43 protein-coding genes and 5 pseudogenes are annotated in these 50,034 nt (G+C 62.4%); 15 read left to right on the plus strand and 33 right to left on the minus strand.

Translation table 11 applies throughout. The features are described from left to right. Nucleotides 1-88 precede the first annotated feature (88 nt). From BLS13_RS19040 to BLS13_RS19085, 10 genes and pseudogenes are all read right to left on the minus strand, one after another. Nucleotides 89-595: pseudogene (locus tag BLS13_RS19040) on the minus strand (type VI secretion protein); the annotation flags it as partial. Nucleotides 596-839: 244 nt separating this feature from the next. Then, nucleotides 840-1,579 (minus strand): annotated as a pseudogene (locus tag BLS13_RS19045) (lytic transglycosylase domain-containing protein). Nucleotides 1,580-1,583: 4 nt separating this feature from the next. Next, nucleotides 1,584-1,919 carry a DUF736 domain-containing protein gene (locus BLS13_RS19050; RefSeq protein WP_093454513.1) on the minus strand — a complete coding sequence of 112 codons (336 nt, stop codon included), beginning with the start codon at nt 1,917-1,919 and terminating at the stop codon, nt 1,584-1,586. 45 nt (nt 1,920-1,964) lie between these two features. Further along, complete coding sequence (locus tag BLS13_RS19055) at nt 1,965-2,510, minus strand: S26 family signal peptidase (protein WP_093454515.1); 546 nt, start codon at nt 2,508-2,510, stop codon at nt 1,965-1,967. Next, on the minus strand, nt 2,507-3,028 hold the full coding sequence (locus BLS13_RS19060; protein WP_093454516.1) for a DUF2840 domain-containing protein: 522 nt from the start codon (nt 3,026-3,028) through the stop codon (nt 2,507-2,509). The genes BLS13_RS19055 and BLS13_RS19060 overlap by 4 nt, the downstream gene beginning before the upstream one ends. Beyond that, entirely contained in the window at nt 3,025-3,279 is a 255-nt protein-coding gene (locus tag BLS13_RS19065; RefSeq protein WP_093454517.1) for a hypothetical protein, read from the minus strand. Before BLS13_RS19065 ends, BLS13_RS19060 begins: the two co-directional genes overlap by 4 nt. Then, nucleotides 3,276-3,914, minus strand: coding sequence for a ParA family partition ATPase (gene parA, locus BLS13_RS19070; RefSeq protein WP_093454518.1), 639 nt, complete (start codon nt 3,912-3,914; stop codon nt 3,276-3,278). The genes BLS13_RS19065 and parA overlap by 4 nt, the downstream gene beginning before the upstream one ends. 211 nt (nt 3,915-4,125) lie before the next feature. Beyond that, nucleotides 4,126-5,004: a replication initiator protein A gene (locus BLS13_RS19075; protein WP_093454520.1), complete on the minus strand. Its 879-nt coding sequence runs from the start codon at nt 5,002-5,004 to the stop codon at nt 4,126-4,128. Between the two features lie 11 nt (nt 5,005-5,015). Then, a complete protein-coding gene (locus tag BLS13_RS19080; protein ID WP_093454521.1) occupies nt 5,016-5,297 on the minus strand; it encodes a helix-turn-helix transcriptional regulator in 282 nt (93 codons plus the stop codon). Nucleotides 5,298-5,919: 622 nt separating this feature from the next. Next, nucleotides 5,920-6,996: an NAD(P)-dependent alcohol dehydrogenase gene (locus tag BLS13_RS19085; protein WP_093454523.1), complete on the minus strand. Its 1,077-nt coding sequence runs from the start codon at nt 6,994-6,996 to the stop codon at nt 5,920-5,922. A gap of 193 nt (nt 6,997-7,189) precedes the next feature. Between BLS13_RS19085 and BLS13_RS19090 the strand changes: the two genes are divergently transcribed. Together BLS13_RS19090 and BLS13_RS19095 are read left to right on the plus strand one after the other, a co-directional pair. Next, on the plus strand, nt 7,190-8,026 hold the full coding sequence (locus BLS13_RS19090; protein WP_218123323.1) for a polysaccharide deacetylase family protein: 837 nt from the start codon (nt 7,190-7,192) through the stop codon (nt 8,024-8,026). Then, entirely contained in the window at nt 8,023-9,297 is a 1,275-nt protein-coding gene (locus BLS13_RS19095; RefSeq protein ID WP_093454526.1) for a putative glycoside hydrolase, read from the plus strand. The genes BLS13_RS19090 and BLS13_RS19095 overlap by 4 nt, the downstream gene beginning before the upstream one ends. 36 nt (nt 9,298-9,333) lie before the next feature. Here the strand turns inward: BLS13_RS19095 and BLS13_RS19100 are convergent, their stop codons facing one another. From BLS13_RS19100 to BLS13_RS19110, 3 genes are all read right to left on the minus strand, one after another. Then, complete coding sequence (locus BLS13_RS19100) at nt 9,334-10,068, minus strand: Bax inhibitor-1/YccA family protein (protein ID WP_218123324.1); 735 nt, start codon at nt 10,066-10,068, stop codon at nt 9,334-9,336. Nucleotides 10,069-10,191: 123 nt separating this feature from the next. Next, nucleotides 10,192-10,845, minus strand: a complete 654-nt coding sequence (locus tag BLS13_RS19105; protein ID WP_093454527.1) for a BON domain-containing protein — start codon at nt 10,843-10,845, stop codon at nt 10,192-10,194. Then, a complete protein-coding gene (locus tag BLS13_RS19110) occupies nt 10,805-11,467 on the minus strand; it encodes an ATP-binding protein (protein ID WP_176943688.1) in 663 nt (220 codons plus the stop codon). Before BLS13_RS19110 ends, BLS13_RS19105 begins: the two co-directional genes overlap by 41 nt. A 331-nt stretch (nt 11,468-11,798) precedes the next feature. Here BLS13_RS19110 and polX point away from each other — a divergent pair, with 331 nt between their 5' ends. From polX to BLS13_RS19130, 4 genes are all read left to right on the plus strand, one after another. Further along, nucleotides 11,799-13,514 carry a DNA polymerase/3'-5' exonuclease PolX gene (gene polX, locus BLS13_RS19115; RefSeq protein ID WP_093454530.1) on the plus strand — a complete coding sequence of 572 codons (1,716 nt, stop codon included), beginning with the start codon at nt 11,799-11,801 and terminating at the stop codon, nt 13,512-13,514. A gap of 312 nt (nt 13,515-13,826) precedes the next feature. Continuing rightward, nucleotides 13,827-14,447, plus strand: coding sequence for a bifunctional nicotinamidase/pyrazinamidase (gene pncA, locus BLS13_RS19120; protein ID WP_371128226.1), 621 nt, complete (start codon nt 13,827-13,829; stop codon nt 14,445-14,447). Beyond that, nucleotides 14,444-15,790 (plus strand): nicotinate phosphoribosyltransferase, encoded by a 1,347-nt coding sequence (locus BLS13_RS19125; RefSeq protein WP_218123326.1) that lies wholly within the window; start codon nt 14,444-14,446, stop codon nt 15,788-15,790. The genes pncA and BLS13_RS19125 overlap by 4 nt, the downstream gene beginning before the upstream one ends. 113 nt (nt 15,791-15,903) lie before the next feature. Then, nucleotides 15,904-16,812, plus strand: a complete 909-nt coding sequence (locus tag BLS13_RS19130; protein ID WP_143012021.1) for a hypothetical protein — start codon at nt 15,904-15,906, stop codon at nt 16,810-16,812. 6 nt (nt 16,813-16,818) lie between these two features. Here the strand turns inward: BLS13_RS19130 and BLS13_RS19135 are convergent, their stop codons facing one another. From BLS13_RS19135 to BLS13_RS19160, 6 genes are all read right to left on the minus strand, one after another. Continuing rightward, nucleotides 16,819-17,811: a ribose-phosphate diphosphokinase gene (locus tag BLS13_RS19135; protein ID WP_093454535.1), complete on the minus strand. Its 993-nt coding sequence runs from the start codon at nt 17,809-17,811 to the stop codon at nt 16,819-16,821. 105 nt (nt 17,812-17,916) lie between these two features. Further along, nucleotides 17,917-18,510 (minus strand): nitroreductase family protein, encoded by a 594-nt coding sequence (locus BLS13_RS19140; RefSeq protein WP_093454536.1) that lies wholly within the window; start codon nt 18,508-18,510, stop codon nt 17,917-17,919. Between the two features lie 46 nt (nt 18,511-18,556). Next, entirely contained in the window at nt 18,557-26,992 is an 8,436-nt protein-coding gene (locus BLS13_RS19145; RefSeq protein WP_093454538.1) for a GH36-type glycosyl hydrolase domain-containing protein, read from the minus strand. Continuing rightward, a complete protein-coding gene (locus BLS13_RS19150) occupies nt 26,989-28,068 on the minus strand; it encodes a universal stress protein (protein WP_093454539.1) in 1,080 nt (359 codons plus the stop codon). The genes BLS13_RS19145 and BLS13_RS19150 overlap by 4 nt, the downstream gene beginning before the upstream one ends. Nucleotides 28,069-28,566: 498 nt before the next feature. Continuing rightward, nucleotides 28,567-28,965 carry a response regulator transcription factor gene (locus BLS13_RS19155; protein WP_176943689.1) on the minus strand — a complete coding sequence of 133 codons (399 nt, stop codon included), beginning with the start codon at nt 28,963-28,965 and terminating at the stop codon, nt 28,567-28,569. Nucleotides 28,966-29,018: 53 nt separating this feature from the next. Continuing rightward, nucleotides 29,019-29,339 carry a hypothetical protein gene (locus BLS13_RS19160; protein ID WP_093454542.1) on the minus strand — a complete coding sequence of 107 codons (321 nt, stop codon included), beginning with the start codon at nt 29,337-29,339 and terminating at the stop codon, nt 29,019-29,021. 232 nt (nt 29,340-29,571) lie between these two features. Here BLS13_RS19160 and BLS13_RS19165 point away from each other — a divergent pair, with 232 nt between their 5' ends. Continuing rightward, complete coding sequence (locus BLS13_RS19165) at nt 29,572-29,784, plus strand: hypothetical protein (protein ID WP_093454544.1); 213 nt, start codon at nt 29,572-29,574, stop codon at nt 29,782-29,784. A gap of 8 nt (nt 29,785-29,792) precedes the next feature. On the opposite strand, the gene BLS13_RS19170 is transcribed toward BLS13_RS19165, so the two are convergent. From BLS13_RS19170 to BLS13_RS19195, 7 genes and pseudogenes are all read right to left on the minus strand, one after another. Next, the gene (locus BLS13_RS19170) at nt 29,793-30,293 is read right to left on the minus strand and encodes a DUF2285 domain-containing protein (RefSeq protein ID WP_093454545.1); all 501 of its coding nucleotides are present in this window, start codon (nt 30,291-30,293) and stop codon (nt 29,793-29,795) included. An 82-nt stretch (nt 30,294-30,375) separates the two neighbouring features. Further along, nucleotides 30,376-30,561 (minus strand): annotated as a pseudogene (locus BLS13_RS21280) (transcriptional regulator domain-containing protein); the annotation flags it as partial. A 117-nt stretch (nt 30,562-30,678) separates the two neighbouring features. Beyond that, nucleotides 30,679-30,942, minus strand: coding sequence for a DNA -binding domain-containing protein (locus BLS13_RS19175; RefSeq protein ID WP_093454568.1), 264 nt, complete (start codon nt 30,940-30,942; stop codon nt 30,679-30,681). Nucleotides 30,943-31,074: 132 nt separating this feature from the next. After that, nucleotides 31,075-31,308, minus strand: a complete 234-nt coding sequence (locus BLS13_RS19180; protein ID WP_093454547.1) for a helix-turn-helix domain-containing protein — start codon at nt 31,306-31,308, stop codon at nt 31,075-31,077. Between the two features lie 180 nt (nt 31,309-31,488). Continuing rightward, nucleotides 31,489-31,815 (minus strand): DUF736 domain-containing protein, encoded by a 327-nt coding sequence (locus BLS13_RS19185; RefSeq protein ID WP_093454548.1) that lies wholly within the window; start codon nt 31,813-31,815, stop codon nt 31,489-31,491. Between the two features lie 572 nt (nt 31,816-32,387). After that, a pseudogene (locus BLS13_RS19190) lies at nt 32,388-32,822 on the minus strand (hypothetical protein). 431 nt (nt 32,823-33,253) lie between these two features. Continuing rightward, nucleotides 33,254-34,641: pseudogene (locus BLS13_RS19195) on the minus strand (IS1182 family transposase). Between BLS13_RS19195 and BLS13_RS19200 the strand changes: the two are divergent. The 3 genes from BLS13_RS19200 to BLS13_RS20910 are packed head-to-tail and all read left to right on the plus strand — an operon-like array spanning nt 34,629 to nt 35,951. Then, nucleotides 34,629-34,790, plus strand: a complete 162-nt coding sequence (locus tag BLS13_RS19200) for a metal-sensitive transcriptional regulator (protein ID WP_176943690.1) — start codon at nt 34,629-34,631, stop codon at nt 34,788-34,790. The pseudogene BLS13_RS19195 and the gene BLS13_RS19200 overlap by 13 nt on opposite strands. Nucleotides 34,791-34,800: 10 nt before the next feature. Beyond that, the gene (locus BLS13_RS21130; RefSeq protein WP_256325985.1) at nt 34,801-35,445 is read left to right on the plus strand and encodes a HoxN/HupN/NixA family nickel/cobalt transporter; all 645 of its coding nucleotides are present in this window, start codon (nt 34,801-34,803) and stop codon (nt 35,443-35,445) included. After that, nucleotides 35,328-35,951, plus strand: a complete 624-nt coding sequence (locus BLS13_RS20910) for a nickel/cobalt efflux transporter (RefSeq protein ID WP_305367254.1) — start codon at nt 35,328-35,330, stop codon at nt 35,949-35,951. Before BLS13_RS21130 ends, BLS13_RS20910 begins: the two co-directional genes overlap by 118 nt. A 6-nt stretch (nt 35,952-35,957) precedes the next feature. Here BLS13_RS20910 and BLS13_RS19210 read toward each other — a convergent pair whose 3' ends face one another. From BLS13_RS19210 to BLS13_RS19230, 5 genes are all read right to left on the minus strand, one after another. Next, nucleotides 35,958-36,155 (minus strand): hypothetical protein, encoded by a 198-nt coding sequence (locus BLS13_RS19210; protein ID WP_093454550.1) that lies wholly within the window; start codon nt 36,153-36,155, stop codon nt 35,958-35,960. A gap of 87 nt (nt 36,156-36,242) precedes the next feature. Then, on the minus strand, nt 36,243-37,454 hold the full coding sequence (locus tag BLS13_RS19215; protein ID WP_176943691.1) for an efflux RND transporter periplasmic adaptor subunit: 1,212 nt from the start codon (nt 37,452-37,454) through the stop codon (nt 36,243-36,245). Between the two features lie 2 nt (nt 37,455-37,456). Next, nucleotides 37,457-39,832: an ABC transporter permease gene (locus BLS13_RS19220; RefSeq protein ID WP_093454553.1), complete on the minus strand. Its 2,376-nt coding sequence runs from the start codon at nt 39,830-39,832 to the stop codon at nt 37,457-37,459. After that, nucleotides 39,829-40,584, minus strand: a complete 756-nt coding sequence (locus BLS13_RS19225; RefSeq protein WP_093454554.1) for an ABC transporter ATP-binding protein — start codon at nt 40,582-40,584, stop codon at nt 39,829-39,831. The genes BLS13_RS19220 and BLS13_RS19225 overlap by 4 nt, the downstream gene beginning before the upstream one ends. A 66-nt stretch (nt 40,585-40,650) precedes the next feature. After that, the gene (locus tag BLS13_RS19230; RefSeq protein WP_093454556.1) at nt 40,651-41,349 is read right to left on the minus strand and encodes a cytochrome b/b6 domain-containing protein; all 699 of its coding nucleotides are present in this window, start codon (nt 41,347-41,349) and stop codon (nt 40,651-40,653) included. Nucleotides 41,350-41,490: 141 nt separating this feature from the next. Here BLS13_RS19230 and BLS13_RS20815 point away from each other — a divergent pair, with 141 nt between their 5' ends. Further along, nucleotides 41,491-41,664 carry a hypothetical protein gene (locus BLS13_RS20815; protein ID WP_176943692.1) on the plus strand — a complete coding sequence of 58 codons (174 nt, stop codon included), beginning with the start codon at nt 41,491-41,493 and terminating at the stop codon, nt 41,662-41,664. 127 nt (nt 41,665-41,791) lie between these two features. On the opposite strand, the gene BLS13_RS19235 is transcribed toward BLS13_RS20815, so the two are convergent. Both BLS13_RS19235 and BLS13_RS19240 read right to left on the minus strand, forming a co-directional pair. Continuing rightward, complete coding sequence (locus BLS13_RS19235) at nt 41,792-45,028, minus strand: efflux RND transporter permease subunit (RefSeq protein ID WP_093454557.1); 3,237 nt, start codon at nt 45,026-45,028, stop codon at nt 41,792-41,794. Further along, on the minus strand, nt 45,025-46,050 hold the full coding sequence (locus tag BLS13_RS19240; RefSeq protein WP_093454559.1) for an efflux RND transporter periplasmic adaptor subunit: 1,026 nt from the start codon (nt 46,048-46,050) through the stop codon (nt 45,025-45,027). The genes BLS13_RS19235 and BLS13_RS19240 overlap by 4 nt, the downstream gene beginning before the upstream one ends. Nucleotides 46,051-46,249: 199 nt before the next feature. On the opposite strand from BLS13_RS19240, the gene BLS13_RS19245 reads away from it, so the two are divergent. Genes BLS13_RS19245 through BLS13_RS19260 form a run of 4 tightly spaced genes read left to right on the plus strand, consistent with a single transcriptional unit; the run spans nt 46,250 to nt 49,393 of the window. After that, complete coding sequence (locus tag BLS13_RS19245) at nt 46,250-47,530, plus strand: NAD(P)/FAD-dependent oxidoreductase (protein ID WP_093454570.1); 1,281 nt, start codon at nt 46,250-46,252, stop codon at nt 47,528-47,530. Nucleotides 47,531-47,559: 29 nt separating this feature from the next. After that, nucleotides 47,560-47,763: a YgaP family membrane protein gene (locus tag BLS13_RS19250; RefSeq protein ID WP_093454560.1), complete on the plus strand. Its 204-nt coding sequence runs from the start codon at nt 47,560-47,562 to the stop codon at nt 47,761-47,763. Continuing rightward, on the plus strand, nt 47,760-49,031 hold the full coding sequence (locus BLS13_RS19255) for a TolC family protein (RefSeq protein ID WP_093454562.1): 1,272 nt from the start codon (nt 47,760-47,762) through the stop codon (nt 49,029-49,031). Before BLS13_RS19250 ends, BLS13_RS19255 begins: the two co-directional genes overlap by 4 nt. Before the next feature lie 14 nt (nt 49,032-49,045). Next, nucleotides 49,046-49,393 (plus strand): carboxymuconolactone decarboxylase family protein, encoded by a 348-nt coding sequence (locus BLS13_RS19260; RefSeq protein ID WP_093454564.1) that lies wholly within the window; start codon nt 49,046-49,048, stop codon nt 49,391-49,393. Nucleotides 49,394-50,034 lie beyond the last annotated feature (641 nt).

The following is a 50,034-nucleotide window of genomic DNA, read 5'->3' on the forward strand; positions in this document are numbered from 1 at the left end:
CAAAGACTACCGGCATCAAGGTTCGCTATCGAAGGTTCTGACCCGCGCGGCACTGCAGATACGGAAATTCCCGTTTATGGGTTTACGACCTAGTACCGAGGTCCTTTTCCATCTGCCCGACGAGGTCGCGGGCGAAGGTCTTGAGGTCGGACATCTCCAGGGCGTCGTCGGGCGAGACGATGAACCGGAAATGATGCCGGTCATCCTCGCACCGCGCTGCGAATGCCTGTCGATCGGCATCGTCCGTGCTGGGGCCGAACAGCCGGGCCTTCTCTCCGTCCCGGGTGACGCCCTCGCGGCGCAGATAGCTGAGGTGGGTCGCCAGCGGCGCGCTCCGCCCGCCATGTCGCACGACTCGCGCCTTGACGACGGCGCCGCGCGAGCGGGAGGTGATGAGCCGGTTGGCCTGCACCGATGCGCGCTGGCCCCGGCCAAACCGGGAGCGGTGGTTCGGCCCGATCTCTCCATTGCGAGAGACCGCCCCGCCGGCGCGCTGCGCTGCGGCCAGCGCCTGCGCGATGAAGGGTCTTGCGCGCTGTGCGCTGGTCGAGCGGATGCGCCCTGGCCGGATGCGGAAATCGTGGTCGCCGCTCATAGCCACGATCCCGCACATCGCGCGAAGGCGCTGATTTTCCCCAGAAATTGCAGAGGCCGCAGGCTGCGCCGATCAGGCGCGCCTCGCAAAATCGTCGCGTAACCCTCTGAAAAAACACGACCGAACCGAAGCGCGCATCGCGCCCCTTTATCCTGCCATCGTTCGGTCGTGTTGCCGTGCTTCCCCCTCAGCACACTCCTTGATGCGCCGGGACACGCGAGACCTCGCCCCGGTCGACGCGGTGTCATCGCGGCCCTCCACCGTCGGGTCGCGGGATGAACAGGCCGGAAAATAGCGACGTGATCGAGGACACGTCCCGCAGCGGACCCGCCGCCGGAGTGTCGTCAGAACGGCCCCCGGTCTGTACATGATCGGCAGAGGTCGTGCCGTCGGCGCGTGCGATGAACAGCGGTGCGCGCGTCCACGCCAGCGGATCGGCGGTGGCAACCTTGATAGTTCCGGCGATCTCGCCGCCGCCACCGATAGGTGCAAGGGCTGCGACGTAAGCCGCGTTTCCGACGGCAACGCACGGCCGCCCGCAAGATATTCGTGGTAGCGACCGGGGCCGGCATTGTAGGCGGCGAGGAAGCCCGGCGAGCCGTAGCGGTCGAGCATTTCGCGCAAATAGGCTGTGCCTGCGAGGATGTTGTCGCGCGGGTCGTAGGGATCATTGCCGAGAGGCAAGTGGCTGCGCAGCGCCGCCCACGTAGCGGGCATGATTTGCATGAGTCCCATCGCGCCCGCTCGGGAGGTAGCGCGAGCATCGCCAGTGCTTTCGACGCGGATGACAGCGCGAATCGAGGCCGCCGGAATGCCGAAGCGTTGCGAGGCTTCCGTGACATAGGCAGCAATCGGATCTGCGGGCTCGGTTCGCTCAACCGGCGTGCTCTGAGCCAAAGTCGCCACGGGCAACCCCGCTGCGAAGAGCAGGCCGGAAAGGAGAGGGGTGGGGAAACTCCCGCGTGGTGGGTGAAGCGTGCGCATGGCCTCAGCCCCGCTCGCCGCGCTTCGGCGGACGGTTCCAGTGAGGGCTCCAGGCCGTCTTGTCGTCGCCGGACTGGAACAGGTTGGCGCGCACGGGCTGCGCGAAAACGGGATCATCGAGGAGCAGCGAGACATAGTCGCCAGCCTTCTCACCGGTCCGTTTCCAGCCGGCGCCGATCTCGGGGCCATCTTCGTCGCCGAGATGGATGCGGTAGTCCGGCGCGTGTTCGGCGTCCGAAGGTTCCGCCGGAATGAGGGACAGCGCGGCGTCAAGGGTGAGCGTCCGGACGTGACCGGAAAAACCGAACTTCGTGCGCATGAATTGACCGATCTGTGGCATCGGAAGGTTCCTTCTGCTGCTTGTGAGAAAGGTTCGGCGCGGCCCTCAACGTGTTCGAGCACGCCATTTGAAATGGCCGCTGTGGTCTTCGTCGGTCCACACCGGCATCGCGCGGCCAATGATCGAGCTGGTGGGAATGGGACCGAAGTAACGGCCGTCGAGGCTGTCGCGGACGGACCAGTTCATGAGGAAGATCTCGTTGCGTGCGACGCGCCGGCAGCCCCGCCAGACGGGCAGATCACGGCCGAGCCGGTCCCGCCGCAGCGCCTCGCCCATCGTGATGCCATTGACGGTGATGCGCGTGTCCGTTCGGCAAACCTGCTGCCCCGGAAGACCGGCCATGTGCTTCAGCAGCGGGACACCGCGCGGCAGGTAGCCGCGCTCGGCCAGTAACTTTGCGAGCGGTTCGGGAGCGGCAACGGCGACCAAGTCTCTGATGTCGAGCGTCGGTGCCTTATCGACCGAATAAAGCCCGATCGGCGTGCTGGCCGAGGCGTTCCAGATCAGCTTCGGCGTGATGGGGATGAACGACAATCCGCCGATCAGCATCACGGCGAAATTCGTTGTCATGATATAGCCGAAGCGGGTCATGGCTCGGCATTCCTGCGCTTCAGAAATGCTCGATGCTGTTCGGGCGTGTAGGCGCGCGGCGCGTGACCTGCCGTAAGGCGGTTGTGGATGTGCCGCCAATGGTCGGGCGAGACCGTCGCCGGATCGATGTTGATCGCCTCGATGGCATCGATGATTCGGAAGACCTGCTCCACCTTCGGCCAGCCTTCGAGCTTGAGCAGGATGTCGCCGCCCGGGCGCACGAACGGCAGCGTCTGATAGGGTTCGTGCGGTGAGACCGCGCGCACGATGTCGATGTGCGAGACGATCGTGCCGAAGTCGTTGGAGGCCCAGCGCACGAACGCAAAGACGCTGCCTGGTCGGTAGGAGAGGGTGCGCCGCCGGCGATCCAATATCTGGTCGTGAACGGCGTGCCCGAACCGGATCCAATTTTCGATCTTCTTCTCCATCCATGTAAGTTCGACATGCGTCAGATGGTCGGACGCGAGCGCGGACGGAAACGGGCCGCTACGCACGCGCGAGGTCGCCGTGCCGGTCATGATGGGTCTCCTTCGGTAGTGGGAAATTCGCGCGCGAGCAGATCGCGCAGCATGTCGGCGACAGTGATGCCGCGCCGGAATGCAGCGATTTTGATGCGTCCGCGCAATTCGGAGGTGATGTCGATGGTCAGTCGGGCCGAGAATATGGCGGTGTCCGGGTCGCGCGCGGGTGGTGTGCCGGATGACTTGATCCAGTGTTCGGCGTCGCCGGGCCGGGCGGCGAAGCCAGGTTTCCGAGACGGCCCGGTCATCGTCCGAGCCTCTCGACCTCGGCGCACAGCGCGGCGATTTCGCGCGCGGCCGGGCTGTTGTCGTCGACCTCCGACACGAGGCGTCCGGACCGCGCCGTATCGGCGAAGGCGACGCGCTGGCCGATGCTGGTTGCCAGCACCGGGGGATCGTGATCGGCGAGCGTCTCGGCAGTTTCGCGGGCGATGATCGTTCGCGCGCCGCATCGGTTCAGAACGAAGCGGGCCATGAGCTGCGGCCGATAGATCCGTGCCTCGCCGAGCAGCGCCAGCATCTCGGCCGAGGCCCAGCCGTCGAATGGCGATGGCTGCACCGGGATCAGGACGAGATCGGCGGCGAGCAATGCGGACCGCATCAGCCCGGCAACGCGGGGCGGCCCGTCGATGACGATGTGATCGGCGTCGCGCGCCAGTTCGGGCGCTTCGCGGTGGAGCGTGTCGCGCGCAAGGCCGACGACACCGAACAGCCGCGGCAAGCGCTCGCGGGCGCGTTGCTGCGACCAGTCGAGCGCGGAGCCTTGCGGGTCGGCGTCGATAATAATGACGCGCTGGCCACGCCTCGCCCATTCGCCGGCAAGGTGCAGGGCGAGCGTCGTCTTGCCGACACCGCCCTTCTGGTTGAGGAGCGCGACGATCATGACGCGCTCCCGGCCGCGGGCCGATGGTTATCTGCAGGCGCGCAAGAAGCGGCGTCCGTTAGAAGAATTCCGTAGGAATTCTGGTTAGAGACGTTACTGGCGCTGCAAGCTTTTGATTTGGCGCGTTGAATCGCCGATTCCGGTCCTCGATAGCACGAGGATCGGGTCCCCGATGGCACGATAGAGGCTGTCCCTGATAGCATGGGGCAATTCACAGTTTATCCCCAGGGCGAGTGTTAGAACGACGACGTCGCGGCACGTCGAACGGCGCCGGATCGATCGGGGCGAAGAAAAGGCGATCGGGGCCGCTGATCGGCCGCTCGATGGTCAGGCGGTAGCCGGGCAGCGCCTGGCGGCGGACGATGTCGCGCAGATCGTAGGCGAAGTGCTTGAGCGGAGAGAGCGAGCCTGACTTGGCGTGGAGGTAGATGAAGTCGAAGCTCCAGCCCAACTCCTGGCGGCCGCCATGCTTGCGTACGAGCCGGTAGAGCCAGCGCTCCAGGCCGCCCGTGAGATCGAAATAGGCGCGGTCGATCGTCAGCACGAGCGCGTCGTCAAGGACGGCGGCGTAGAACCAGTCGGGCAGGATCAACTCGAGGCCAATGGGCCGTCCTCGGCTGTCCGCTTTCTCCTTCCACTCATTGATCCAAGAGAAGCGGTGCATCCGCCGCTCGGTGGGCTGGCGGATCGATGTGGCGACCGTGGTTGACTGTAGCCGGTCGAGCGCGGCTTTGAGGCGATCATAGTCGCGTGAGCCCACGCCGCGGCCGATGAAGTTCAGCATCTCATACGGTGTGGTACCCATGAGCCGCGACGGGCGCAGGCCGGCGTCCCGCGCCTCGACGATCTGGGAGGCTGCCCAGATCAGCACGTCGGCGTCCCATATGGTCGCCATGCCATGCTCGGGGACGGCTTCGACCCGAATGACGATCGAGCCCGCCTTGAAATCGATCGGCGCGAGGCGCTTCGACTTGGCGAGTGAGAAGAACGGGTAGGCCATGAGGTCCTGTGCATCTCGCGGCGCGAGGTCGCCGCGCAGCGCCCGGAAAAGATCGAGCTGCTCGCGTTCGGCGTTGTCGCGGGACGACATGTCGGCCCGTTTCAGCGCGCGTGGCGGCCGGCCTGCACCGGCTGCGTCGACTCACGGCGCTTGGCGGGAAGGACGGTGCCGCGCGGATCCGACGTTGACGTGACGGCGCCCCGATCGGCCCAAGCCTGTAGGTCGTCGATCGCGTAGACAACACGGCCGCCGAGCTTGCGATACGCAGGGCCGGTGCCATAGGTCCGATGCTTTTCCAGCGTTCGACCGGAAAGCCCCAGGAAACGGGCAGCCTCCGGGGTGCGTAGAAAGCGCGGCGGCAAAGCGGCGAGGTGGGCGGACATGATCGGGCCTCCGAGGCGTTCGTTGAGGCCGCTGCCAATCAGCGGCGGGCGAAGGCCAAGGTGGCGAAGAGCTACTGTCTGGGGGGATGGTGAAGATGGCCGGGGCTTTTTCACACCCCTATGCATCTCGGTGTATATGTAGAGAAAGCTCAATAAACACGTAGCAGGCAAACGTCCAACTAACGCCCGGTACGGCCAATCTCTCAGATGGCAGAGCGTTATTCGACGCTATTTGCGGGTCGAGGGCATCCCGAATCCAACATTTGACTTGATGGACGGTTGGCCCAGATCGAGGCGAGGTTGGGAATTTTTGGTCGGTCGGCGGCCGTGGCGCAGGCGGCACGTTTTCGGGGCATGCCGGACCAGCCGTTGATCACAGAATCGACCCGAAGCAGCCCTTTTTTCGTGACGGAAGGCGAGTCGAAAAGGAGCGGGTGGTTAAGCCGGTGCGCTGACGCCCGAGCCTTGCCTCCGTCTCGACCCACGACTTTGGTCAGCGATCAATCGGCACTGACGGTTTACCACTTCCCGGATCGCCGATCTGGATCCGCGACTGCACCGTTACGACGCCAGCGTCGGCGACGTTCGCGTGGATGGGCCGTTCGGCTAACGGCAACAGTGCTCATGGCCGGATCGCCACCTTGAGCACGCCGTCGCGCTGATGACCGAACAGGTCATAAGCCGTCTCGATGTCGTCGAGACCGAAATGGTGGGTGACGAGGGTGCTCGTGTCGACACGCCCGCTCGCCACCGTCGCCATCAGCCGGCGCATCCGCTCCTTGCCGCCGGGGCAAAGCGTGGTGACGATGCGATGGTCGCCAAGTCCGGCGGCAAAGGCATCGAGCGGGATACTAAGATCCTCAGAATAGACGCCGAGCGAGGAGAGCGTCCCGCCGGGTCGGATCGAGCGCAGCGCCCATTCGAAGGTCTGCTGCCTGCCGAGTGCCTCGATCGCGACGTCGGTGCCGCGCCCGCGAGTGATCTTCATGATCGCCGAAACCGGATCTTCCCGCGTGAAGTCGACAACATGATCAGCACCCATCCTGCGCGAGATCGCAGCGCGCTCGGGAACCGACTCGACCGCGATGATTTCCGCTGCCCCCATCAGCCGGGCGCCTGCCGTGGCACATAGCCCGATCGGCCCCTGCGCGAATATCACGACCGTGTCGCCGATACGGATCTTGCCGGCCTCGGCACCACCGAAGCCTGTGGAAAGGATGTCGGGGCACATCAGCACCTGCTCGTCACTGAGCCCATCGGGAATCGGCGCCAGATTCGCTATCGCGTCGGGAACGAGCAGATATTCGGCCTGTGCGCCGTCGATCGTATTGCCGAAGCGCCATCCGCCGATCGCCTTGAAACCATGCGGGGTGTCGCGACCGCATTGCGAATGGCAACCATCGAGCGAGGCATTGGACCAGCCCGATGGCGTGATCGCGCCCGCGATCACGCGCTGTCCTTCCTGATAGCCGGCAACGGCCGAACCTAGCTTCTCGATCACGCCGACCGGCTCGTGGCCGATGGTGAGGCCGGAGGCGACCGGATATTCGCCCTTGAGGATATGAATATCGGTCCCGCATATCGTGGTCGTGGTGATGCGGATAAGCGCGTCGAGCGGGCCCACCGCGGGGATGGGCTTCTCGCCGAGCACGATTCGTCCGGGTTCGAGAAAGATCGCTGCGCGCATCTTGTCGGCCATGGCTTGCTCCTTCGTCGCGTTCGGCTTTGCACCCTGATGCGCGAAGCGGCGTTACGGAATGTTCCGGATAGGATCAGGCCAACGATCAGCATGGGCTGGAGATCCTCGCTGGGCATTCGAATCTAGGGGATATCCACGATAGGATCGGCTGACCAAGCCCCCTAGCCCGAGTGCTCGGAACAGGATGTCGGTAATGCATGAGCAGCAGCACGGGCGCAGCCCCCAGCCAATGGCGATGGATCGTCGCGCTGTCGTGTTTGCTGGTCTCGCGGTGGCGTTCGATGTCGCGGTGCCAATCCGGGTTCTTGCGGCGCGCGAGGTGCGTACGATTCCGATCCTCGCCTATCATCGGTTCGATCCGTCGGCCCCCGGCCCGACGACCGTCACAATCAGGACATTCGAGTCTCAGTTGCACCAACTCGCCGAGTATGGCTACCACATCACGCGGCTACGCGATGTGGTAGCGGCCTCGCGCGATGGCGGCGGGGAGACGACACGGCAGGCGGCGATCACGGTTGATGACGGTCACCGCTCGGTTTTCACGGTGCTGTTCCCGCTGATCCGTCAGCATCGCACGCCGGTCACCTTGTTCATCTACCCCTCGGCGATATCAAATGCCGATTATGCGATGACCTGGGATCAGCTTCGCGAAATGCAGGCCTCGGGCCTTGTTAATGTGCAGTCGCACACCTATTGGCATCCGAATTTCAAGATCGAACGGCGGCGCAGATCCTCCGAAAACTATCGCGCATTCGTCGACGATCAGCTTCAAAGATCGAAAGCGACCCTGGAGGCGCGATTGCGAATAAGGGTCGACATGCTCGCTTGGCCCTTCGGGATCGTCGACGCCGACCTTGAGGCCGCAGCACGCAAAGCCGGTTATGCCGCCGCGCTCGCTTATCGGGGCGGGCCGATGGCGCCCGGTGCCGACCTGCTGGCGTTGCCGCGCATCCCCGTCGGTGACACGGACCGCGGAATGCGTTTCGCAGCCTTGATCGGCGCAACGGGCCCGGTGGCAGCGTGGCGATGAGACGAATATTTCACACGGCAATCGCAGCGTTTGCTCTCGCCTTCATTTCCCCCGCCGCGCTGACTCAGTCGATCGACCTCGACGGGCGACTGGTCGATGCGATCACCGGTGCCGCGATCGCTGACGGCATCGTTACCGTCGGTGATCGTGAGATGCGACTCCGCGCCGATGGAACCTTCCATATCCGCGGCGCTCCCGGGCAAATCCTCCTACGGGCGCCGGGCTATCGGCGATCCATGGTCCCGGTCACCGACTTCGTCGGCTCCCACGGGTTGGTGAAGCTCGCTCCTATCACGCCTAAGGGATTGTATCTGAGTGTTTATGGCGTGGGCTCGCAGAAGCTGATGGGCGGCGCGATGGCGATCCTCAATAGCGGCGGGGCGAATGCCTTGATAATCGACATCAAGGGCGATCGGGGCCTCGTCCCCTACCCGAGCGCGGTTGCGCTTGCTAAGAGCGCCGGTGCACGCAAGATGACGACGATTCCGGATCTCGCGGCCCTAGTGCAGCACCTGCACAGATCGGGCGTGTACGTCATCGCCCGCATGGTGGTGTTCAAGGACAATCCGCTGGCCGTTGCGCGGCCAGATCTCGCCGTCCGGCGCGGGCAGGGACTCTTCCGGGACCGCGAGGGTCTGGCCTGGACCGATCCTTTCCAGTCCGAGGTACGAGGCTACAATATCGATCTCGCGGTCGAGGTGGCCAAGGCCGGGGTCGACGAGATCCAGTTCGACTATCTTCGCTTCCCGGATTCGTCGGCGCACCTGACGCTCGCCCAACCTTCGACACAGGCGAACCGCGTTACGGCGATCGCCGGCTTCCTGGCCGAAGCACGGAAGCGGCTGGCGCCCTATAATGTGTTCATCGCCGCCGACATTTTTGGCTACGTCTGCTGGAATCGCGATGACACGGGGATTGGCCAGCGTCTTGAGGCCATAGCGCCGCACGTCGATTATCTCTCACCCATGCTCTACCCTTCCGGGTACCGGTACGGCATTCCGGGCATCAAGAACCCGGTCGCCAACAGCTATGCGATCGTCCATGGCTCGCTCGCCGAGGCGCAACGCCGTCTGGGCGGATCGCCAAAACGCTTCCGCCCCTGGCTGCAGGCCTTCAGAGATTACGCATTCGATCGCAGATCCTTCGACGCGGACGAAGTCGCGCTCCAGATCCGCGCGTCGCAGGATTTTGATTCCGACGGGTGGATGCTATGGAACGCCAACAACGTCTATTTCACGGCTGGGCTCGTCCGCAGGGAGCCGCGGCACTGAGGCGCTTCACCGACGACGTCGAAAGATCGGGATCCTTTATCGCCGCCGCTGGGCCGAAAAGCGTAGCAGGAAAAGGAAAATGTTGAGAAAATCGAGATAGAGCGTGAGCGCGCCGATCACCGCCAACCGATTCCGGCCGTCGGTCGCAGCCTCGAGATAAAGATGCTTCAATCGCTGCGCGTCAGAAACTGTGAAGCCAGCAAATAAGAATATGCCGGTTATGGAAAGGATGAAATCGAAGCGGGCGGAACGGACGAAAAGATTAACGAGCATTGCGACGATCAGCCCGACCAGGCCGACCGTCAAGAAGGAGACGATCCCAGAGAGATCGCGGCGAGTCATGCTGCCGACCCACGCCAGCGCGATAAATCCGGCAGCGGCTCCCAGAAAGGTCGTTGCCAGGTTGGCGCCGGTATAGACGAGGGCCAGATCGCCGAGCGAGAGACCAACAAGTGCGGCATAGCTCATAAAAATCGCGCCGGCGGCCGTCGCGCTGAGCCTGTCGATGGCGGTGCTCAACAGCAGCACAAGCCCGAGTGGAGCAATCGTCACAACCCACCCGATCCCAGTCAGCCCATTTTCTGTGAACAATATCCTGGCAAGAGCTGGGTCATAGCTCACGAGCCATGATGCAAAGCCCGATATGGCGATACCGCCAGCCATACGCAGATAGACCGATGACATATAGCCGCGCAAATCTGCACCGGTGCGATCCCACTCTGCAAGCGGGCGACCAAATTCACCTGTATGGTCGAACATGTCGTTATCCATTCGAACAGGATTGCGGGGGTGTCTCGGGGTAAGGTGCGCGTCGCCATCATCCTACCCAAGTCGGAATGATCACGAGACCGCCATCGGACGTGTAGTCCGACGACGTCTCGCAATCTGGCGCGCTCAAACGGCGACGACGATATCGTCTTCGACATTGGATACGCCCGGTGCCGCCCAAGCGGTGCGTTCGGCGATCCGCCGTTCGTTCCAGGCATTGACCTTGCCGCCAAGGATGATCTTATTGCCGTCGGCTCGCACAGTTATTGACCCGGCATCGATATCCGCCTGCCGTTTGATGGCGGCGACAATGCGATCCCTGATGTCCGACGCCGCCGGTTTCTGGTACACCTTAATCAGGTTGCTCACGCCGCTCACGCCACTCACCTTGTCGGCAAGCTTGCGCGCTTCGTCACTTTGATAGAACCAGTCAACCGTGCCGGTGAGGGTTACCCAACCATTCTCGACCTTCACCTGGATCTTGTCGTCGGGCACCGTTACGTCCCAGCGGAACATATTCAGGATACGGCCGGCTATCTCATGGTCCGCGGTTTTGGGATCGGAGGCGAAGCGGACCTTGATTTCCTCCGCAATCGCACGAACGCCGGCTACGCGCCGTGCCGCCCGTTCGGCCGCGAGTTTCTGGGCGTAATTCTTCACATAACCGGAAAGCGTGACCACGCCGTCGTTGACCGCCACGCCGATATCCGCATGATCAACGCTAGGCTCCCATTCCAGTTCAGCCATGACGTCGCGCTGTAATTGGCTGTCGCTTTTCATGTTGGTATTCCTCTTTGCTCGCAGGTTGAGCCGCCGGAAGGCAGCAACATCTGTCGACAGCCATCTTGAGCACTGCCGGCAATCTGATCAGGGCACAGCTTCCGCGACCGGGCCGGCTTCGCAACCGAAACACACCGTGACTCAGCTTGGCGAAGCGTCGTACCCGGCCCAGGCCCGTTCCGTTGGCTCCTGTCGATACGCTCGAAAGGATGCTATCGCTCGGTTCACCGGGCTCACAGCCAACGCCATTATCGGCAATAATCACTACCACCTGCGCGCCCATGCGTCGGGTCCGAATGATTATGCGCCCGGGCTTGTGCAGAGCCGAACGCGCATTGGCCACCAGTTCCAGGATCACGGCTTCGAACAGGCCCGGGGAGAGCCGAGCCGGCGTCGGGCGGCTCGACAATTCGAATTTCACATCGACATGGCGACCGGCTAGAGCCCTGATCATCGGTGCCAAGACCAGCAAGTGATTACTGATGTCGATCGTTTCCATCCCCGCCACGTCGCCGCTATGGGCGAGCAGTACGGTCGTCAGCTGACCTCCGCGCCGGGCGGCATCTTCGATCGCGTCCAGCAGAACGGCATGCGTCTCCTCCGCCGGGCGATCTTCCAGCATGTGCTTAGCCGACGCAACGACACCGAACAGGTTCCGAAGATCGTGAACCGTTTCGCGCAATGAATGGCGTGAATATGCTTCCGATAAATGCGGCATTGCGCTCTCCCAGCTCTAGACAAGCCTTAAGGCAGTACGGACCACAAAAAATCCGCAATCTCCCCTAAGTATAAGCATAAGGCGCGCTCGAGAGCGGCGTACTGCGATGCAGACGAGATTTCGCGGGATCAGGTGTAATCAGGACTAATACGGATTCCGGCCAGAAGCGACGTGGTGTCTGGATAAGCCGGGCGCGCGCGAAACACCTGCCCATAAAGGAAGGTCGGTTCCGCCGATGCCGCTCCACAATGTCGAAATCGCGAAGATGCTCGACCAGACGGGCGAACTGCTTGAAATCCAGGGCGGCAATCCGTTCCGGGCACGCGCCTATCGGCGCGCGGCGCGGGTCGTAGGAGGCCTCGGCAAAAGCATCCAAACGCTGATCGCCGCTGACAAAGATCTCACCGAACTGCCGGGCATCGGCGACGATCTTGCTGCTAAAATTACCGCGATTGCGACCACTGGCAGGTTCGATCTTCTGGAGCAACTCAAGCATGAACTGCCCGGGGATCTTGGCGACATCGCCGCATTGCCGGGTGTGGGCCCGAAACGGCTCAAGCTTCTCTATGATCGGCTCGGCGTACGGACGCTCGACGAGCTTCGCCGTTGCGCAGCGGCTGGCCGCTTGCGCGACGTCAAGGGTTTGGGTGGGAAATTCGAAATCCGGCTACGTGAAGCCCTTCAAAAGCCGGCTGGCCCGAGCCGTTTCAGACTGTCGGTCGTTGAGGATGAAGCGGACGCGCTCCTCGCCTTCCTGCGCGACGCGGGGGGCGTGGGCGCCGTCGTCGCCGCCGGAAGCTTCCGGCGCCGTCGCGAAACCGTAGGAGACCTCGACATTCTTGCAACCGCGCGGGACGGCTGGAAGATCGGCGACCGGCTAATCGCCTATGAGAATGTCGTGAAAACATTGGCGCATGGGCCGATGCGTACTTCCGTCGAGCTGCGTTCGGGGCTCCAGGTCGATCTGCGGGTCGTTCCCGCAGCAAGCCTTGGCGCCGCGCTGATCTATTTTACTGGCTCGAAGGCGCACAATCTCGCGTTGCGTCGACTCGCCCAGAGACGCGGATGGAAACTCAACGAATATGGGCTGTTTGACCAGGATCATCGCATTGCCGGTTCGACCGAGCAGGCGGTGTATCGCAAGCTTGGTTTGTCCTATATTCCATCCGAGCTCCGTGAAGATCGCGGCGAAATCGCTGCCGCGAGAACGCACAGCCTGCCCGCCCTGGTATCGCTCGCCGATATACGCGGGGATCTCCATGTTCATTCGAATTGGAGCGACGGCGCCGTACCGATCGCCGTCATGGCCGAGGCCGCAAGAGCCCGCGGTTACGGCTATATTGCGTTGACCGATCACAGCCAACACCTGGCGATCACGCACGGTCTCGACGTCGAACGTCTTTCGCGCCAGACCGACGAGATCGATCGACTGAACGCGAGGCGGGAGGACTTCACGATCCTCAAGGGTATCGAGGTTGATATTCTGACCGATGGCACGCTCGACCTGCCGGACAGCATTCTCGCGCGACTCGACCTGGTCGTCGCGGCCGTCCATTCCCGATTCGACCTGTCGGCAAAGGCGCAGACCGACCGGATCATCCGGGCGATGGACAATCCCCACGTGTCGATCGTCGCTCATCCCACCGGTCGCCTGATCGGCGATCGCGATGCCTATGCCGTCGATATGGAACGGCTGATCGAAGCCGCCGCCGGGCACGGCTGTCACTTCGAGATCAACGCCGAACCCGACAGGCTCGATCTCTCGGATCTCCATGCCAGGGCGGCAAAGGCAGCAGGCGTCAAGCTCGCCATCTCCACCGATGCGCACAGCGCGGACGGGCTGGATTTCATGCGCTTTGGCGTGGATCAGGCACGGCGCGGATGGATTGAACCTGGCGACATACTCAATACGCGGCAGCTTCCGGCGCTCCGCAAACTGCTCAAACGCTGACGGTGGCACACATAGGGCACATGTCATCGACATATCGACGGCCCAATATTACGCCGCTCCCAGTTCCGTAATCATCCCTAATGATCGGGCGTGACAACAGGTCTACGCCAACAGCGCTCCAAGCTGCACTGCAGAGCCCTTCAGGAACGAAGCCATGATCGGCACCGGCCACGATATATTGTACAAGGTCCGGGCCACCGTTGCCCGGTTGGCAGGGCTCCTCCGGCCCGATGGGTTCGTTCTCTGGTCGCGGGCAGCGCCTGATGACAGACCGGCGCACGGGCGATGACGTTCCGCACGAGCTCCAGCGACATGTTGCTGGTCGTCGATGTCCAGCGCGACTTCTGCGAAGGCGGCGCACTTGCCGTCCCGGAAGGTAAGGCGGTCGTGGCTCCGATCAATGCGCTAATGCACCATTTCGATCATGTCGCGATAACCCAGGACTGGCATCCCGCCGGCCACATCTCGTTTGCCTCCTCGCATACGAGCCATAATCCCTTCGACATGATCGAACTCGGCTACGGGCTTCAGACCCTATGGCCGGATCACTGTGTGCGGGGAACATCGGGTGCGGAGATTCACCCGGAATTGCGCCTCGATCCGGTTGAGTTGGTGCTCCGCAAGGGCTTCCGCCATGAGATCGACTCCTATTCGGCGTTCATTGAGAACGACCGCCAGACACCGACGGGTCTCGCTGGTTATCTGCGTGAACGCGGCATCGAACGCGTGGTCTGCGCGGGCCTCGCGCTCGATTATTGCGTGCGCTGGTCGGCCGAGGACGCGGTACGTCTCGGCTTCGAGGTGGTCGTCATGGTTGACGCGTGCCGGGCCATAGGCACACAACCGCAGGTCGACAAGGCGATCGAAGCGATGCGGGCGGATGGCATCGATATGCTTGCCACAGGCGATGTCGTCCGCGGCCAACCGGGGTGACCAAGCCTTTGCCCGATTGGCCAGGCTTGCTGGCCACCGATCTGTATCAGCTCACCATGCTTGACGCCTATCGCTGCGCGGAGATGGGAAAGCGGGCCGTCTTCGAATTCTTCAGCCGACGTCTGCCGCCCGGCCGCGGCTTTTTGATGGCAGCCGGTCTCGCCACGCTGCTGGAGACGCTGGAGTCCGCACAATTCTCACGCGAGGAACTTGAGTGGTTGGGCGCCAGCGGCCGATTTTCAGCTTCGGCAATCGAACGTTTCGCCGAATGGCGCTTTACCGGCGACGTCGATGCCGCTGCCGAAGGGACGCTCATTTTTGCCAATGAGCCAATCCTCCGGATCGAGGCGCCGATTGCCGAGGCCCAGCTTGTCGAGACGCTGGTCATCAATCGGCTTCACTATCAGACGCTGATCGCATCAAAGGCGGCGCGGTTCGTCCTCGCCGCGCCTCAAAAGCAGCTCATCGACTTCGGCCTCAGGCGCGCACATTCGCTAGAAGCCGGGATATTGGCGGCACGTGCCGCCTATATTGCCGGCTTCGCTGGAACCGCGAGTGCCCTCGCAGCCTCACGATATGGGCTACCGGTATTCGGCACGATGGCGCACAGCTTTGTCCAGGCGCACGAAAGCGAGGAAGCCGCCTTTCTCGACTTTGCCGCCGCCCGCCCCGCAGACGCGACGTTTCTCATCGACACGTACGACACGGAAGAAGGCGCACGGATGCTGGTCCGGCTGGCCGCGCGGCTTCGTGCCAGGGGAATAGCGATCCGCGGCGTGCGCATCGACAGCGGTGACCTAACCCTACATGCGCGCGCCGTTCGCACGATATTGGACGACGGAGGTCTTCAGGAAACCCGGATCCTTGTGAGCGGCGGCATCGATGAACTGAGCCTCGCGACGCTTGTCGAGGCTAAGGCGCCGATCGACGGCTGCGGCATCGGCACCAGCCTCACGACATCGCAGGATGCCCCTGCACTCGACTGCGCCTATAAGCTGGTTGCCTATGCCGGACAGCCGCGCCGCAAGCGTTCGGAAGGCAAGGTCGTGTGGCCCGGCGCCAAGCAAGTATTCCGCCGTTATCGGGCCGATGGACAATTGGATCACGACATAATCGGTCTCGCTGACGAAGCGATTGCCGGCGAAGCGCTGCTGCAGCCGGTGATGCGCCGTGGCCGTCGGCTCGCAACTCCTTCACTCGACGAGGTTCGCGCTGTCGCGCGCGACAATCTCGCGCGATTACCGAGCGAGCTGCGCGACCTCAGGACGCCTGCGCCGTATCGCGTCGACATCAGCACCGGCTTGCTGCGCCTCGCCGCCGAACTCGCGGCGAGTGGTCGATGATCGTTCCGAAACCTGAAACGAAACGACCCGGCATTTGCGATGAAGTCGTCGACTTCCTTCGCCAATCGTCATCTTATCCGACCCCGGCGCCTGTCGAGATGGTCGAAACCCATATGTCGCTGATTTTTATGGTCGGAGACCGCGTGTACAAGATGAAGAAGGCGCTGCTTTTGGGCTCGGTCGATTTCACTACGATCGAGGCCCGGCGCCGGAATTGCGAACGCGAACTGCAACTCAATCGGGCGCTGGCACCTGGCATTTATCTTGATGTTGTGGCGATCGTCCGTCGGCGCGATGGCACGCTCGCGATCGGCGGGGACGGCATGGCGGTCGAATGGCTACTGGCGATGAAACGCCTCGATCACGCCGGATTTTTAAGTGCCTTGATCGTCTGCGGGCGAGCAAGGCCTGTCGATATCGCTGCAATCGGCGAAAAGCTTGCGGACTTTTACACCAGCGCACATCGTATTGCACTGACGGTTGCCGACCATCTCGAATGGTGGATGCTTGGGGTCGCCAAGATCGAAGCGTCGCTCAATCACTTTCTCCCGCACCTTACCGTCGGCAAGGTCGCCACCGCTCTTGCGCGGCTTAATCGCTTTCTCGCGAACCACCAACCCTGGCTGGCGGAACGCGTCGCTCATCATCGCATTCTTGACGGCCATGGCGACCTGCGGCCCGAGCATGTCTATATCGGGCCTCCGTTGCTGCTGCTCGACCGTCTCGAGTTCGATGCGCGGCTGCGCTGGAGCGATCCGTTCGACGAAGCGTCATTTCTCGGCCTCGAATGCGAGCATCTCGGCGCGCCCTGGGTCGGTCCGCAATTGGTCGCATTGCTCGCCGCACACTTGCGAGATGCGCCGAAACCAGCATTGCTGGGATTCTACCGCGGTTACCGGGCCACCTTACGGGCAAGCCTCTCGATCGAACATCTGCGGGACGCCAGGCCCCGCACACCTGATCTCTGGCCACGGCTGGCCGAGGCGTATCTCGATATTGCGCTCAGTGACCCGGTCGTCTGATGTGGTTCAATCGTAAGGGAGAAGATCGACGACGGCGCCCCCCGCGTGGAGACAGGCAATCACATCGCCAACCAATCCCGCGACGCTGACGACCTTTAGCTTTGCGGCGGCCCGCCCAGGTAGACCGATGACAGGAAGGATATTGGTGACGATCACCTCGTCCGGACCTTCCGGCCCAAACAGTGCCGGCGCGCCGCCGGTGAACAGGCCATGGGTCGCCGCGGCGATGACCCTGGTGGCGCCGGCGTCGCGACAGGCTTGTGCTGCTCTGATGATCGTCGTGCCGCTGCTGATAAGGTCGTCGATGATGATGGCGGTGCGGCCGCCGACATCGCCAGCGAACAGCGTTCCCGACACGATGCCCATGCTGCGATGTTTTTCCAGGACGGCCTTGCCGACGCTGCGGCCTATCCGTTTCTCCAGCAATTTGCGGAACAGCTCGGCACGCCTGTCGCCGCCGCTGTCGGGAGACACCACCGCAATGGGCTCGTCGCCCAACTGGCCGGCGAAATGATCTGCGAACAGTTCGGCCGTGGAGACATGTTCAGGGCGGCACGAGCGGAAGGCGTTTTCGAACGCGCTCAGATTGTGAACCTCGCAGGTGAGAACACAATCGATCCGCATCGCTTCGAACAGGGTTGCTACATAGCGCGAACTCACCGGATCCCGCGGCTTGGTGCGGCGATCCTTGCGGCTATAGGCGAGATAAGGCGTTACCGCGGTAACCCGCGCGGCGCCGGCATCTTTCAATGTGCCAGCGAAGAACAGCAAGCGGATCAATTTGTCATTGGCTGATTGCCGCGTGTCGCCGTCGAGATTCTGGATGACGAAAACGCTGCGGCCGGCCACTTCAACCAGCGGGCGCGTCTTATGCTCGCCGCCGTCGAAATCGCGCTCCTCATGGGCCGCGAGCGATCGGCCGATATGGCACGCAACCGCCTCTCCGAAATTCCGGCTGGCATCGAGTGCAAAAAGGATCAAATCCGTCGAACTGGCCATGGCGAACTTTGCTGTCGAAAGGGGGCAGGCAGCCGCTTGTATCGGATGTCGGCGCCGGAACAGGCGATGCTGGATAACGCATCGTGCCGCGCCGCCGTGCCATTATCAGACCGAAATTGGCGCCTTGTCCAGCGTCCGATTTCCGATCCACTGAATCGTCGGGCTTTTGCGGGGAACCGGTGCCGGCCAGGCTTTGGGGTAACCCAGGATGATCGGCGCAACGGGCCGGAATTCGGCGGAGAGCCGCAGCGTCGATTTTCCCTCTGGCGTCTCGATCCATGCCTGGGCGAGTCCGATCCAGCACGAGCCCAGCCCAGCGGCACGCGCGGCAAGCATCAGATTTTCGGCGGCGAGCGCACTATCCTCGATCACCCAAGGTACATCCCCGGATGAGGAAATCAGGACCAGGACAGGCGCTTGATAGAAAATATCGAAGGTGGGATCTGCCAGCATCGCATGGAGATCATGCTCGCTGTGAGTGAAGCCGGGTGTCGCCAGCAGATGCGCTTTGGATCGGGCGGAAATGTCGGCAAGAAGCCCCTTGTCGGTGACGACGGAAAAGGCCCAGCCCTGCCTGTTCATGGCACTCGGTGCCTGAACCGCTGCGTCGACGAGCGTCCGTATCACCGCTTCCTCAACGGCCCTGCCATCATATTCGCGAACCGCTCTTCGGCTCCAGATTGCTTCATCGATATTCATCGCATTTCCTTTCACAATTACAAGTTCGCCCGAGATTAGGACGGCCTTATGCCTGCCCTGCGATGGATAAAGGTTCCGGGTCAGCGTCGACGACGGTCGCCTCGATTACGCGCGTCGATCCATCGGTCGGGAACGGAACACTGTCGCCGGGCCAGACCGATCCATCGACGGAGAGCGCCATCGCCTTGCCGGCAAGATGCGCCGATTTGTCGATCATGATCCGAAGGCTGCCCCCGGGGCGGCGGAGAGTGATCTCGACCCGGTCCCACCCTGATGGCCAACAGGATGGCCCGATCCGCACCTGCCCGCCGGTCAGGCCGATTCCCAGGACATGTTCCACGGCCAGCCGCCATGTCCAAGCCGCTGCGCCAGTGTACCAGCTCCAGCCACCGCGGCCGAGATGTGGGGCAATGCCTGCGACGTCGGCGGAAAGTACATAAGGCTCTGTCCGGTAACGGCGCACATCGTTGGCTGTCATAGTTTGGCAAATCGGGTTGATGCGACGGAACACTTCCATTGCTCCGTCGCCGTCGCCGGCTTGCGCCAGCGCGATGCCAAGCCAGGCCGCTGCATGCGTATATTGACCGCCATTTTCACGAATGCCTGGTGGATAGGCCTTGATATAACCGGGATCGCGCGGCGTAGCGTCGAATGGCGGGTCGAGCAGCCGAACGATTCGGTCGTCTGCTTTGACCAGATATTGGCGCGCCGACGCGAGCGCGCGGCGCACGCGGTCGGAATTTCCGGCACCCGACAGCTGCGCCCAGGATTGGGCGATCGAATCGATCCGGCATTCGCCATCGGCACTCGATCCCCATGGCCGGCCGTCGTCGTCAAACGCTCGAACATACCAGTCGCCGTCCCATGCATTCGCTTCCAGGGCCTCGGCCAACACGGCCGTACGCCTGCGCCATCGTTCGGTGAGTTGGGCTCGTTCGGGCCCCTTGCAGAGCGGCAGGAAGATGTTGGCGGTAGCGATCAGGAACCAGCCGAGCCAGACGCTCTCGCCGCGCCCCTCGGCCCCGATGCGGTTCATGCCGTCGTTCCAGTCTCCAGCGCCGATCAGCGGCAGGCCATGCCGACCGAGTGCATGGGCGCGCTCCAGTGCGCGCTCGCAATGGTGGAAGAGCGAACGGGTCTCGCCCACGGCAAACGTCGCATAGCGATCATCCTCGTCGTCGGCGAGCGGCGGGGCGCGAAGATAGGAAACCTGCTCGTCGAGAATAGCCTCGTCGCCCGATGCTGCAACATAGGTGCCAACGGCGAACGGCAGCCACAGCAGGTCGTCCGAGCATCGTGTTCTTACGCCAGCGTCGCCGGGCGGGTGCCACCAATGCAGGACGTCCCCTTCTTCGAACTGGTGTCGTGCGGCCTCGAGGATATGCGCCCGCACAAGCGCCGGATCCGCATGCAGCAGCGCCATGACGTCCTGGAGCTGATCGCGAAAGCCGAACGCTCCGCCAGCCTGATAGAAACCGGCGCGTGCCCAGAGGCGCCCGCTGATTGCCTGGTAGGGAAGCCAGCGGTTGACCAGTATGTCGAATGCAGAATCGGGCGTGGATATGCTGACCGCCCCAAGTCGCTGCTCCCACGCGGCGAGGCATTGCTGATAGGCATGCTCGACCACCGCCGGATCCTGCCAATGTGTTGCCAGTTGTGCCGTCCGCGCATGGTCGTCGCCCTGACCAAGAATGAAGACGACCTCTATCTCTGCATCGGGAGCAATTTCGAGATGTACCTGATAAGCCGCGCAGCAATCGTCCGCAGCGGCGCGAAGCCGTCCACCCAAATCCCAGTTCCGCAGTGCCGCGGGAAGCTCTCCCTGCCAGTTCGCTCCGAGGAAATCCGAGCGGGAACTGCTCAGGCTATGTGGCGGCAAGGTTGCGGTGAGGAATGCGACACGGTCGCGAAACGGCTCCGACCATGGGTTTACCGCAATCAACGTGCGGATCGCCGTATCGAAGTCGGCCACCCTCAGCGGCGCGGCCTCGTTGCGCGCGGTGCCAAGCAGCCATTCGGCATAATAGGTCGCGGTAATGCGGCGCGACCGCGGGCGCAGATTGCGCAACCGCAGCCGGACGAGCTTCACCGGATCGTCTGGAGCAACGAAGACCAGCATGTCCTGGGCGAGCCCCTCGCTCGACCGCTCCCAGCGGCTATATCCGGTTCCGTGGGTTATCCGGCAGGCGGTATCATCGCCTGCGGGTTGCGGCGATACCGTCCAGAGGTGCGCATTCTCTTCGTCGCGAAGGAAAACGGCTTCGCCCTGCGGATCGCGGACCGGATCGTTGCTCCATGGCGTCAATCGATTCTCGCCCGAATTCAGCGCCCAGCTGAAGCCGAGGCCGGCCTCGGTAACGATCGTTCCGAAACTATCGTTCGCGAGAATGTTGGACCATGGCGCCGGCGTCGTTTCGCCAGGCTCGAGATGGATGACATAGGCCGCGCCATCGGCGGTAAACCCACCGATACCATTGTCGTGGAGCCGATCCTTGGGGCGCGCAAGATCAACTGTCTGCGGATCTTCTTGGGGCGGCGAGCCGATCGGCGCGAACTGCGGACTGACATGTGGAATAACGCGAGACTGTTCAATGACTTCGTGGATCGAGCCAGCCGCTTCGTCTAGGGTCAGGCGGGCTGCGTGTTCCACCGCGTGCAGAGCATGCGACTCGGCGTGGCCTGTCGCCACCAGGTGAACGCCACCTCGCTGGCCCAGCAACTCCTGGACGCCGGCGTCGCGAAGCACCGTCATCAACTGGTCGCGGACAGGCTCGATATACCCAGCGGCACCGCCGTGGATGACAACAAGGTCGATGGGAACCCCGCGGAGACGACATAGCTTCTGAGCAGCCAGTGCCAGGCGGAGAATCGTTGCTCCTTGCCCGTCTTCTTCGCGGAGCAGCAGGATCGGCTCATCACCCGAAATACCGAGCGACCAGAGCTCCCTCCGGCCGGATCCGAGCGGGCCATGAAGCGGATCGGGCGCCCGATGCATATCCTGACCGGCCATATGAGCAAGCAGCATATGCGCGTCGGGCACCGTTTCGGGGGTCAGACCCAGTTCGTACATCGCCCGTGCGACGTGTCCCACCGCATCATTCATCGCCCATTGGAGCGCGGCCAGCGTGGTGTAGCGCTCGGCAATTTCCAGCGCGGTTGCGCGCGATGCGGCGGCGACGGTGATGAAGGCAATTTCCCGTCGTTCTCCGGGCGCAAGGTCGATGGCGAAACGCAATGCCATTACCGGGTCCAGCGTCCAGCCGGTGGAACCGCCAAGCGCCTCCACCCGCATTGCCGCCGGGGCGGCTGCGCGGCCGTGCCGGCCAAGGAAAACCGCCCTGTCTGCCTCCAGGCTGACCAGACCCAGACCAAGATCGTCGCCGATCACCCGATGGATGAGGACAGGCAGGTGTTGATCGGGAGACCGCGGGCGACGCGTGAACAGAAGACCATCACCTGTCACCAAGGGCTCACTATGCACGAACAACTTGCTGAATGCCGGATGGCGCGCAGCATCTCTTGGCGCCGCCAACACGATTTCGGCATAGCTGGTTAGATCGATTGTCCGTGGACGGTTGCCCTCATTGACAAGCGCGACGCGTCGAATTTCGACATCGTCACCATGAATGACCCCAAATTCCGTCGCGACGGCAATGTCATGCTGATGCAGATGGCATTCGATCCGATCCGCGTGCAGCGTGATCCTGCTTTTGTCGTGTGGGGACCGCATCGGCGCGCCATCCCAGACGTCCCCGGTCACCGTGTCGCGCATCATGAGCCAAGGGCCCGGCACAGCAGCCGTCAAGGCGCAATCCTGCCAGTGCAGCGAACATCCGCCGGGGCCGAACCGCGATGTCATGCGACCATTACCTATGACATGCAGGACGGAAGCGTCGCCGCTTCTGGGCTCCCAGGGATGAAGAGTCGGGATCGCCACCACGTCGGACGGAGCAGCTTCCCACACGGCGCGACGCGCCAGTTCCGGAGGGAGTTCCCAGGGAATGCGCTCGTTGAGAAGGAGGTCGACAGTTCGGACGTGCGGGTCTGCGTGAAACAAGCGGACGTGCATATCGTCGCACAGTACATTGCCGATCGCGGCGAGACTCATCCCGTGATGGTGCACCATATAGGATCGGACGATCGCGGGCTTCCCCTTCTCAACCATGCGCCCCGGCGTGAAATCGATGGCTTCGTAGAAGCCGTAACGCCCGATCATCCCTAGTTCCGCCAGCGTGCGCAGGTTGCGGATCGCGGCGCGGGTACGCACGGGAAGCGCAAGGGCCGAAGCATATGGCGCGATGACCAGATCCTTTTCGAGTCCCCGTCGCAAGCCCAGCCCCGGCACTCCGAAAGCATGATAACGATAGGCACGATCGGGACCCAGCGAGGCATAAGCCGATTCGGATATGCCCCAGGGAATGCCATGGGCTCGCGCATAAGCTCTTTGGAGGTCGACTGCCGTCCGGTCGCTCTGTCCCAGCAGAGTGCCGGGATCGCTGCGGAGGAATATGTCGGGCATGAGATACTCGAACATCGAGCCGTTCCAGGAAACGAGAGCCAGGCCCGCGTCCTTCTTGGTGATCGGCCTTCCCAGAAAGAACCAATGCTCGAATGGGATATCGCCTTTGGCGATCGCGAAGAAACTCGCCAGCCGCGCCTCGCTCGCCAGCAAATCATAGTGGTGCTGGTCGATACGATCCGAACTCACATTATAACCGATGTGAAACAGGCGGCTATGTTCGTCGAAGAGGAATCCGAATTCCATCGCGTGCGCCATGCTCGCGGCGCGGTCGGCAAGCGTCTGGAGGAGCGCGTGCAACTCTCCTGCGGCTGCGGCCCCCGCTTCTAGCACCGCTACGAGATCATCGTCCCAACTTGATCTTTGAAATTGCGGCGCGGTGTTGCGCCCCGCCGCACCACCTGCCGATCTGCAACATGCTGCGAGATCGGCAAGTGGTGCGGCCGCCAATTGGCGCGCCAATGCGGCGGCCCAGGATGCCCGGTTTACCGGCGCCGCATCTATCATCGCGAGCCAGGGTCTTGCGATCTCATCCTCGCGCTTCAAACTGCGCAGATGATGATCGAGGCGTTCGATCCAGAGCTGCACCTCACCCCATGCCCCCGGCGCGAGCCGGCTCGTTCCGATCAGCTCCGGAATCATCGCTTGCAGCGTGGGCAAATCCTGATCGCGCAGTTGATCAAGGACATGTCGGCGAGCCAACTCGTCCGCAGGTATCGCCAAGACGGCCGACCGCATCCGTTCCACACTCGCCCGGCAACGGCCCTCAGGGTCGAGTCCTTCCGCGCAGAGAGATTCTCCCAGCAGCATCAGTTCGTCCACAAGACCCGCGAAGCTCTGGCGATCACCGATCGGCCCACACTGTGCTTCGCGGCAGGCCTGCGACATCACGACCAGGCTAACCGCCAGGTTGCCGCTGTCGACGCTTGAAACGTAACGGGGCTCCAGCGGCTGGAGCGTTCGCGTATCATACCAGTTCAGCATATGACCACGATAGAGTTCGAGCCGATCGAGAGCGTCGAGTGCGTTGCGCAGCCGGGTTGCGAACTCGCGAAGGCTGATATGGCCCAGCCTCCAGGCGGTCGCCGCCGCGAGCAGCATCACGCCGACATTGGTGGGCGACGTTCGGTGGGCGACTTCCTCGTTGGGAGGCTCCTGATAATTGTCGGGCGGTAGCCAATTATCCTCGGGGCGTACGAATGTTTCGAAATAAAGCCAGGTGCGGCGCGCGATTCTGCGCAGGAACAGCCGGTCAGCTTCGGCCACCTCTTCCGATGATGAGCGCAGCGGGCGAGTGATGTGCGCGGCAATTTCGGGCGCAAGGAACCACAGCAGCAGCAATGGCGCGGCGATCGGCAGTGCTGCGGGCCTGAACAGTGCCAGTGCCGGAGTGGCGACAAACGAAAATGCCGGTGATGTCCACATCTCCCGCCACGCGGTGCGGCGTGGAGCATGGCCCGCATATTGATCCGAAACGTGCGCCGCCGACGTCCATTCGAGGAGGCGGGAGCGGGTTCCGAGCCGCCACAAGGTCGTGGCGATCGCGTGAGTGGCAATGGTCGCCTCGTGCACGAGGAAGCTGATGGCCAATAACCATCGGCCGAGATGATCGACAAGGCGGTGGCCCAGGTTCTGGAGGACACCGCGCCGGCGGCCGACCGCCAAGCCTGTCACAAGATCGGTGAAGAGATACGCGCCCGGCGCCGCAATCGCGAGCAGCGTCCACACCACCGCATTGCCCGGAAGAAAGAACCAGCCCCCAACCAAAAGCAGAATGATGCTCGTCGGAATGACGCTGCGACGAAGATTATCGAAGATCTTCAGCCGATCGAACCACCCCAGGCGGTTGGTAATCCATTTGTCCGCCCCGCCGGGTACGAACGGCAGCAACCAAGGCAGGATCTGCCAGTCGCCACGAACCCAGCGATGCCAGCGCCGCGCATAATCAAGATAGCCGCTCGGAAACCCTTCAAAAATGATGATGTCGCTGGCGAGACCGGCCCGACCGTGAAGGCCTTCGAACAGGTCGTGGCTGAGGAGCCTGTTTTCGGGGATCCGCCCCTCCAGGCTGCGGGTGAAGGCCGCAACGTCGTAGATGCCCTTGCCGACGAAAATGCCGGTGCCGAGAAGATCCTGATAGACGTCGGAGACGGCGCGTGAATAAATGTCGATGGCCGTATCGCCGCCGAAAAAGCGCGTGAACAGCGAGCGCGTCTCGATATCCGGCGCGATTTCGACACGAGGCTGAAGGATCGTGTAGCCGCTCGTCACACGATGGCCGGTTGAATCGAACCGAGCCCGATTGAGGGGATGCGCGAGTGTTCCTACCAATCGGTTGACGACACCCGGCGGCAATCGCGTATCGGCGTCAGCGGTTACGACGAAACGGACGTTTCGAAGCTCGCTGGTCGTGCCTTCGATGATGGAAAATGGGCTGTAATCGCCGGCCAGCACCAACATGTTGAACTGCTCGAGTTTGCCCCGCTTGCGTTCCCAACCCATCCAGCAGCCTTGCACAGGGTTATGGAGTCTCGGGCGGTGGAGCAGGCAGAACGGTTCGCGCGTCGCCCCACCATATTTCGCATTGAGCACCTTCACGCCCTCAACCAGCGCGCGGACAACTGCGGGGTCGCCGTCGGTCGTCTTGCGATTGGAGTCTACGAAGTCGCTCAGCAGGACAAAATGCAGAGAGGGATCGGGATTGGACAGAAAATGGCTTTCGAGCCGCAGCAATATCCTGGTCGCATCCGCGGGGTGCGCCACGATGACCGGCATCACCACCGCTGTCTCGCTGCCGGCAGCAATGCCATTTTCGAAGTCGAGCTTGGGCAGCACCTTGGGTGGTACCAATCGTGTCACGAGCCAATTAACGATCGTCACGCTCAGAATGGACGCCGGCAGTGCGCTCAATGCCATGCCCAGAATCCAAACGCCAAAGGACGCGCCGGCAGCTGCGAGATATAAAGCGGGTATCACGAGGCCGGCCAGGCCCGCCAGGCTCAGCGCCGCCACATAAAGCATTTCCGGCTGGCGCACCAATTTGCGGCCAAGCACTTCCATCGCAAACGGGCGCGACTGGATTGAATCCTCGAACGCAATACGCCCTTCGCCGATCAACCAGTATCCGACATGGTTCCATGATGTCCCCGCCGCCTTGCGCGCATATGCGACGGCCCGATCTGCGACGTCCCATTCTGTGAGATGCGAGCGCTGGGACAAGATTTCGACGGTGCGCCGATATCTGTCGCGGGTCTCAAAATCCATTCTGCCATAGACGTCGGCAGGATCGTGGCGCAGGATCATTTCGACTCGATTGGTTTGATCGAAGAAATCCTTCCATTGAATAGAGGCGATCAAACCCAGATTGGCGATGGCCCGGGCAACACATTCGTTCGGGTCAGTGGCATCGCAAAGCGTAGATGCAGCGCCCGCTGCGAACGGCACTGGAACGTCCGGGAACAGCCGACCGAACGCCGTGACCAGTAGTTCGAGACACGCAATTCTCAACATGATCGGGAGCGCCCAAAGCTCCGCAATCCTTAATGGGATCTGTTCCTGATAGGCGTCGAAAAAACGAATCGTGGAGCGAAACGATAGCTGCAGGCGAGACGTTTCGAGCAGAGCATGTGCGAGGATATAGATGCGCGGAGGAGAATCTTCCTGCGCAGCGATGGCCGGCAAGCGCGCATAGAATCCGCGAGAAAGATCTTCATCGATCTGAAGGATCGCCCGCTGGATCTGAAAATCATTGTCGAGCAGCCATTCGGCAGCGGATGCGTTCGACGGATCCGCCCGGGTCGCCGCCGTCAGCGCACGATCGATCCACGATTTCGTTCCTTCGATATGGAGCCAGGCGTCTATCGGCACCGAACGTCGAATGAGTCCGGCATTCTGGTGCCGGGTTGCCAAATCCTGCGCGGCCGATGCGATAGAGTCCGTTCCGAATTCCACTGGCGACGTCATGCCGAAGCGAACATTGGCAGACGAAGATCTTGAGGATGCTGCAGCACGGCTGAATGATCGGAGTTGAACGCCGTCGGAACCACCAACAACGGAACCGTGGCATGCGTCATCAGATAGCCGGCGACGCTGCCATAGGACATTTCCGTGTTGGCCAGCAGACCATGACCTCGGGCGGACAGGATGACGAGGTCGGCGGCCTCTGTCCGGATGAGTTGTTCGAGAGTTGATCGGACATCGTCGCCTTGCGCCACAACGGTCCTGACAGAGATGTCGAGGTCGGCGACCGCTCTGTGCAACTGGTCGAGATATATCCGCGCAGTGCGGATGTTGCGATCGAGCACGCTCTGCCGCAATGTAAGGTCCGCAGTATCAAATGGACCGGTTTCGGTAAATTCGGGTGAAGGAATCACGTGCGCGAGCACCAGTTGCGCCCCACTTTGCTTGGCAAGCCGGACCGCCAACGGCAGCGCGCTGGCGGCCCAGGGCGAGCCGTCGACAGGCACGAGGATTCGCCGATAGCCGTTCAAGGGTGCTTCTGCCGCCAACGCGGGCACGAGCATGATCGAACTTGGGGCTGCATGCAGCAGATTGTGAACCGTGCTGCCGATCCCTCGACATCTGGAGGAATCTTGCTCCTGTAGCCCCATCACGAGGAGCCCGTCGGGATGATCGAGTATGACGCGCCGGATTTCATCGACGGCCGCACCATCCGCCAGTTCGATGTCGGCTCGCCCCATCGATGGATCGCGCGGGATCGCCAGGCACGCGAGTGAGCGTCGCGCCTCGTGACGCCGCATATCCCATTCGATGGGGTCGGGGCGTGCCGGCGCTCGTTCACCCTCAAGAACCTGCAGCAACGTCACCGGAGCATCGAGCGCCTTGGCGAGCGCGAAGGCATGCGGCACGATCCCGTCCGCTTGCGCCGGATGCGCGATACAGGCTGTCACCCGCCCGGTTGCTCTTCCGGGCTCGATGTGGTGGTTCCCTGTTCCTGCCGACATCTTATCTCTCCTATGCGTGAAACACGGTTGCCGTGATTGATGCTCTTGGCGCAGAAACGACTGCCTGCGACCCATCGGGCGTGCGCTGAGTCGGCGGGCATGATGTTGTGGCGCAAGGAAGCAGGCTATTCGTGTTATTACGGAACCCTGGCGGCAGGATATGACTCTTCTCGCCACGCCGAATCCCGTGTCGGAAGGCAGAACAGGTGATCGTGCCCGGTGGCGAGCCCGCGTGACATAGCCGGACAATCGTACGCGGCGATAGTTTGACGACCATCACCACCCCAGTTTCGCCGGATTGCCCAAGCGGGGCGGCGCCATCAGGCTGATCTGTACATAATTACTCTCCCGGGATCGGTTGCCCGAAGAATTATCGATCTCCATATTGCGCCCAATCTTATCGATGACCGGCATGAATATTTCTGGGCGTTCGCAACATTCCTGCCATTGGGCACCATATCATCAACTTTGGCGCAGCTGAGCCTCGATCAGCGGCGTCCGTCACATCCAGGCCGATCAGGCCCCTCAGGAGGCTGCCTCATAAAGAATATCTCATTCGACGAAGCGTACGAACTAGCTGGCCCGCGATGGACCGGGATCCGGAATCCGTACATCGACATTGTCACTTAGAAGTGCCACGGCTATCGATCTTAGAAGTGCGGTCTTTTCGTACGGCTTTTCTATAGAGTCGAAGGCGCCTAACTTTAATGAATTTGCAGAAAGACCGGAATCCGTATGACCGGCGAGCATGATCACAGGCATCGGTGATCCCATTTTCTTCAGCTCGCGCAGTACGTCCATTCCGCTCAAGCGTGGCATACGCATATCGAGCAGAATGCAACCTCGCCAGTCGGCAGAAAAGCCTTGGAGAAACGCGTCTCCTGATTCCCACGAAAATGAGCTGAAACCTACACCCTTCAGAAGAAATGCGACTGAACGGCGGACGGCAGGTTCGTCGTCGACGATATGCACAAAAGTTCCGTCGATGGGCACTTCAAGCCGACTCGCCGAGCCCAAAATCTTGATTAAGGCGATCCACGGTTAACAACCTTATTTTTCTCTTCCTTTAGAAATAGGCGCAACATCCGAACTTGATCGGGGTTGGTCGCTGTTTTAATGAGATCTTCGAACCGCTTTATATTTTCGTGACAGACATTGTCTTTCACGACCGCGCGCCCCGTACTCGGGACAAAGATCGACGTGAGCGAACTGAAATTAAGTATAACATAGATCACGGGGAAGGACCTAAAATTTTCTACAGCCGCAAAAAAGCGTTGGTCGTTTTGAGTTCCTTCCGCGGCGGATTTGATGAAGTTTTCGCGACGCTGCGGAACGCCGTGCATCATCAGAAATTCTACGAATTTGCCCTCGGCGTGATTACCAGAACAGGAAGGAGACGAATGGGGTAAAGTCTGATCTATTCCGATGGGTTCCGCTGCTACGCGACCCCAAGCGATCGTTATGACGAAGGCTTGGCGAGTTGGGACCGTAGAGGACAACTGTGATCCATGCTCTGATCATCGAAGATAATATGATTGTGAGTTGCGCGATCGAGCACCGGCTAGCCGACGCCGATACATGTCCTTCGATTATGCCTGGACGGAACAGCAAGCCGTGAATCTCGCCCAGATCCGCTTTTCTGACCTCATCGTGGTGGGTGACGATTTGGAAAAGGGATCCAGTTTAACCGCGGCCGTCATGATCAGCCGGGACCGCGACGTGGCGATCCTGCGAACAGCCTACAAGCATTTCCGCGTTTTCTTTTTACCTTATACGAGCACCTCACGATGAGGTGGCAGTCAGCGCCGCCTGCGCCAGCGCAGGAGATCGCGATAGCCGCTATCGACCATGGCTCGGCTATCGCGAACGAGCCGAATGGTGGAGTCGCGGAGCGCCGATGTTTTCCAGGAATCGGAGGCAACGCGGGACACGCCGAACATCACTTCCGCGATTTCCCGGTAAGTGGCTCGACAGGTCCGTCCGTCGAACGCCCGCAGCATGCGACGGAGGCGCTGCCGCCGCTGAGGCGTTGCGCGTAAGTCGGCGGGTGGGGGCGGCGCGCGGAGCCCGGCCCAAAGGCGCGAGATGGCCTCGATCCGGTCGGGTGTATCATTGTTCAGCGGGACGATTGCGGCCAGTGGCTGGTCCGGGCAAATGGCGCCGAGCAGCACGAGATGGACAGCGTCGGGGCCATTGCCGTGAATTGCATGGAGTTCGTGCCCGCTGCGGCGTGTCGCGCTCGGGGCAAGCGCGGGCAGGGGGGCAATGGCCGCGCCCAGGGACGGGGATGCGATCAGCATGACCTTTCCAAGGTCGGCTTCGATCGTCCAGTGAACCGGCTCCTCGATCGCGTTGAGACCCGGATGAGCCGGGAAATCGCAACCCCCAGCGCAGGCGGAACGACGTGGTCGCCTGCTCGGAGTTATCCATCTTTTTCAAGGCTGCTGCGTAATCTCGCTGATAGTCGGCGTTGCGGCGCAGGCACTCCCACGCCAGGTCGGGAATGCCGAGATCGTCAAAATAGTCGTAGCTGGTCGAAACTCGCCACTGCGATGGGTCCGGCGCCATCGATTGCCTCCTGGCTCATGGTCATGTATCCAGGTCGGAGAGGATTCCCGGTTGGGCCGGATCAGAGAAGACCCCCGAAAAGCGCCACGTGATCACTTCAGTGCATCGCGAACGCGCTCAGTGATGGGCTCGCATGAGCAGGTCACGATAGCCATGCTCTGTCATCCACCGCGCGCGCAGGAGATGATTTTCATGGACGTGCCGGGCGCGGTCGGGATCATGGCAAGGGTCAAGGCCGAACAAAATGGCGACGGCTTCCTGCCAATCGGCGCCATCGGCATCGGCGTCGAGGAGGCGCAAGTAGAGCTTCACATGCTGGATGTCATAGTCGGTGAGCGTCGCGCTTTGCGGCGGTTCGTCGAGAAAATCGGACGCGGTCACGACGGGTTCCCCGGCGCGCCAATGGCGAGAGCGATACGGTTCCGCGTCGGTTTCAACGAAGTTTTGAACCGTCGTAAGCTGCAAAAACGGGCATCGCGTGATGCGGCGGACGTATCGATACGCACCACACAGTCATTCTTCGTCGGCGGTCTGCCGTTCAGTCCGTTCAAAAAACGCGACCGGATCAATGTCGAGGACGATGGCGAGCTTTTCCAGCATGTCGATCGTCGCGGCATGCTGTTCCCGCTCAAGCATACCGACATAGTTGCGATTGATCTCGGCACGGTCAGCAAGTTCCTCCTGCGACAGGCCCCTGGCGTGTCTCAGTCGACGCAAATTTCTGGCGACGATCTCGCGCAATCTCATGCGGAGAGGTCGCCGTTTCCCCTAATATACTACCACCTAGTAAACTAGTGATTCGGACATGAGAAAAGGCGTGGAGTCGTTTTTCCGCGACGATCGGAAGCTTCCGGCTGGCTCACGGGCTGGTTTCCCAGAGGGGCGACGCCCCGCCCGACGATGCGGGTGGGGCGTCTGGTGGGCGGCTCAGTCGCCGTTGCGGCGGCTGGGCCGGGACCAGATGAGGCTGTAGCCGTCGCCGTCCTCGTCGTCGAAAAGGTTGGCATAGATCGGGGCGGTGAAGCTCGGGGCGTCCAGCTTCAGGCCGAGATAATCGCGGCCCTCGTTGGAGCGCTTGGACCAGGCGGCGCCGATTTCGGCTCGGCCCACGAAGACGCGGTGGCTGGGGGCATTCTCTCCGTTGGCGCGGGCTTCGGGGACGATGCGGACGTTCTTGGTCTGGACGTTGAGGGTGACGATTTCGCCGGTGAACTCGTTCGAGCCGGTCTTTTTGAAGGTGCCGATGGTCGCCATGGGAAGTCTCCTTGATCATAGTCTTTCGAGCCCGCACCATCGCGGCCTCGATGGTGATCGACCGGCCGGAGGCGATCGACGGCGCACCCGCTGGGCTTCAGACAGCAGAGGAGGGACTTTCTTGTCCCGCGCGGAATGACGGCGCAGCCGGCAGGGGAAGAAAGTATTGACGGCGCTGTTGCGCCATAGGCGATCGAGGCGAAGCCGCCCTTCGGCCAGATACACCCATCGAAGAGGCCGTTTTGGAGCGGTCGACCGGACGGAACCGATCAATGGTGACAATGACGGGCCCCTTGGTGGCCGACGGCGGCGCGGCGCTGTGACCGGCGCCTTTTGTCTCCCGGTCCTGATCGCAACGCTCGCCTGCGTTCCCGCACCACATAGTGAGCCGCTCCCATACCAACATCGTGGCCGGGTCATCAGCCCGCTGCCGGGGGGGCGCTCAATCGGTCGACGCTTTTGGGCCCGCATCTGTCGGCCCGTCGCCACGTCGATTCTTGGCTATTCCGAAGGCGATGCGAAAGACCGCCTCGATACGGCCTCTCGCTGGCCGCTACATTGCCCTGCGGACGTCAGCCTCGAACGAGATTCTGCCCTGTTCGGGCGGGCTCCGCTCCGGCAATCCGAGCCCACGCCGTCGCGCCGATGGCGATGGCGCCGACCACGGAGAAAATGATCTGCTAGGTCTCTGAAGGCATGGCGTGCTTCGCGATGCCGTGAATGGCATGGTAGCCGGCAATCGCCGCCGGTGCCGCGAAAACAAGGCCGATAGCCAACCGGAGCCAGACCGGGCGCACGAAGGCGAAGAGGAACTGGGCGATGCCGAGCATCAACCCGGCAGCGAGAAGCCCGATGAAGCTGCTGCCGGGCCAGCCTGCGCCAGTGCCATAGGCCCACGTGCCGACGGTTATGCCTGCGAACAAGGGCAGCGCGTAGACTGCAAGGGTGAAGAGCAGCCAGCAGACAACGCCGATGGCTGTGACGCTCAAGAGAATTCCGAGTACCATAGTGGTGTGCTCCGTCAGATGAAGGTCAACGGTCGCGCCTTCCACCACCACCACGGCGCACTGACGAGTATAGCCGAAATTGAGTGATGACGGCCGCGGAAATCTGGAGAGGAATTCCGCGGCCGCTCGGTGCGGCCGGCGCCTCTTCAGGGCTGGAAGAGGTCGAATTGCGTGATCGCGGACTTCCGTGCCTGCGATCGAAACGGGAGGCTTCCCCAAACGGGGAATTGTGGGAGTCCGCGCCGACCGCTTCGCGCCCGAATTTCGGTCGTTCAGCCTGGGTAAGCGCGATCCCGAAACCTGCCATTCGTTCACTCAGCTCTGAGTGCCGATCGGAACGACCGACATGGGGACAGGCCGTGTAAAAACGCATTCACGCTCAGTTGTGGGGGCTTGCCGGGACTGCCGATTGGCCGAGTGCGCGTTGCCCCTCAGGTCTTGATGGCTGCGATCAACGGCTGGACGCCGAAGGTGGAGATCATTCTTTTGAGATTATAGGCGAGGATGTGGAGGCTGGTCTCGGTTCCGACGTGCTTGAGCGTTTTCATGAGGAAGTGCGTCGACCCCATCCAGGTTTTGAGCGTACCAAACGGGTGTTCTACGGTTTGTCGACGGATCCGCATTGCATCCGGCCTGCGATCGAGGCGCCGGCCCATCACTTCGACGACCGCCTCATGTTCCCATCGTTTGATCCGGCGCTCCTTACCGGTCGTGCACTGGTCATGGAGAGCACATGCCTGGCAGTTCGAACTCCAGTAACTGTGGAGCGTCATGTCGGCCTCGACCGAGGTGAAGCGATAGATAAGTCGCTCACCGACGGGGCATCGATAGACGTCCTCCTGCTCCAGATAGACGAAATCCTGTTTGCCGAAGCGGCCGCGAGCTTTGGCACCTGACGTCAGCGGTCTGGGGACGAAGGCAGTAACCCCGATACCTTCGCAGGTTCGGATTTCTTCACCTTTGAAATAGCCTTTGTCGGCGATGGCATCGAGGGCTTCGACACCCAAGGCGTCCTTGGCTTTCGCCGCCATCGTAGAGAGTTGGCCACGGTCGTTGCCGATATTGATTACCTCGTGCGCGACAATCAGGTGATGCTGAGTATCGACGGCGACTTGGAGATTATAGCCAACCAAACTCGTACCACGGCCTGCGGTCGCCATTGCGCGTGCATCAGGATCGGTCAATGACACTTGCTGATCGGGCGCGAGCCGGACTTCCTCTTCACGCGCCTCAAGTGCGCATATCTGATCTCGCAATCTTGCGATCTTCTCTTTCAACCGCGCCGCTTTGGGCTCGGCAATATCGCTTTCTTCGCGATCGGCACGATCGAGCTCCTCAAGATATCGGTCGATGTTGTCCTGCACCTGCTTCATTCGCGACTGGACCTTGGCGGCTGTGAAGTTCTTGTCGCGATTATTCACCGCCTTCATCTTGCTGCTGTCGATCGCCACCACCGCGCGCGTGAACAGGCCCAACTGTCGGCACAAAACAATGAACTGGCTGCACACGGCCCGGATGGCGGGGCCATTGGCCTGACGGAAATTGGCGATCGTCTTGAAGTCGGGCGCCAGCCGCCCGGTCAGCCACATCAATTCGACGTTGCGCTGGGCCTCACGCTCAAGCTCGACTGGACCCGGTTCAGATACCCGTAAAGGTAGATCTTGAGCATCGTCGTCGGATGATAGGCTGGACGCCCCGTATCAGCTGGCGTCATTCCGGCAAACCCCAGCGCCTTCAAATGCAGCGCGTCGATGAAAGCCTCCATCGCCCGAACCGGATTGTCCTCCGACACATAATCATCAAGCGATGATGGCAGCAGATAATCCTGCCGGCGGTCTTCCCCGGGGCGTGAAGCGGGCGCTGATCCACGACCACATGGAGCATTGCATCGCCGACGCGGTCGCGGACGGCGGCATGGGCGCAGACCAGGCGCTGCGCGAATTCAAGACGCTTACCAAGTACCTTTGAAAGAACCGCCATGCCCTCGCTCACCGATCTCCTGGCCAGCGGTAACGCGTGGTTGTTCATCCCGACCGCCATCCTGATCGGCGCCTTGCATGGGCTCGAGCCGGGTCATTCGAAAACGATGATGGCAGCGTTCATCATCGCGGTACGCGGAACGGTCGCGCAGGCGGTGCTCCTCGGTGTGTCGGCGGCGATCTCGCATTCGCTCGTCGTCTGGATCGTCGCGCTCGGCGGGCAATATCTCGGGCAGAACCTCAACGCGGGGACGACCGAACCCTATCTCCAGATAGCCTCGGCCGTCATCGTGCTCGGCGTCGGCCTTTGGATGATCTGGCGCACGCGGCGCGACACGCTCGAAGAGGCAGTCACGACCACGGACACGAACACGACCATTCGCATGCGCATCAGGACGATCATGTGGACGTGCGCCGGATCGAGACCGGTCACGGGCGCGTGGCACTCGAGGTGTTCGAAGATGGCGTCCCCCCGCGCTGGCGGATGCGCACCGAACAAGGGCAGACTTGGGCCGCAGCAGACGTTCTGGTCGTCACCGAGCGCCCCGATCAGTCACGCCAGGCTTTCTCCTTCGTCGATCGCGGCGATTATCTCGAAAGCGTTGAAGAGATTCCCGAACCACATGCCTTTACGGCGCGTCTGAGCCTCGGCCATGGCGGCCATACGCACGACTATGACCTCAGCTTCACCGAAGGTCACGACCACTCCGACCACGACCACGAGCAAGGCCTCAAGATCAGCGATGGTGGCTATATGGACGCGCATGAACGCGCGCATGCGAGCGACATCGAACGGCGATTTTCCGGGCGCAGCGTCACGACTGGCCAGATCATGATCTTTGGCCTGACCGGCGGCTTGGTTCCCTGTCCGGCCGCGATAACCGTGTTGCTGCTCTGTCTGCAGCTCAAGCAGATCACGCTCGGCATCATCCTTGTCCTGTCATTCAGCTTCGGGCTTGCGCTGACGATGGTGCTGATCGGCGTCGCCGCGTCGCTGAGTATCCGCCATATCCAGAAGCGCTGGTCCGGTTTCGGAACCTTTGCGCGTCGGGCGCCTTACGCCTCTGCGGCACTGATGATCGTCATCGCGCTGTACATGGGGATGTCGGGCTGGATCGGACTCACTGGAGGCTACGTGCCACAGATCTGAGTGCGCTCAACCGGTTCGTAGCAGCCAGATCGCGGCAGACCTGCCCGCGCGTACCGGTGCGGCCACGTCGGGGAGGCCGCCGAAGGTCATGGCATCTTCCTCGACCGACGCGTTGCCGACGATACACGCAAGGATGGATATGCCGCGTTCGCGACACTGCCCGAAGATATGGCACGCCGCAATGAAACCAGCGCAAACGAACATCGCCTGATTCGGCCCCTCCTTTCGTGCTGCCTGTCTGGCTGACGGCGCAACTCTCCACGCTCTTCCAAAATACTCGATCTGGACTTGTCACCCCGCACTTCGGGCGCGGACGCGGACGCCGACTGCCACTTTATCGCTCGGATGCAGGATCACGATATCGCCGGGCGACACACCTCCGAGTATCTGCGCCCATTCGTCGCTCATGCGCCCGACGCGGATCTCTACCTCTTCGGCGCGGCCCTCCTTCGAAATGCGAAACAGATGCCAGGCGTCGCCCCGCCGAAAAAGCGCGCCGACGGGCACGCGCACCGCATCGGCGACCGACCAGGTCGTGATCCGGACCGTCGCCCGGAATCCGTGTCCCAGCCCCGCCCAGGCGGCCCGCTCGTCGGTAAAGTCGATCACGACGTTTACCCGCTGCTCCTCCACACCCAGCGCGGAGACCTTAAGGTAGCCATAGGGCTCGACCAGCCGCACCCGTCCATGGAGCGGTCGCTCCCCGCCCCAATCCTCGATCGATACCGCGGCTCCCGGGTGTACTTGTACCGCATCCGAGGAGAGCAGGTCGGTCACCATTTCCAGTCGGTCGGCGTCGCCGATCGCCAGCAGCGGCGTGCCCGCCGTCACCACACGTTCGCTTTCCTGCGGCACGGTCAGCACGAAGCCCGAAACCGGCGCGCGCACGTCCGTTATGCCGTGCCCGTGCGTCTGGCCCCCGGTGATCAGCCCGGCGCGTGCCGCCCGAACGCTCTCCCGCGCGGCCAGTTCGACCCCGTTGGCCGCACGCACGGCGGCTCGGGCCCGGTCGTGAACCGAACGTGCCTGGTCAAGCGCGGCCTGCGTCAGGAAACCGCGCTCGTTCAATGTAACGGTGCGACCGAGCTGACGCTCCGCGAAATCGAGTGCGGACACGGCCTCCTGCGCCTGCGCCCGAGCCGCCGCGGCCTGTGCCTCCAGCGCCCTGATGTTCGCGTGGATCTGGGCGAGCGTGCGTGCATCGATCGCGCCTGGCTCCGGCGGCTGAATCCGCGCGAGCAACGTCTCGCCCGCCACCACGCGCGCTCCCGGCTTGAGGGGTACGCGGAGCAGTTCGCCGGTGATCGGCGCCGCGACCATATAGAGGTCACGTACGCGCGTTTCGGCCAGATCGTTGACGGTGACGGCAAGCGGCCCGCGCGTCACGCGCCCGGCGTCGACGTCCACCTTCGGCGTGCGCATCGCGAAAAAGAGGGCCGCCGCGAGTACCAGCACGATCAACGCGCCTATAATTCGGGGGCCGGTGACGATCCTGACTGCCATGATCATTCCCTGGTCTTGAGGGCGCGCACGAGATCGAGGCGATCGACGCGGCGACGAATGAGATAGGCGGAAACGGCTGCGGCCGCACTGACGACGAGAACGCCCTGTCCGAACACCTGTGTGTCGATCACAAACGGTATCGTGAAGAGGTCACTATTGAACCGGCTGCTGAGGTAACGCCAGAGTCCGATGCCGCCTATAATGCCGAGGGGCAGCGACAGGATCACAAGCAGCGCCTGTTCTCCCAGCAGGACGAAAGCCACTTCCCGCCGCCGGAATCCGAGCACGCGCAAGGATGCAAGATCGCGTGCTCGTTCGGAAAGGCTGATGCGTACGCTGTTGTAAACGACTCCCGCGACGACCAGAATGGCGAGCCCGCCATAAAACAGGGTCATCGTTCCGATATTTTCCTGAATCGTCGCGCGAATCGAACGCAAAGCAGCCGCATTGGTGCTGATCCCCGCGACCATCGGACTATCCTTCAGCCGCGCATGGATAGCGGGGAGCCGACGCGCGTCGACCGCGAGATAGGCCCCGGAAAGGACATTTCCCTCGCGCATCAACCGATTCAAGGTCGCGCGGTCAAGTGTCGCGCTTGCCCCGAAGGGACTTTCGACCACGCCCACGACCGGCAGACGGAGCAACGGCCGCTCGCCCTCGGTGATACGCGCTTCGATGACATCGCCACGCCCCACGCCCAGCGTCTTCGCCATGCGGCCGGAGATCAGCGCGCCTCGCTGGGGCGGCGGAAGCGCATCGCCATCCATGTCGACAAGGCGATCAAGGTCACCGGCCGGCTCGATCCCCGATAACGCCTCGCGCGCCATCCGCGGGCCCGCGCGGATGCGCGCCTCAGCGGCGCGGAAGGGCTGAACGGCGAGCACGCCGGGAATGCGCTCCAGCTCGTATAATGCGCGCGCGTCCCGCGGCTCCGCGAAAGTCACGACGAGATCGGCCCGGTTGGCGCCGCCGAAGCCCAGTGCGATCATCCGCTCGACGCTCGCAGGCGCACTTTCGGTCGCGATATAGAGCGCAAGCGCGGCAGCGATCCCCAGGATCGAAAGCAGGCTGCGCACCGGTTGCCGCAACAGACCGCGCAGGATGATCCGCGAGGGTTCGTCCGGTCCCAGCGCGCCGGCAAGCCCGCTCACCAGCCGGCTCGAGAAGTCCGGGGGCGCAGGCGGGCGCATGGCCTGCGCGGGAGTAAGTCGCGCGGATCGCCACACAGCCGTCGCCGCGCCGAGCATTACCGGGAGCAGTGTCGAGGCCGCCGCCAGCAAATAGACGCCGGCCCCCGCACGAAAGGACAGGAACGGAAAGGAATAGAAATTCTGATAGACGCGAGCGAGGGCGCGGCCGAGCCAGATGCCCAGGATCATGCCCAGCGCCAGCCCGGAGAGAGAGAGCAGCACCGCGAGTTCGAGATAATGGAGCATGATCGCACGCCGGGGAAAACCGAACGCCTTGAGCAGTCCGATGATCTCGCGCTCGATGTCCACCAGCCGCGCGAGGACGATGTTGAGCAGAAAGGCGGCGACAAGGAGGAACACCGGCGGCAACACCAGAGCCATGGTCCGAAGCTGGTCGATCTCGCTGGAGATGAAGCGGTCGGAGATCTGCTGCTCGCGCGTATAGGCGCTGACTCCGCCATAGGGCGCGAGCAATGTGTGGAGGCGACGCACGACTTCCTCGGGCGTGGCGCCAGGGGAAAGGCGGACGAGCAGATCGTTGAAGGCCTGCTTGAGGTCAAGCGCGGCGGCGAGCGGCTCGCGCTCCATCCACAATATGCCGTAGCGCTGATTATCGGGCACGATCTGCCCCGGCGCGAGCGCATAGACATATTCGGGCGAGAGCGCGGTCCCGACGAGACGCAGCTCGACCTGCTTGCCGTAGATCACGGCCTCGATGCGGTCACCGAGCGCCAATCCCGCGGCATTGGCGAAGCTCTCGCTGGCGATGACCTCCCCGGGATTATCTGCGCTGGGGAAACGGCCGCTACGCAACACCAGTCGATTGAGCGCCGATCCGCGCGCCGGCGGTATCGAATGAACCCGCGCCGAGACCGGTTCATTGACATGCGCGACCCTCAACGTCGCGCGCGCGCTGATGCGGCTATCGGCGGCGGCGATTCCGGGGAGGCGGCGCACCCGCTCCATCACCTGCTCGGGTGCCCGCACCAGCGGTGCGAACACATCGGCGAAGCGGCATCGGTCGTAATAATCGGCACGCGTGGCCTCAAGTGAACGGATCAACCCCGCCGCCATCACCACCGTGCCAACGCCGGCCGCGATCACCAGGGCGATCGCCAGCGATTGCGCCCGCAGCCGCCAGAGATCGCGGAAGAGCTTCACCGTCAACGTCGAGCGGAAACGCGTCACCAGTTCAGTTCCATCGGCGGCACCCGGAGCGCATTGTGCCGTTGGCCGGTTATGCGGCCGTCACCGAACGTCATGACTTCGTCCGCCATGTCGGCGATCACCGCATTATGCGTGATGATGAAGGTCGTTGTGCCAAGCTCGCGATTGACCTGATCGAGCGCCGCCAGCACGCGTGTGCCGGTTTGGCTGTCGAGCGCACCGGTGGGTTCATCGCAGAGCAGCACCTTGGGCCGTTTGGCAATGGCGCGGGCAATCGCCACGCGCTGTTGCTCACCACCGGAAAGCTCCGCGGGGAAATGATCGAGACGCTCTTCCAGCCCGACCAGCGCCAGCGCTTCCGCCGGATCCATCGGATCGTCGGAAATCTCGGTGATCAAAGAAACATTTTCGCGCGCGGTCAGGGCTGCCACCAGATTATAGAACTGAAAGATAAAACCCACGCTCCGGCGGCGATATTCGGTCAGCGCATCGTCGTCGAACTGGGTGATGTCCCGATCGTAGAACCACGCATGGCCCGCGCTCGCATGGTCGAGACCACCCAGGATGTTGAGCAGCGTCGACTTGCCCGAGCCCGAAGGCCCGAGCAGCACCAGCATCTCGCCCTCGGCAATCTCAAAGTCCACGCCGCGCAGCGCGTGAACGGCATTGCCCCCTACGCCATAGGATTTGGTGAGCCCTTCGGCCCGGTAGATTATAGGGCGGCCTTGATGCGGATCGCCGCCGTCGGCTCCGGGCTCTGGCGAACTGTCCACACTTGCTCCTCTTGCACTGGCATCATTGGACACCCGCCCATCGAGGGCGGGGCGAATCCGTCGCCTTCAATCATCCCGATCGGCGCTGCCACCGCGGCTGACGGAGCTGTGTTCGCCTTGACGGGCGGCTGGAAAGCGTGCGTCATAGGCGCGCGCCGCGACCACGGCAGCGGCGACGACGCATATCGCTGTTACATGAGCTGCGACAGAGGCGCGCCTGCCGTCCCGACTACCGGGGTGCGCCACCGCCGACTTGCGGCCGATTATCATAGCCCGGATCAGATTCTCGTGGCTCAGCACCGACATGATCACGACCGCAACGACATGGATCGCCGCCATCGCCAGCAGCGCATACGCCACCACTTCGTGGAGTTCGTTCTCACCGCCTCCCATCGTCATCACGCCGGTAACGACCGTCATACCAGCCAGTACCAGCAACAGCAGCACGGCGATTCCGCCGAGCGCATTGTGGCCAAGGCTGGGTCTGGGCCTGCCACGCAGCACTTCTCTCACGTGGGGACCGATAGCGGACAGCTTCACGAAGCTTGCAAAGCGGGCATGCTCTCCGCCGACGAACCCCCACAAGACCCGAAAAGCGAGAAGGACCGCGATCGTCCATCCCACCGTCGTGTGCCACCCGGACAGGGCGCTGTCCTCTTCGGACGAGAGCAACGCCAGCGCGACCGCTGCGGCGAAGAGCCAGTGGAAGAGGCGTAGTGGCACGTCCCAAACCACTATCGTGCTTCGCGGATTTTGCCTTGCCATGAACTCTGCTCCCTGATGCCGTCGCCAACGGCTAGCGCTCGAGCGAATAGCCGTCGTTACGGAATGTCACGGATGCCCGGGACGATGCCGTACTCGAAGTGGCGGGGCTACAGCAGGAATGCGCCGAGCGGAGATCGAGCCATGGCCAGGATCATCAATTCCTCGCTCGCAGCGGCGGCGACCTACCACCTGCTGCCGGTAAAGCGATCTGAGGCCGAACTGCCTCAGGTCGCCAAGGTTCGCCATGAACTGACGGCCAATAGAAGATTGTGCCCTTGTCATCCGAAGAGCACAGGAGCGTCGAACGGTGGTTGAAACCACGTTCCTGTCTCGCCAGCGTACAGCGGCACATTGACATGCTGACTTTGAATTACGGTCTTCGCTTCTTCACCCCACTTCTTGTGGAGCCGAAGCACGCTTGGAATCAGACCCTTGGAAAGGGCTAGTCAGCCCGCATAGCACCACGTGGCTCGCCATTGAGCCTGTTCGGCAAATCATCATCCCTGAACACGATGTAGATCGCGGGGATCACCAGCACCGTGAGCAGGGTTGAGGAAGCAAGGCCGAACAATAGGGAAATCGCCAGGCCCTGAAAAATGGGGTCGGTCAGAATTACAGCGGCCCCGATCATCGCCGCCGCCGCGGTCAGCACGATCGGCTTGAACCGGATCGTTCCGGCTTCGATCAGCACCTCGCGCAGCGGCTTCCCCGGCTCGCTGCTGTGTCGGATGAAATCGACCAGCAGGATCGAGTTGCGCACGATGATGCCCGCGAGCGCGATGAACCCGATCATCGAGGTCGCGGTGAAGGGCGCTGCGAACAGCATGTGCCCGATGACAATGCCGACAAGCGTCAACGGGATTGGCGTGAGGATCACCAGCGGCAGCTTGAAGCTGCGGAATTGGGCGACAACCAGGATGTAAATGCCAAGCAGCGCGACCATGAACGCCGCGCCCATATCCCTGAAGGTGACCCAGGTTATCTCCCACTCGCCATCCCACAGCAGCGAGGTCACCGACTCGTCCTCGGGTTGGCCGGCGAGATGGACCAGCGGTTTGACGAGGCCATGCGCGGCCCAGTCATAGGCATCGACCGCCCTGTCCACGGCCAGCATCCCGTAGATCGGGGCTTCATATTCGCCGGCGAGTTCGGCCGTGACCATGTCAGCAAAGCGTCCGTCCCGGCGGAAGATCGCGGGGCTGCCTTGCTCCTCCTGCGCGTCGACAACCGCACCCAACTCAACAAGTTGCCCGCTCGATGTGGTCGCGACCGGTGTGCTGGCCAATGTTCGCGTCCAGCTGCGTCCCGACTGCGGCAGGGCGATCGTGATCGGCAATGGCGTGCGGCCGTCCCCGCGCGGCGCATATCCGATCGTCCGGTTGCCCATCAGCGCATCAATCGAATCGGAGATCTGGCGCTCCGAAAGGCCGTAATAATCGATACGGTCGCGCTGCGGGACCAGGCGCAACTTCGGCCGCGGCACGCCCAAGCTGTTGTCGACGTCGACGATATAAGGAACCGACTTGAAGATCTTCTCCAGTTCGATCGCGGTGTGCTGGCGTGTGGTTGCATCGGGGCCATAGACTTCGGCCAGCAGGGTAGCGAGCACAGGCGGTCCGGGCGGCGTTTCGACGACCTTGATCGAGCTACCGGCGGGCAACTGCAGGCCCTTCAGCTTGGCCCGAAGATCGAGGGCAATCTCATGGCTCGAGCGATCCCTATTCCCTTTTGGGAGGAGGGTCACCATTATGTCTCCCATCTCGGGACGGCTGCGCAGGAAATAATGCCGAACGAGTCCGTTGAAATTGAACGGAGCCGATGTTCCGACATAGGCCTCCATCGCCTTGGCCTCGGGCAGCAAGCGCGCAATGGCGGCAGCATTCTCCAGAACCCGACCGGTTGCCTCGAGGCTGGTCCCCTCGGGCATGTCCACCACGATCTGGACCTCCGATTTGTTGTCGAAGGGCAGCAGCTTCACCGTCACCGCCTTGAAGTAGAACATCGAACAGGCAAGCACCGTGGCGACGATGACCGCGATCAGGAAGTTGCGGGCCGAGGTCCGGCTGTCGATCACCCGATGGGCGATGCGGCCATATAATTTGCCCAGCCGACCGCCGCTCTCGTCGTGGCCGTCCCCGACTGCGAGCGTCTTGCGCGCGAAGCGTATCATCAGCCACGGCGCGATGACCACGGCCACGAAGAAGGAGAAGATCATCGCCGCCGAGGCATTGACGGGAATGGGGGCCATATAGGGTCCCATGAGACCCGACACGAAGAGCATTGGCAACAACGCCGCCACCACGGTGAGCGTCGCGACAACGGTGGGATTGCCGACTTCGGCCACGGCCTCGATCGCAGCCTGGGAGCGGCTCCGTCCATCCGGCATCGCCCAATGCCGGGCGATATTCTCGATCATGACGATGGCGTCATCGACGAGAATGCCGATCGAGAAGATCAGCGCGAACAAGCTGACCCGGTTGATCGTGTAACCCATGGCGTAGGAGGCGAACATGGTTAGCAGAATCGTCGTCGGAATGACGACAGCGGTCACTCCCGCCTCGCGCCAACCGATTGCGAAGCCGATCAGCACGACGATCGAAAAGGTCGCGAGCGCGAGATGGAAGAGCAACTCGTTGGCTTTCTCGTTCGCTGTCGCGCCATAGTTGCGGCTGACCGCGACATCCACGCCGTCGGGAATGAGCTTGCCTTTGAGCTGCTCGACCCGTGTCAGGATCGCCCCCGATACCATGACCGCATTGGCACCGGATCGCTTGGCGATCGCGAGGCTTACCGCAGGCGAACTGTCCCATCGTTCACCGCTCTTCGCCCAGCGCCAGGCGCGCGACTGATCCTCGCGCGGGCCCTGAGCGACTTGAGCGACATCGCGGAGATAGACGGGTTGACCGCTCGCCGAGCGCACGGTGAGCAGGCCGACTTCTCCCGCGGACGAGAGCGTGCGGCCGGCTGTGACCGACACCGCCCTGCCTGCATCGCGGATGCTGCCGGCCGGAAAACTGCGATTGGCCTCGCTCGCCGCCTCGATGACTCGGTCGAGCGGCACAGCATATTGGCTCAGTTTGGCGGGATCGGGCGCGATGCGGATCTCCTCGGGCCGGCCGCCTGCGATGAAGGTCAGGCCGACATTGTCGACCTTGGCGATCTCGGTCCGCAGCTTCGAGGCCAGTTCATGAAGCGTCTGATCGTTCCAGCGGCCGGCCGCGCTGCGCCTGGGCGAGAGCGTCAGCACCACGATCGGAACATCATTGATCCCGCGCACCGTGACCTTCGGATCGGGAATGCCGACTGGAATGCGATCCCAGTTGGCGCGCAACTTCTCCTCGATGCGAGTTGCAGCATCCTCGGGATTCGACCCGACCAGGAAGCGAGCGGTGACCATCACGCCATCGTCTTCCGCCTGGGTATAGACATGCTCGACGCCGTCGACGCTCTTGACGAACGTCTCGAGCGGAATGCCGACTAGTTCGATCGCGTCGGCCGCCGCCAGGCCCGGTGCCATCACCTGGATATCCACCATCGGTACGCTGATCTGCGGTTCTTCCTCGCGCGGGATCGAGAAGAGCGCGAGCAGGCCGACGGCGATAGCCGCCATGAGGAAGAGCGGTGTCAGCGGCGACCTGATCGTGGCGCGGGTCAGCCGTCCGGAAAGGCCCAGGTTCATTTGCCCTTGGCCCTCAGAAAAAGGATGTCGCCGGGGCCGACGCCGCTCAGTATCTCGGCTTTGGCCGGATCGGCTGTTGGCGCGATTTGAACCGGTACGGCGCTAATGCGCCCGTCGGAGGTCAGGACATCGACCTGATCGATGCCGTAGCGCGTCGCTATGAAACGGCGCGGGACCACTAGCGCACTTCTCCGCCCGATCGCGATCGACACCCCGATCCGTCGGCCCACCAGATCGGTTGAGAGTCCCGGCACGGTCGCATCGAGGCGCAGGCGTCCAGCGGTGACTGCGGGATAGACCTGGCTGACGCGCCCCTGACGCGATCCGTCGGGCAAGTCTCCCAGCGCGACCAGCACTTCCGCTCCGGTGCGCACCTGGCTGGCAATCGATTCGGGGAGTTCGAGACGCAAAACCGGCGGCCCAGCGGTGATGGTCGCTATCGACATTCCCGGTGCCACAACTGACCCCTCCGGAATATCCGCTCTAAGCACGCGGCCGGTGGACGGCGCGAGTACTACGCCCTGTCCCGCGACGCTCGCGCTCGCGCCGCGCTGCGCTCGTGCTGCAGCGAGCCGGGCATCGGCAGTCCTTGCCGTCGCGATTGCCTGATCGAGCCTCGCCTTCGCGTAAACCTTGTGGTCGTAGAGATCCTGGACACGGCTAAGATCCAACCCTGCCCGCGCGGCCTCCGCTTGTGCGGCGACAACCTGTGCGTCATAGGCGCCGGTTTCATAGCCCAGGCGCGCATCGACGATCATACCGATCCGCTGACCCTTTCGTACCACATCGCCTTCGCGGACGGACAGGCGAGCCAACGTGCCCGCGATACGCGCGCGCGCCTCGGCGGAGTCCCGGGTAGTAATCTCGGCGCCGACCGCCTTCATGTCGGTGATCTCGGTGGGCATGAGCACGAGTCGCTCGCCCGCTGGCCGCAGGGCGACCTCCCGTTCCTGAGGGGCGCTGTCGCCGCAGCCCGTCAGCAGCAGCGCGCTCACCGCGATCAGCCATGTCCATCTCGCCATTAACGGCCCCTATCGTCGCGCGTCAGCTACACTCAGCTTGATCCGATCCTGTGTCATTGAAGCACGCCGGGCCTTGCAGCTGCATTGGGAACATTACGCGGTGCGACCGCTAGCCAAAGCCGCTTTACTGTGCGGCGTGCGGCTCCCCTCAGTCCGGTCGGGCCGACGCATGCTGGTTAGCGAAGGTACAGCAATGTCGATGAGCAAGCCGAAAATCGTGGTGCTGGGCGCTGGCTTGGGTGGCACGATCGCCGCCTATGAGATCAAGGCGATGGCGGGTGAGCGCGCCGACGTGATGATGGTGTCCGCTTCGGATACCTACTCCTTCATCCCATCAAATCCCTGGGTCGCGGTTCGTTGGCGCGCGCCAGAAGCGATCCAGGTTTTCCTGCCGCCCATATTTGCCAAAAAGAAGATCGCCTTCACCGCGGCCGGCGCGAAACGTCTCCATGCCGCTGATAAACGGCTGGAACTCAACGACGGCATCAACATCGAATATGATTACCTGGTCATCGCCACGGGTCCCGATCTGGCGTTCGACGAGATCGAGGGGCTGGGACCGAACGGCGGCCACACCGTCTCGATCTGCCAAACTGCACACGCCTCAGCCGCGGCTGACGCCTTCGACCGTTTCGTCGAGAACCCTGGGCCGATTGTCGTCGGCGCGGTGCAGGGGGCCTCCTGTTACGGCCCCGCTTATGAGTTCGCGCTGATCCTCGATACCGAACTGAGGCGTCGCAAGATTCGCGACAAGGTGCCGATGACCTTCGTTACCGCCGAGCCCTATATCGGTCATCTCGGCCTTGACGGCGTGGGTGACACCAAGTCGTTGCTCGAAAGCGAGTTGAGGAACCGCCACATCAAATGGATCACCAACGCCCGCGTCACGAAGGTCGAGGCAGGCATGATGCACGTTGAGGAGGTCGCCGAAAGCGGCGCCGTGGCAAAGACACATGACCTGCCCTTCGGCTATTCGATGCTTCTGCCGGCCTTCCGCGGCGTGCCGGCGGTCCGCAATATCGAAGGCCTCACCAATCCGCGCGGTTTCATCCTCGTCGACAAGCACCAACGCAACCCGGCCTATCCCGAAATCTTCGGGCTCGGCGTCTGCATCGCGATCCCGCCCACCGGGCCAACGCTCGTGCCGGTCGGCGTCCCCAAGACCGGATTCATGATCGAGAGCATGGTTACGGCGATCACCGCAAATCTGGATGCGATTCTGGACGGTAGAGAACCGACTTCCGAGGCGACCTGGAACGCCGTCTGCCTCGCCGACTTCGGCGATGGGGGGGTGGCCTTCGTCGCCCAGCCGCAAATACCTCCGCGCAACGTCAACTGGTCCGCGAGCGGCAAATGGGTGCATCTCGCGAAGATCGCGTTCGAAAAATATTTTCTGCGGAAGGTCCGTAAGGGCGAAAGCGAGCCCTTCTACGAAAAGCTCGCCCTCCAATTGATGGGCATCCGCAAGCTGCGGATGTGATCGCTCTATTTGCTCGAAAGGAAATCGCAATGACCCTTGATCGCGCCGTCATGATCTTCGCAGGCTGTGTTGTCCTTCTCGGACTGGTCCTGGCCCTGACAGTCCACCCTTACTGGCTTGCGCTTACCGCCTTCGCTGGCCTCAACATGATCCAGTCGGGTTTCACCGGCTTCTGTCCGGCGGCGATCCTGTTCAAGAAGCTCGGCGTGCAGCCGGGGACCGCCTTCAAATGAGCCGATCGCGCCGCGCTGCCAGCCTAATGCTGTGGTTCGCGGCGCCGTTGGCAATGAGCACGGTAGCCGGTGCCACTACACTCGAGCAGGCGATCGCCTCCGCCATCGGCCATGCCCCCGAGATCACCATCGCGGACGCGGAAGCCGATGCGGCCGGGGCGCGGCTCGATCAGGCGCGTTCAGGTCGCATGCCCACCGCGACCCTCACGGGAACAATCGGATATGGCCGCCTCAATCCACAGAATTTCTTCGGCCTCGGCGCGGCCAATGTCACGCCCCGTGCGGCGCAGGCGACCATCGAACAGCCTCTGTTCAGCGGCGGACGTGTGAGCGCGGGAATAGATCAGGCGCGGGCTGGAGTCGCTGGCGCCTCCGCACTGAAAGCGTCCACGCGAAGCCAGCTCGTTACCGCTGTGGTCGCGGCTTATGGGGAAGTCCTGGCTTCCGCCCGCATGGTCGATCTTTTTGATCGTCTCGTTTCGGAAACGACCGAGATCGAGCATCAGGCTCGTCGGCGCTATCGTGCCGGAGAGAGCCCGAACACCGATGTGGCTCAGGCCACTGCACGTCTTGCCGAAGCGCGCGCCGGGTTGTCCCGGGCGCAGGGTACTCAGGTCTCGGCGCAAGCCCATTTCAATAATCTGACCGGGCTTGACCCGACTAACCTAGAACCGCTGCCAGCGAATCCCGAACTCCCCGCCACGCTTGAAGACGCGATGGACGCGGCCACGCGCGGAAATCCCTTGCTGGCGCAGGCGGAGGCCGCCCTGCACGCCGCCCAAGCAGCCGCACGTGGCGCGCGGGCGGAGCGCCTACCTGTGATCGGCGCCTTTGCCGAAGCGTCCACTGTCCGCGATCAATTCTTTCCCGATTATCGTGCCGATAGCACGACGGTCGGTGTTCGCGCCCGCTGGCAGCTGTTCAGTGGCGGGCGCATCTCGGGGAAAATTGCCGAGGCCGGAAGTGAGGAGCGAGCTGCCGATGCCCGGCTGTGGGCCGCCCGGATGCAAGTTGGAGAGCAAATCGTCTCCGCCTTTCAGGAGGTCCACACCACGCTGCTCGTCGAACAGGCCGCGTCGGACCAGACAACCGCAGCCGGGGAAGCCCTCGAAAGCGTCCGCCACGAAGTGCGCGTCGGCCTCAAACCGCAGCTCGACCTGCTTGACGCGGAACGCGAAGCGATCGGCGCACAATCCAGCCTCGCGCGCGCGCATATCGATCGCTCCGTCGCAGCTTATCGGCTGTTGAGCCTTCTCGGACAGCATTGAACAAGGATCACGACATGCACAAGGATTGGCCAGCCATTGCGGGGCAGCTATCGGGAGCTATCAAGGAAGTCCGTCTCGGCAGCCCGGAAGTCATGAAGGCCTTCTCGGCCATGGCGCGAGCCGCAACCGAAGCCGGGACGCTCGATACCAAAACGAAAGAGCTCATCGCCCTCGCGATTTCCGTGGCGATCCGGTGTGATGGCTGCGTTGCCTTCCATTCGCAAGCGGCCGTCAAGCAAGGGGCGACGCGCGAGGAGATTATGGAGGTGATGGGGATGGCGCTCTACATGGGCGCCGGCCCCAGCCTTATGTACGCAGCGCAGGCAGTGGAGGCGTTCGACCAGTTCGCTCAAACCGATTAGCTCTGCGCTTCGATCTCCGAAATATTATCCCGTCGATGATCCGCACGAGGTATGCAAGAATGACCCAACCTATGATGGCACTCCTTGATGGTCTCATTATAGGTATCTCGGGAGTACTTATCTTTGGCCTTTTACATCACGTGAATAGACGTCCGAATATGGGTATTGGCCCCCTGTCCGAGAAATCATACTTGATTATAATTTTCACCGTTTCGGCAATTTTTGCAGCATGGATATTCAAATAATATATTCGCACTTACTAATTTGGACATTGGCGCGAAATTTCTGCGCCATAACAAGGGTCAGCGTGCGGAAATGCTAGTCACAAGAGGTTTGGTCACTTGATTTAAAAGTCCACTGGCCGGATCAACAGACGCGGAGCAGCAACCTCGGTCGCTACCGATCTTGCTGCTACACTGAAACGCAGTGCTTCTAGGGCTCTCGGCTCTTGCGGTCAACGACGCGGCGCGCTCACCTCTTCGGGCAAGTTAAACCATCGGCTCTTCGGGTCCTATTGCCGATCTGACCGAAAGACTGCTGTTCCACTAGAGTTTTTCCGCTTGTGATTGAATCGAAGGGGTTCTCTGGCGGATAGATTTGTGATTCAAGCTGGCCACTGGTGAGGAGGCCAGCATAGATGA

This window comes from Sphingomonas sp. YR710, assembly GCF_900101455.1.
Classification (GTDB): Bacteria; Pseudomonadota; Alphaproteobacteria; order Sphingomonadales; family Sphingomonadaceae; genus Rhizorhabdus.

Coding starts and splice junctions, on each gene's coding strand:
- BLS13_RS19135 (WP_093454535.1), bottom strand. CDS start 17,811: ATGGCCAGTTCGACGGATTTGATCCTTTTTGCACTCGATGCCAGCCGG.
- BLS13_RS19255 (WP_093454562.1), top strand. CDS start 47,760: ATGAGCCGATCGCGCCGCGCTGCCAGCCTAATGCTGTGGTTCGCGGCG.
- BLS13_RS19165 (WP_093454544.1), top strand. CDS start 29,572: ATGTCCTTCGATTATGCCTGGACGGAACAGCAAGCCGTGAATCTCGCC.
- BLS13_RS21130 (WP_256325985.1), top strand. CDS start 34,801: ATGCCCTCGCTCACCGATCTCCTGGCCAGCGGTAACGCGTGGTTGTTC.
- BLS13_RS19145 (WP_093454538.1), bottom strand. CDS start 26,992: ATGACGTCGCCAGTGGAATTCGGAACGGACTCTATCGCATCGGCCGCG.
- BLS13_RS19180 (WP_093454547.1), bottom strand. CDS start 31,308: ATGAGATTGCGCGAGATCGTCGCCAGAAATTTGCGTCGACTGAGACAC.
- BLS13_RS19110 (WP_176943688.1), bottom strand. CDS start 11,467: ATGCTGGAAGATCGCCCGGCGGAGGAGACGCATGCCGTTCTGCTGGAC.
- BLS13_RS19065 (WP_093454517.1), bottom strand. CDS start 3,279: ATGACCGGGCCGTCTCGGAAACCTGGCTTCGCCGCCCGGCCCGGCGAC.
- BLS13_RS19160 (WP_093454542.1), bottom strand. CDS start 29,339: ATGATGCACGGCGTTCCGCAGCGTCGCGAAAACTTCATCAAATCCGCC.
- BLS13_RS19090 (WP_218123323.1), top strand. CDS start 7,190: ATGCATGAGCAGCAGCACGGGCGCAGCCCCCAGCCAATGGCGATGGAT.
- BLS13_RS19095 (WP_093454526.1), top strand. CDS start 8,023: ATGAGACGAATATTTCACACGGCAATCGCAGCGTTTGCTCTCGCCTTC.
- BLS13_RS19150 (WP_093454539.1), bottom strand. CDS start 28,068: ATGGGTCGCAGGCAGTCGTTTCTGCGCCAAGAGCATCAATCACGGCAA.
- BLS13_RS19210 (WP_093454550.1), bottom strand. CDS start 36,155: ATGTTCGTTTGCGCTGGTTTCATTGCGGCGTGCCATATCTTCGGGCAG.
- BLS13_RS19100 (WP_218123324.1), bottom strand. CDS start 10,068: ATGGATAACGACATGTTCGACCATACAGGTGAATTTGGTCGCCCGCTT.
- BLS13_RS19140 (WP_093454536.1), bottom strand. CDS start 18,510: ATGAATATCGATGAAGCAATCTGGAGCCGAAGAGCGGTTCGCGAATAT.
- BLS13_RS19080 (WP_093454521.1), bottom strand. CDS start 5,297: ATGTCCGCCCACCTCGCCGCTTTGCCGCCGCGCTTTCTACGCACCCCG.
- BLS13_RS19055 (WP_093454515.1), bottom strand. CDS start 2,510: ATGACCCGCTTCGGCTATATCATGACAACGAATTTCGCCGTGATGCTG.
- BLS13_RS19060 (WP_093454516.1), bottom strand. CDS start 3,028: ATGACCGGCACGGCGACCTCGCGCGTGCGTAGCGGCCCGTTTCCGTCC.
- BLS13_RS19235 (WP_093454557.1), bottom strand. CDS start 45,028: ATGAACCTGGGCCTTTCCGGACGGCTGACCCGCGCCACGATCAGGTCG.
- BLS13_RS19085 (WP_093454523.1), bottom strand. CDS start 6,996: ATGGCCGACAAGATGCGCGCAGCGATCTTTCTCGAACCCGGACGAATC.
- BLS13_RS20815 (WP_176943692.1), top strand. CDS start 41,491: ATGGCCAGGATCATCAATTCCTCGCTCGCAGCGGCGGCGACCTACCAC.
- BLS13_RS19200 (WP_176943690.1), top strand. CDS start 34,629: ATGATGGCAGCAGATAATCCTGCCGGCGGTCTTCCCCGGGGCGTGAAG.
- polX (WP_093454530.1), top strand. CDS start 11,799: ATGCCGCTCCACAATGTCGAAATCGCGAAGATGCTCGACCAGACGGGC.
- BLS13_RS19230 (WP_093454556.1), bottom strand. CDS start 41,349: ATGGCAAGGCAAAATCCGCGAAGCACGATAGTGGTTTGGGACGTGCCA.
- BLS13_RS19245 (WP_093454570.1), top strand. CDS start 46,250: ATGAGCAAGCCGAAAATCGTGGTGCTGGGCGCTGGCTTGGGTGGCACG.
- BLS13_RS19170 (WP_093454545.1), bottom strand. CDS start 30,293: ATGCTGATCGCATCCCCGTCCCTGGGCGCGGCCATTGCCCCCCTGCCC.
- BLS13_RS19185 (WP_093454548.1), bottom strand. CDS start 31,815: ATGGCGACCATCGGCACCTTCAAAAAGACCGGCTCGAACGAGTTCACC.
- pncA (WP_371128226.1), top strand. CDS start 13,827: ATGTTGCTGGTCGTCGATGTCCAGCGCGACTTCTGCGAAGGCGGCGCA.
- BLS13_RS19075 (WP_093454520.1), bottom strand. CDS start 5,004: ATGTCGTCCCGCGACAACGCCGAACGCGAGCAGCTCGATCTTTTCCGG.
- BLS13_RS19260 (WP_093454564.1), top strand. CDS start 49,046: ATGCACAAGGATTGGCCAGCCATTGCGGGGCAGCTATCGGGAGCTATC.
- BLS13_RS19240 (WP_093454559.1), bottom strand. CDS start 46,050: ATGGCGAGATGGACATGGCTGATCGCGGTGAGCGCGCTGCTGCTGACG.
- BLS13_RS19215 (WP_176943691.1), bottom strand. CDS start 37,454: ATGGCAGTCAGGATCGTCACCGGCCCCCGAATTATAGGCGCGTTGATC.
- BLS13_RS19105 (WP_093454527.1), bottom strand. CDS start 10,845: ATGAAAAGCGACAGCCAATTACAGCGCGACGTCATGGCTGAACTGGAA.
- BLS13_RS19130 (WP_143012021.1), top strand. CDS start 15,904: ATGTCGCTGATTTTTATGGTCGGAGACCGCGTGTACAAGATGAAGAAG.
- BLS13_RS19050 (WP_093454513.1), bottom strand. CDS start 1,919: ATGCCACAGATCGGTCAATTCATGCGCACGAAGTTCGGTTTTTCCGGT.
- parA (WP_093454518.1), bottom strand. CDS start 3,914: ATGATCGTCGCGCTCCTCAACCAGAAGGGCGGTGTCGGCAAGACGACG.
- BLS13_RS19250 (WP_093454560.1), top strand. CDS start 47,560: ATGACCCTTGATCGCGCCGTCATGATCTTCGCAGGCTGTGTTGTCCTT.